This is a genomic window from Undibacterium sp. Di27W, assembly GCF_049340345.1.
Lineage (GTDB): Bacteria > Pseudomonadota > Gammaproteobacteria > Burkholderiales > Burkholderiaceae_D > Undibacterium.
Genome location: NZ_JBMPOS010000003.1, coordinates 288,358 through 346,028, shown reverse-complemented (window position 1 = coordinate 346,028; position 57,671 = coordinate 288,358). Strand labels below are relative to the sequence as shown.

Genomic DNA, 57,671 nt, shown 5'->3' with positions numbered 1-57,671 from the left:
AGTAATGGCAAGACCCTGCATGTCAGCACGGCATCTGCTTTGGTGCAATATGCCTGGCCGGGCAATGTCAGGGAACTCAAGAATATCATGCAGCGAGCCTGCCTGCTGGCGGCCAAGAATGAAATCATGCCTGCCGATCTAGGCTTGCCATTGGCGAATAGCTGGGTCAATGAGCAAGAGCCAGATAAGGATGCGATAGAGCGCGCACTGCAAAAGGCCCATGGTGTGGTAGCGCAAGCCGCCGCCGAACTGGGACTGAGTCGCCAGGCCCTGTATCGCCGCATGGACAGGCTGGGCATCAGCCGCAGCGCATGACAGAGCAAGCGCCAGCAAGCAGCAGGATCAATAAGAAGCCGCTGTTTTCCATACTTAGCCGCCTGAGTTTGTTGATGGTGGCTATCCTCTTGCTGGCCGTCGTCGTCAGCACGTTGATGCTGCATGTATTGCCAGACCAGTTGTGGCTAGCCACGGGCCTGAGTCTGGCCATCATCTTGCCGTTAGGCCTGGGTATTTTGCGCAGCCAGTTGCAAGCCATGATCAGGCTGTTTCATACTCTGGCGGGTACAGTCATCAGTTATCAGGACAATGATTTTTCCATAGGCGTACACTGGCCCTTGCAAGATGAGTTGGGTGAACTGGTGGAGGCCCACAATGCCCTGGGCGATGTCTTGCGCAAGCAAAGGCTGAATCTGGTGCAGCGAGAACTCTTGCTCGATACCATGGTACAAAACACGCCAGTGGCGATGATGCTGGTGGCCGATCATGGGCCTATTGTATTCGCCAATATCGCCGCCAGACAATTGCTGAACCAGGGACGCAAGCTGGAAGGTTTCAGCTTTAATGATATTCTGACCCAGGTCTCCAGCTCATTGCTTGAAGCCATACAACGTGGCGGCGATGGCTTGTTTACCGTTGCCGCCAGAGATGCCGAAGAAGAGGAAGAAGTCTATCATCTGGCCCGCCGCAACTTCAGCCTGAATGGCCGCCATCATGAATTATTCCTGCTGCGTCACCTGACGGTGGAATTGCGTCGCCAGGAAGTGCAGACCTGGAAAAAAGTCATACGCGTCATCAGTCATGAATTGAATAATTCCCTGGCACCGATCGCCTCGCTGGCGAATTCGGCCGCCGTGCTGGTCAGCCGTGGCCAGACGGAACGCCTGCCCAGCATCTTGCACACCATAGAAGAACGTACCCGCCATCTGGAAAGCTTTATCGATGGCTATGCCCGCTTTGCCAAGTTGCCGACACCCAGGCTGGAACACACGCATTGGCATAGCTTTATCGCTGGTTTGAAGTCTCAGGTCATTTTCACCGTCGTCGACAGTTTGCCGGAAGAAGCAGTCAATCTGGACCGCGCGCAGATGGAACACGCCTTGCTGAATTTATTGAAGAATGCCCATGAATCCAGCTCCAGGGCCGATGATGTCAGCCTCAGCATACGGGTATTGCAAGGCATGACACGCATAGAAGTCATGGACAGGGGTAGCGGCATGACAGATACCGTCATGTCAAATGCCCTGATCCCGTTCTATTCCACCAAGCGCAGCGGCACTGGCCTGGGTCTGGCCCTGGTGCGTGAAATCATCGAAGCCCATGGTGGACGGATCAGCTTGCAGAATCGTGAAGGCGGGGGATTAACGGTCAGTCTGTTCTTGCCGCTTATCTAAATTAAACAAAAGCGATTGGCAGCCTCATCTGCATGCACAATCCAGTACCAGGGCGATTGCTGGCCTGTATGCTGCCAGCATGTGCCTGTATCACGCGCTGGGTGATTGCCAGGCCCAGGCCATAGCCTTCGCTGCCATGCTCTGCCAGCGCACTGCGATAAAAAGGCTGGAAGATGCTTTGCAACTCAGCCTCCGGTACACCGTTCCCTTCATCCATTACCGAAATATGCAATTGCCCCTCCTTCACCTCGGCTTGCAAGGTCACGAGGGTATCGGGGCGGGTGTGCCGGATGGCATTGCGTAAGACGTTTTCCAGGGCACGATGGAGCAATTCATAACGCCCCAATACACATACCTTGCGTATCTCATCTTCAGAAAACACCATCTTGAATGCCTTGCCCGCAGTCTTCGCTTCAAAATGGGCATTGTCACTGAGGTCGGCAAATAATTCATCCATGTGTATCAAGTCTTGCCCGGCATGCGCACCGGCTTCAAGCCGCGACAATGTCAGGATTTCACCGACCAGCTTATCCATGCGCACCGCTTCTTTATCCATGCGCAACATGTATTCCTCCGCCTTGTCAGGCTGCTGACGGGCTAGGCCTATGGCAGCTTGCAGGCGCGCCAGAGGTGAACGCAATTCATGCGAGACATCATGTAAAAGACGGCGCTGATTTTGCAAAGAGCCGGACAATTGCTCAGCCATGCGGTCAAAATCACGGCCAAGCTCGGTCAACTCATCCTGGCGCTGCCCCATGCTATCGCCTATGCGCGTCTGTAGCTTGCCATTAGCCATGGCCTGCAGGGCAACACTGAGCTGGCGTATGGGCTTGGACATATACCAGGCCATCAGGGCGGCAAATAAGAGGCTGGCCAGCAAAGCACAGGTCATGGGGATCAGGGCGCGCATGTCGCCGTTATCAGGGGGTGGCTTGCGCTGCCCCATCGCCTGCGGCCCATGATCGCCAGGTGGTTTGCCCGGGCCTGCACCGCCATGAAAGCCTGGCCCCGGTCCTGGGCCCGGTTCTCGCCCATGCCCATCAGGTCCATACCTGTTGTCTTGCCCAGGTTTGTCGACATTCATACTTGCGGTAGCTACTGATCTGGCTAATTCTTCATTGCTATGCTTGATCCAGAAAGTGACACTGATACCTGCTATCGCTGTCAATTGCGCCAGCCAGATAAAGAAAAAGAATTTCCAGAATAAGCGTCCGAGTTTCAGCATGCTTAGTTTAGGCATAATTACTCGCGCGTCAGCATATAGCCCTGGCGGTACACCGTCTGGATGACGGCACGACCATCGGCAAAGGCACTGATTTTCTGGCGTATGCTACTCAGGTGGACATCGATATTCCTGTCGAATCTGGCCAGTGGCCGGCCCAGGCCCTGTTCCGATAAATCATTTTTGCTGACGGTTTGCCCGGCATTTTTTGCCAGTAATTCCAGCAAGCTGAATTCAGTACTGGTCAGGTCCAGTAATTTATTATTCCACTCAGCCCGACGTTGTCCCGGCCATAGCTGCAGGGCACCAACTACCAGGCATAGCCTGTCCTGCTCTATGCTCATGCCCATTTCTGTACGGCGCAAGATAGCCCTGAGCCTGGCCAGCAATTCACGGGGAGTACAGGGTTTGGGCACATAGTCATCCGCGCCCAGTTCCAGTCCTATAATGCGGTCGACATCATCACCACGCGCAGTCAGCATCAGCACTGGCATACGGCTATGCTCACGTATGCGGCGCAGGGCATCTATCCCATTCATGCGCGGCATCATGACATCCAGCACGGCAATCGCATGCTGATCAGACAATGCCTCTTGCACAGCCTGCTCGCCATCGTGCACGGTGGTGATGACAAAATCCTCACGCTCCAGGTATTCCTTGAGCATGCCTACCAGTTCGACGTCATCGTCTGCGAGCAATACCTTGGTCATGTGGGCGAAAAAAGAAAAGTGATTTCAGTTGCCGATGATGATAACAAAGCCTCTCTGGCTCATGGGTAAATTTACCCGCTTTTACAGTTTGTCAGTGTTACCAGGATTTTTTTGGTGATGACACAAAATCCTTACCTAACTTTACCTTGGCTTTACTGCACTTAACAAGTCACCACGACACAATGCAGCAACACCAACAGCAAGGAAAAGACATCATGGACAAGCATACAAACCAACTGGAAACCGACCTTCATACCCTGATGCAAGCAGCCGCCTCACGCAGGCAGATGTTGCGCTGGATGTCAGTGGGTGGCGCTGCGACCTTGCTGGGCTGTGGTGGTGGCAGTGATGCGTCCACCGCGACATCAACCTCATCAAGCACGGGCACAAATACCAACACTGGTACAACGACTGGCACAACAAGCACAAGTCCAGCTTCCTGCAGCATCATCCCGGAAGAAACGGCTGGCCCCTACCCTGGCGATGGTACGAATAGCAATGGCATCAGCATCGCCAACGCGCTGGCCTTGTCGGGCATCGTACGCAGTGATATACGCTCCAGTATTGCTGGTGCCAGCGGTGTTGCCGCTGGCGTGCCTTTGACCATCAAATTGCAACTGGTGAATACCAGGAGCAGTTGTGCCTCGCTGGCTGGCTATGCCATCTATCTCTGGCATTGTGATCGTGATGGTAATTATTCCATGTATTCATCCGGTGTCACCGCAGAGAACTACCTGCGAGGCGTGCAAGAAACCGATAGCAGCGGCAATGTCAGTTTTACCACCATCTTTCCTGGCTGTTATGCCGGGCGTATCCCGCATGTGCATTTTGAGGTCTACCCCAGCAGCAGCAAAATCAGCAGTGCCAATAACAAGCTCAAGACTTCGCAATTCACCTTCCCCATGGCGACCCTGAATGAAGCCTACCAGGCGACTGGTTACTCCAACAGCGTGCGTAATCTCTCGCAAATCACGTATGCAACAGATAATGTCTTCAGCGACGGTACCAGCCTGCAAATGGTCAATGTCACTGGCAATGCGACACTGGGTTATGTGGTGACTTTGACTGTAGGTATATCCGTGTAATTTCTGCAATGCCTGTGGCAGACCAGTCTTGCCTTGCCACAGGTATTTGAATAGAATCGGTTTTTGCTCAAACTCTTTTAAAGAAAGGAGGAAACATGGAAGTAATTAAATACGCAGTATGGCGCGTATCTAACTTTGGTATATTTGCTATCTCTTGTCCTGGTTCCATCGCGCTGCGATAAACAGACGAGAGCATATTTCCCATTCCCACCTTAGGGCCTGTTCTCGGCTCACATCGTTAGCGCTCCTGTTGACGTGGATGCTTGCATCCCAAATCAAAGACAAGAGCATGACTACCTTATTATCTACACAAGCATTACAACTGGAAACCAGCCACGGCGTTTTATTCCAGGATCTGCAATTCACTTTACAAGTTGGCCAGCGCATAGGTTTGATAGGCCACAATGGCAGCGGCAAATCCACCCTGCTCTCCCTGCTGGCCGGGCAACGCAGTGCCACCAGCGGCAGCATACAAATGGCACGTCTGTGTCGCCTGCAATATGTGGAACAACATTTGCCAGTTGCCCTGCATGCACTCAGCCTCTACGATGCCATGCTCGATGCCATAGGTGATATGCCAGAATTACACTGGCGCGTCGACAGCCTCTTGCAAGAGCTGGGCATAGATGCCGCCACCGCTAAAGTCGCGGTGCAATCCCTGTCCGGCGGACAGCATACCCGGCTACTGCTGGGGCGTGCCTTGCTGCGCGAACCCAATCTTTTATTATTGGACGAACCCAGCAATCATCTCGATTTACCATCGTTGCTATGGCTGGAAGAATTTTTGCTGAACTGGAAAGGGGCCTTCGTGCTGGTATCCCATGACCAGCGCCTGCTGAATCGGGTGACGCTGCAAAGCTGGATCTTGCGTGACAGGCAAATCACCTGCTTCGATCAACCCTGCACCGCGGCCCTGCAATCCCTGGCACTGGCGGACGAAGCTGCGCAAGCCAGACGCGACGCAGAACAGTCAGAAATAGACCGCTTGGCAGCCAGCAGCAAACGCCTGGCTATCTGGGGCAGCACTTATGACAATGAAAAACTGGCACGCAAGGCCAAGAGCATGCAAAAGCGGGTAGACCGGCTGAAGGAAGAACAAACCACAGTCACTGAAGGCCAGCCCTGGACTTTGCAATTGCATGGCAAGGCTTCAGCCGCCAATCATTTGCTGCAACTGGAAAACTTGACGGTCAGGGCCACGCCAGACTTGCCTGGCTTATTCACCCTGGAGCAATTCAACATACGGCCAGGCGACAAGATCGCCTTGCTGGGTGCGAATGGTACGGGGAAATCTTCGTTACTCAGGCAATGCTGGCAAGCCATCCTGTCGCAGCAAGAGACTGCACAGATACGCTGGCATGCAGCAGCACAGATAGGTTATTACGACCAGTCTTTGCAGCAATTGCATGATGATGCCAGCCTGCCGGATGCGCTCTATCCTTTTGTCGCAGGGTCGGGCTCGGGCTTGGCCAGGACAGAACTGGTGCGCAAGCAAGCCCTGATTTCTGCAGGATTTCCGTATCACCGTCACCAGCAAAAAGTAGCATCGCTGAGCGGTGGAGAAAGAGCGCGCCTGCTGTTTCTGGCGCTATCACTGGCCAGTTATCATCTGCTGTTTCTGGATGAACCGACCAATCATCTGGACATGCAGGGCAAGCAGGAATTGACTGAAGCACTCGCGAGTTTTGCCGGTGGTTTTTTGCTGGTCTCGCATGACCGGGATCTGATAGAGCAAAGCTGCCAGGAATTCTGGGTAGTGCAAGATGGCCGTCTGGAAAGATGGCTGGATGCAGAAAGTGCTTATCAGTGTTTACGCAACAAGCCTGCGCTCACTTCAGGACAACAAGGTCTATGTGCCGCGCCTGTCAAGACAGTAGGGATTGCTCTCAATGACAGCGAGCAGGCTTTACAAAGATTGTGTGAGCTGGAGGAATTACTGCAAGCCGACCTGGCACGTAAACCCAGGCATCAAAAAGTACAGCAGCAAACCAGCTGGCGTGAAGAAATAGCTGGTTTGTATGATTTACTGGGATTGCATTGATTTAGGCTTTTAAAAACATCGATGCACAAGACCGGCATGCCTGGTCTTGTGTTTCGATTTCTTCAACTCCCGGACAAGCCCTGATCGCACCACATGCATTCATCTCTCTGGCTATCTGTACGCATTTTGCATGCAGGACAGGCGATTAAATTCTCCCTATGGCGTTTGTCTTTGTTCAATACACTGGAAAATATCCAGACTGCCAAGGCCATGAATGCCACGAAGAAAATCAGATAAGCAGCAGTCGAACTGGAAAGCCAGTCCTGCACGGCAGCAAAAACAGCAAGCAAAGACAAGGGCACGATGGCTAGCAAGATCTTTAACGGCAGCTTCATAGTATTGATATCCCTGATATCGGTCACATCTAAGCCCCAGAAATAGGGGCGGATATATTAAGCAAGGGCGGGAAGCTCGTGGTTTTCACAAGACTTCCCACCGCTCTGTTTTTTATGCAAACGCTCTACTGTTCATGACACATACTCAGGCACTTTGTCTGTCAAGTGAAATGCCAAAGTCACCATCTATCCAGGTATCGCGATCACGGATAATGGCTTGTACCGGCAATACCGAAGTCTTGACCGCCATGCCACTGATCTTTTTGACTGCAGTACCTATGGCCATGAATTCCACCAGGCCATTTCCGATCTCGGCGATATAGGTTTTTACACCTATTACTTCGTCTGCACCTATCTCGCTCGCTTCCCGCTTCAATCTATCCACGGCGTTCACCCTGGCATCATGGATGAGTGTCGTCAAATCACTGATTTCGCCTTTCTTGATGGATTTCACCGTGGCCAGAAAACCACCAATCAAACCCAGAGAATAAATCGAGGTTGACATCAGTAATTTGACAGGCGCAAAGCCCAGGCTGGTCATGGACCACAGCTCTTCCCCGGTCATATCACTGGTGACAGGGTTAAGGCTGGCCCATTGTGGCAAATCGCTATTGAATGCTGCTGTTCCTGTCATCAACATTTCATGCACACCCATCCATTTTTCTATGGTGGTGCGTATGCCGACGACCGCATTGGCACCGTCTGCCCTGGCTTGCTTGACCAGTCGCTCCAGCGCCACATGCCGCGTGACATTGAAGATGTCGCTGAATTCCCTGATCTCGCCGCGTACCAGGGTTTTCAATGAGCCCAGGATGTTGCCGCCTATGCCCATGGAATAAGCGACATTGCCAAACACATGCTGCAAGGGCTGGTAACCTGCATCCATATGACAATACAATTCCTGAGCATCGCCAGCACTGGTAAACAATGCCTTGGTATTGCCAGGCACATGAACCGCAGAACCAACAAAAAGGAACTCGGTCTTGCCACTCAAAGAGCGCAATTCACTGGTGACGCCAGCCACCCCATCAGCGCCATGCTGTACCGCTTCCCGCACCATACGGGAAAATGCATTGGCTCGCCCATCATGTATCACCGATGTAATTTGCGCGATCTCGCCGCCCAGCATATTCCCTACGCCAGCACCGATACTGCCAAAAAACCCCATGGAATTGACGCTATTGCCAACCACAATCTCACCGGGTCGTATATTCTTTTTGGCGAGACAAAATATTTCATTTCCTGACAATCCGGTTACTTGTGTCATATGATTTTCCTGGTGGATGAAAACATTGATTACGATACTGACTGTGCTTCACTATTTTAAAACCTGCCTCGATCCACCCTGTCAAAGGTGCTTCATTCAAACCTGGTCTATAGCTACTGTAGCAATAAGAGGAAAACGTATCACGACCTGCGTCCCCTCGGTGGATGAAGAATGCAATTCCATGTCACCATTAAAAGCTGCCACACGCTCACGCATGCCGGTAATACCTATCCCTGCCGAGCTATGGTGAATATCAAAGCCCCTGCCATTGTCGCTGACTTCTATCTGCAAACTTTGCTGCTCTTCCAGCATGGTCAAAGCCACTTCCACCTGGCTGGCCTGGGCATGTTTCATGATGTTGGACAAGGCCTCTTGTATGATGCGATAGACAGAAATCGCCAGTGCACTATCGAGCCGGGAAAAATCACCTTCGCTATCAAAATGAAACTGACAGCCTGGCACATTCGTGTTGTAGTGCCTGAGCATATCTTCTACTGCACCTTGCAAGCCCAGCATGTCCAGCACTTCAGGGCGCAAGCGGCGCACCAAATTGCGGCCATTGGCGTACAAATCCAAAGTCAGTTTGGTGATGGCTTTGGCACGCTCCTGAATTTCCAGGGTTGCATCACCAGCTTCTATCTGCGCTGCCAGAAATTGTATGCGCTGCGCTTCCAGCCTGGCCGCAATCAATGAGGCATTCAATTCATCATGAATTTCTATGGCGATGCTCTTGCGTTCATCTTCGACTATGCTGTGGACTTTTTGTATCAATTTGCGTTTTTCTGCATTGGCTTTCAGAGCTTCATTCCGCGAGGCCATCAAATCTCTGGTTCTATCCTGCACCTTGTTTTCCAGGTCTTGCTTGGCTTGCTGCAAACTGAGCGACATGGCGTTGATGGAAGTCTGCAAATCCCCTATCTCGCCACCTGTCGTTACCTCCAGTTTGCTGGAATAATCGCCTTCACGTATTTCACGTAAAGTTTCTATGGCCGTCTGCAAGGGCCGGGTCAGGCTCATCGATAAATACACTGCCAGCACTGCACTGACAAACAAGGCCAGTGCACTGATGGCCAGCTCAAAAAAGAAACGCTGACTATGCTTGGCCAGCATGCGTGTTGCCGACATGGTGACCCTGACATAACCCAGCACATCGGCTTTCTTGTCTGCATTTTTTGTAGCAGCCTTGCTGGCGTCCACTGGATGCGCAGCGTTGTTACCATTCTGCGCATTTTGTTGATTGAGCAAATTAACCCATACTAATTGTCGTTTGACCGGCACTTCGACATAGCGTTCCGTATTGAGTATTTTTTCAGTAGAAATAATATGCAAGACATCTTTCTTTTCCGCATCCAGCACATCGATCCTATGTATGCTGCGGTCTGACAGCATGACATCCGTCATGGTACTTTTCAGGCCTGGTAAATTCCTGGTCAGCAAATTGTATTCCACACTCTCTGCCAAGGCAGTGGACACGACATAGGCACGTTCTGCCAGCTCGCCCTTGCCTTCTTCCAGCCTGGAATGATAGGTGTACCAGACCATGGAACAAAACATATAGACGACGGGCAGCAAAATGATCAGGAACAGGCGTGAACGCAAGTTCCAGTTGCGCCAGAGCAGCGCAGAAAACTTCATGGCACCAGAGCCAGTGTCAGAGCCAGTACTGCATAGCCCTTGAACTTGCTCATGGCGCGATCAGACCATGCTTGACGGCCAGCTTGGTGATATAGGCGGGTCTGTGTACACCCAGTTTTTCCTTGATGGTCTGGCTGACATTGCTGATGGTCTTCAAGGACAAGTCCAGCCTTTCGGCAATCTCGGCATTGGTCAGGCCTTCGGCCATGAGCTTGAAAATTTCCAGGTCACGTTCATTGAGCAGCGACTGTGGCGACTCATCACCGCGTACTGATAAATTCGCCAGACGCTCGGCTATCTGCGGCAAGAAATACAATTCACCCAGGTGAGCGCGCTGCACGGCAGTCGCCAGGTCAGCCGGATCACAATCCTTGGTGACAAAGGCCTTGGCACCGAGGCGATAGGCTTCCTTGATCAGGGCATCCTGGTCAAATTGACTGAGGAAGATAATTTTAGCCTCGGGATATTGCGCAAGTATATTGCGCGCCGCATCCAGCCCCGTCAGGTCGGCACCAAAACGTATGTCCAGTATCACGACATCTGGCTTGAGTGCCGCATATTGTTCAAACGCCTCTTGCGGCGTCTTGGCCTGCCCCAGCACGGTGATACCCAGATTGCCAAGTGACATGGCAAAACCCGTCATGACGATGGGATGGTCGTCGGCCAGCAATACTCTTATGCCATTTTGCATTATTACAACACCTTATAGATTAGCAAAGCATTTTACTTCTTAGACGCAATCATAATGCTTTTCACTAGCAATTACATCCTTCATAGCTGTGAAATACCTGACTAATCTTTGCGTTAAGCAAAACCAGGTGATTGCCGGGCCGTTAGCTAGACATGCAGCGCTCATTTGAAATGAGATTTATGTAGCTTTTTATCATCGAAAATAAGCGGCGAAGTAAAAAAATCATTTGAAGTGATAAAAAAAATCATTTGAAATTCAAAATAAATACTTTTCAAGTGACATTTTTATTGCTATCTTAAAGCACATGGATTGCGCATAACAATTATCCCGACTTCCAGTTGTTGGTAAAGATAGGGGTAGTGGCCTGCCTGTCCAAGCTTATCCCTGGCATGGCAATCAACATTTGACCATCCCTGGACTGACCACGAACCTGGAGAACAATATGGAATTCACAGAAAACCAGTATCAGCCCTTGAAACGCATGTCACGCTTGAGTGTCGTCGCTGTACTGCATGTAGCCTTGCTGGCGGCCTTGTTGAGTAGTATGAAGATAACGGTTAACCGCCATAAGGATAAAGGCCCTATTGAGGTCAGCCAAATAGAAAAGCCTGTGGAAAGAGAAAAGCTTCCGCCTCCTGAAGTCGAAACCAAGCTGAAAGATCCAATTAGTCCTCCTTTGGAAATCCCGGAGATTGTGACCAACAGGCAGCCCATAATCGATGAAAGTGGGCTTACCACGACCAACACTGGTATTAAAGATACCGGGAAAATTACAACCGGCGGCACCATAGACGGAACAGTAGTGGCGGCTATAGCTACGCCCAAAAACCCCGTCCATGTCGCTGCTGTGATTAACTTCAATGCCTGTGACAAACCGGCTTATCCAGCCAGTTCCATACGCAATGGCGAAACCGGCACCGTCACTTTATCGATGCTGATAGGTACGGATGGCAAAGTCGTCGAGACCAAGACCCTGGAAAGCAGCGGCTACCGTGCACTTGACCGTGCCGCCATGCAAGCCTTGTCACTGTGCCGTTTCACACCGGGGAGCATAGATGGCGTGGCACAACAAAGCTGGACCAAGGTGCAATACGTCTGGAAGATGGATTAAGAACCTGATGAGCCGGGATCATGCAGACGTTTGAGATCGTCAGCAGATTTCAGGCAATGACCGGGGCGGTATCTGACGATACCGCCCTCTCTATGTAATCTCCCCTCCCACTATATCGAAACTTTTTACAATGCCTACAGTAAAGACTTTGAGCCTGAAAGACATCCTGCGTTGCGCCAGACAGGCCTGGCAATTGATTGCAGCCCATCCCTATCGCTGGCTGGGTATCAGTATCTTGTTCTTGCTCTGTGCAGAATCCCTGATGCTGATCCCCTATATAGGCTTTACGCTCAAGCTGCCTGTCGCGGCTATTCTGAGCGCACAATTTTTGCGCCTGCATATGGCCAGCGAACATGGTCAGGCGCCGAAGATATTGGGAATGTTTGGCGGTTTCAAACTTGCATTTCCAAACTTGCTTTTGCTGGTCATGAGTAGCCTGCTGGTATTTGCCTGCGGGATTGCCGTGCTTTACCTCGCAGGTGGCTGGCATGCAGCGCGCTTTTTCTTTGGCAGCTTTCATCAATATGCAGCCCCCAGGGAAATCGAGTTCATGCAATTCAAGCTGGCCATGTACCTGGTGGGTGCTATTTTTACTTTTTTACCCGCCTCTATCATGCTGACGCGCTTGTCAGCCAGAGCAGCCTTGCGCTTGAGTTTAAGAAGTTTCTTGGCCAATCCTGCTGTCATTCTGTTGATGTTATCACTGGGCTTGCTGATTGAAGCCCTCAGTATAGGATTGCCTCAGTTGATGGGCAAATCAGCTTTGTTGGTGGTATTCCCACTGATCCTGCTTCTGACCATGTGGTTGCCTGCATTTCGCTATGCGACAGGTAAACTTGCTTACTCTTGATTGCCTGCCCTTGATCCCTCAATACCATGACTAAGCGAGCACACTTTATGCGCCGAATGCAGGTTTTCCTGTTATGTCTGGGTCTATTGAGTAGCAGCTATGCGCAGGCGCTGGCCTTGACTATGCATGTGACTATCGGCGATGAAAAACCACCTGAAATCAGGAAAGTAGAAACAGCCATCCTGATGGTGAATATCCAGAAATATGACAGCAGTACGGCAAGTACGCCAGCTTTCAAACCTTTCAAACCCTATAGTGGCGTACTTGCGCGCGCTCCCTATCTGGACTGGATAGTCATGCTGTGCGCTTGCCTGCTGCCTTTAGGCATGCTGGTGGTCACTACGGTCACTCTCATCGATTTTCGCAAACGCAGAAACGATGATGATGTACTTTCCTGCACAGAACTGATTTCCTAAATTTGGCTCCCTGGAATTGGCTTCCTGGAATTTGCTCCCTACCTGCCGCTTTCGCATTGACATATCTTGGTCATACTGGCGCTTTAGAATACGACGCTACTCCAGCCCTAGCCAAGGAAAGCCATGTCTAACGATAAGAACCCAAGCAAGAATAATCTGCAGCGCCGCCAGTTCCTCTGCAATGTCACGACTGGCACAGGTGCCCTGATCGCTGGTGCTGCCCTGCCGAGGTTGGTCAAGGCGCAAAATACGGCTCCTGCCTTCATCACGGCAGACAAGTCACGCCCGCAATTGCCCTGCGGCGTCATGAGCGGTGACATCAACCGCGACAAAGCCATTATCTGGAGCCGTACTGACAGGCCAGCGCGCATGTTGATCGAATATGCCAACAATGAATCCTTCAAAAATGCCCGCAGTATCAGCGGCCCGCTGGCACTGCCCAGCAGCGATTACACGGCACGTATAGACCTGAGCGGCTTGCCTGCTGGCCAGCGTACTTTTTATCGCGTGCGTTTCCAGGATTTGCAAAATCCTTCCGCCAGCAGTGAAGCAGCATCAGGCAGCTTGCTCTTACCGGGCGGCACAGAGCGCGACATCACTTTTGCATTCTCGGGTGATGAGGCAGGCCAGGGCTGGGGCATCAATGAGGCTTTTGGCGGTTACCGCATCTATGAAAGCATGCGCCGCTTCCAGCCGGATTTCTTTATCCATTCCGGTGATCAGATTTATGCGGATGGACCCATACCAGCCCAGGTCAAACTCGACGATGGTAGCCTCTGGAATAACATCACTACACCAGCCAAATCCAAAGTGGCAGAAACCCTGGCCGATTATCGTGGCAATTTTGCCTATAACTTCCTGGATGCAAACAAGCGACGCTTTGCTGCCGAAGTACCTTTCCTAGTGCAATGGGATGATCATGAGGTACGCAATAACTGGTATCCCGGCCAACAGATAGGCGAAGCAGAAAAACGTTACCAGCAGCGTGACTTGAATACCCTGGCAGTAAATGCACGCAGGGCCATGTTTGAATACAATCCCTATCGCATAGACCAGCATGATCCAGATCGTATTTACCGCATGTTCAATTATGGTCCCTTGCTGGAAGTCTTCATGCTCGATGAGCGCAGCTATCGCGGCAAGAATTCACCAAATCTGCAAACGACATTGAATGAAGATGCAGCCTTCCTGGGCAAACCGCAATTGCAATGGCTGAAGCAAGCTTTGCTGCGTTCACGCTCAACCTGGAAAATCATTGCGAGCGACATGCCAATTTCCATTGTCGTACCCGACCTCAATCCTGACGTACCCAAGGACACTTACGAAGCCTGGGCCAATGGAGACAATGGCAAACCACTGGGACGGGAACTCGAGATAGCCGAGATACTGAAATTCATCAAGCGGCATGATATCAAGAACGTAGTCTGGGTCACTGCCGATGTCCACTATGCAGCGGCGACTTATTACACCCCAGAGAAAGCTCAGTTCACTGACTTCAAACCCTTCTGGGAATTTGTCGGCGGCCCGCTGAATGCAGGGACCTTCGGGCCGAATGAAGTCGACCAGACTTTTGGTCCAGACGTGAAATATGTGAGCGTGCCACAGGGCATGAAACAAAACCGTTCACCAGCAGAATTGCTGCAATTTTTTGGCATAGCAAAAATTGATGCGAAGACCAGGGCAATGACAGTATCTATCCATGATATCGATGGCAAGAATCTGTATAAGGTCGATATCGCGCCGGAGGCTTGATATCTGCATGCAATAAGCTGACACAAATAAGCTGACAAAATAAGCTGACAAAAATAAAAAAAAGCCTGGTGTTTCCACCAGGCTTTTTAACTGAAATCAATACTGACTAGCTATTACTTATAGACAGTCACTGGTTCAGTATTTTGTACTGGCACTACAGGCTGGCCATTTTGCCCGCGATACTGACCACGGTTGGCACCGCGTGGTGCGCCAAACTGGACCAGGATTTCATCATAGGCGGCATCTGCCAGGCTGCGTGAAGTCTCTTGCATGACCTTGCCGCGATTGAAGACGACGCGATCACCGGCACGGCTGATGATCTTGGTATCAACACCAGAACCGCTAGCGCTGAAAGCCGCCTTGATTTCATAAGTCTTGGTATTGATCAGACTAAAGTCAGCCACCAGGTCCAGCGACAGGCTGGCTGTCATGGAATTACCGTATTGGAGTTGGTTGCTTTCCTGGCGGAACTGGATATTGCTGACAGTGCCAAACAAGACATAGTCAGCACCAGGGTACATACCCTGTTTGATACGACCGATGATGTCGTAAATTTTTTCCATAGGCTTGCCCACATAAGGACGCGCCTGCACCAAGCTAACACCACCACCTTTGATCAGAGCACCCTTGAGGTCAGCAGTATAAGTTTTCAATTCACCACGATCGATATAGGTATAAAAACCCTCGGCTTCGTAGTAATTGCTTTCGCTTTTGGCGTTGATATTGCCACGCTGGGAATAGCTGCGATCAGTTTCGCGCTCGCTATAACTGCCTTTGACACTGCTCTTGCTGGAAGCAGACACCACGTGGAAATATTCGCTGACTTTTTCTTCATAAGTCAGGTCAGTCACGGCAATTCTTGGTTCAGCTGCATAGGCACTGAATGCCGCAGCAGAGCAGAACAAGCCTGCCATCAGTTTTTTGAGATTCAACATCGTATTGCCTCTTTAAAAGATGAGCGGCTGAGATTAGCGTTTGGAAGTTTTACGAATTTCTTTTTCGTCTTGCCATTCGATGGAGCCATCTTCAATGTCATACAATTTCAAGGTCATTTTGTAGAACACGTCCTTGGTATTGGCACTTTGCTTGACGATGGAAACGATCTCGCCTTCCAGGGAATATTTGGCAGCACTCATATTGCCAACCTTGGCCTTGCCCTGCGCCTTGTACAGACCGCTCTGGTTTTGGCGTTGCAATTCATCGACGCCTGTTTGCATTTCATCGGCGCTGCGGGTGAACTTTACCTTGCGGCTCTTCACCAGTGCAGTCTGGATGGTATTCATGATGGATTTGGTATCGATGTATTCACTGGTCTTGTTGCGTACACCAGTCAAAGTCATGGTCGGGCGATTTGCCAATACTGGATCTTCCAGCAGGGAACCGACCATTTTTTCTGCAATCATTTGCAGATCGGTAGAACCAAATTCATTGGTGACTGTTTCAACTGCCTTGGTATCGCCATAGGAAGTCTGGCGTGCCAGGCTGACGGTAGGCTGTGACAGTTTGGTCTGGCAAGCGCTGAGTGAGAGGCCAAGCAATACCACCAGGGCGCAGCTTTTGGACAGTGAGGAAATGCGTTTCATATGTACTCCGTAAAAATAATCTTATTACTGTTGTTAGTGATTAGCGTGGCTCTGCACTCATCTCGATTTTGAAGTCGTTTGCTTGCGGACCATAGGCCGTGCCTTTGATGAACTGGCTTTGCTGGCCCAAAATCTTCAATGGTTTCCAAACTTCGCCATCACCGACTTGCATGCCAGCAGCATCGGTCCAGCGGAAACGATAGTAGACCTGTACATCACGGTTGGTCAGATTGACCATCTCGGCCTGTACTACCAGGACATCGTTTTTACGCTGTGAACGCAGATCCGTCACTTGTACGCCTTCCAGAGTGCCGCGCACAATCAATTTGGCGGCAATACCTGGAGAAGAAGCATTAGGTATAGGATCAGCCATGGCTGGAACTGCAAAACAAGCGGCAACCAGGGCTGCGCATGCGGCAAATTGTTTGGAAATCTGTTTCATATACCCTCTACGTATCAGTTGGATTTAGTGCTGGTAGTGCTGGTGCTGCTGGTAGTACTTGTTGCTGTCGTTTTTGTGACCGTTTTTGCCTTGGCAGCTGGCTTGCCCTTGGTTTTTGGCGCCTCTGCTGCAGGTTCTGGGTCAGCCTGTAATTGTGCCACAGGTGTCACGCTACCGAACTTGGCCATGTCACCCATGTAAGTCTTGTTTTGATAAATGCGTACTGGCACCACCATGTAACGGCCATCTACCGTGACCTTGGTAGTTTCGCCCCCATTGCCAAAATTTACGTTATAGTCACCTGGTGGCAAGAATGCACGGGCAACGAAAACACGGTCTGGCAAACTGCGCCACATACGGTCATCTGCCGGACTTTCTGTCGCTGCCACTGCCACGTTTGCCGCCAGGCCAGCCAGAGCGCCGAATTTTTTGTTGACCTGATCTTGCACCAGCGCTTTGGTCACTGCACGTACTGCTGCACGAGTATAGATACCAGGCAATTCATCTTTGAGTGCCTTACGTGCCATGACGTTGAAGTCTGTCACCAGGGCCGTAGGCAAGACCTGATCACCCACACGTATGCTATTCAGAACAGGCGCATTTGGATCAGGATAAATAACCGGGAAAGCGAAGGAAACCGTTACCAGGCCGCGGCCTGTAGGCACGGGGAAAGCAATTTTCTTGGATTGACGTGCAGGTGAATTACCAGCCTCGACAACGAACAACACGTCAGTCACGCCTTTCTTACGGCGGAAGCTGGTACGTTGATCCAGGCCTTTCAAGCCATCTTCCAGTACTGGCAGATCAGGGCGCAATTCTATCGCCTTGCGATAACCAGGTGCAGCCAGGCCAGGCTCATTCAGGGCTTCATAGACAAAACCTGCCAGATAATGACTGAGGGCATTCTGATAACCGTTTTTGAGTTTCAGTACTTCAGGATCATTCAGGGTTTCTACCGGGTAACCGTTCAATTCCTTGCCTGTGGAAGCCACGCCCTTGTCCTTGGCTTCTTTTTCTGCTTCTGCCGTCTCTTTGGAGCGGAACTCAGCGATCACAGCTTCACGCTCATGGGTACGCTTGATATCAACGCGGGCAGTGTCGAGGTCACCGAGATTGAGACGGTCCATGGCCATGCGTGTAGTCAGCATGACTTTTTCATAGTCCTGTCCTTCATAGTCACGGCTGGCATCACCCATGATGGTGGCGCCGATTTGGCCCATCAGTTTTTGTGGTGAAGTTTTAGCGGTTTCTTCCCAGATCTTGACCTTGGTATCGGCTACATCGAAGGCATCCAGGCTGTCTTTGTAACGCTTGCCTATACGCATCAATTCACCTTTTTCCAGGTTCAGCAACAAATCGGCTTTATTACTGCCCTGAGTTTGTGCTTCTACCTGTTTGATCGCCTCATCTATCTGGCCAGTCTTCGCTACTGAGAGCGACGCAGCTACCTTGCTGTCATGAGTTTGCGTAGTAACACAGCCCGTCAGCAATAATGCAGCAACAAGGGGCGTGTAAGAGAGGGTAGCTAGGCGCATGGGTTTCATTATGGGTAGACTAGGTAAAAGGAAATGCAAAACGCAGGCATGGAATTATCCATACATACACACAGCCAATCAGTATAGTAAGGCTTTGCATTTTTGTCATGGTATTAACTGCTACAAAATCGAAGTTCTTGTAACTAGTTGTAATGGAATTGTGGAAATAAAATACTGATTAGCTATGGTTTGCTTTAAAACAAGAAAACCAGTTCAGGGCCTGCTTTCCAGCAGCCAATTATCGATCTGATGCATGAAATCAGGCAAATAGTTTTTCTCTTCCGCACTGAGACTATGACCGGCACCAGGAAAACGGCGCACATCAATGATTTTTCCGGCGGCCTGGAAATGCTGTCGCAATTGCGCAATGGCTTGATCTGGAATAACAGGGTCTGCATCGCCAAATCCCAGCAATATGGGGATGTCCAGTGCCAGCAAATTGGCGGTTTGCGGGATGCTGGCTATTTCTGACCAATAACGCCAGCTGCGGCCATGCAGCAAGCTGGCATCAGGATCGGCTGGCTGCAGCTGCAAACCAGCCTGCAATTGCTGCCAGGCAGATTTCATCCTGGGATTATTTGCCGCCAGCGCCGCATATACGTCCAGGGCATTCATACCGGCATGGGATAGCAAGACCAGATGGGTGGCGGATAATTGCCTGGCCAGTATGGGTGCCAGCTCTGCCCCTTCAGAAATACCCATCATGATCAGGCGTTGCGGTGTTTGTCCTTGCTTTTGCAGTGCGGCCAGCTGCGCACGCATGAATTCCAGCTGGTCGGTTTGCCAGCGGGATGGATGATCGGCGCGGGTATAGGCATCACCACAGGCTTTGCCATTGGACCCTGGCAAGATGTGACGCTTATGCAGGATGAGGATTTGCGTACGGCCGGATTCCGCTTCCAGTCCAGCAAAATACTGGGGCAAAAACTGTCCCATGCTGATGCAATCAGAACCGGACAGCACAAACACCAGGTTCACCACAGGTTTGCCAACATCCGCTTGCTGCCATGGATATTTTTCCAGCTGGTAATAAATCGCCTTGCCGCCGTCCATAAATTGAAATTCATGCAGATAGACTGGAGGCTGTCGATCCTGGCTGGCGGCCATCACAGGTTCAGGCAGGCAAGTGCCAAACGCCAGGACAAGCAATAGCAGCAAATGTCTGCAGTAGATAAAGAGAGATGCCAAATGAAATATCATGTGGAGCAGGCAAGTACGATACTGCAAGCCAGCAATAGCAAGGCCACCGGCGCCCAGATCCTGCGTTCCCATTTGCTGGGAGTGAGTAGATTCAAGATACTGCTAATCAACATGAAAACCACGACAGCCCAGATCGCCGTACGCGACCATGCCAGATAATCTGGCAAGAACATGCCCGCGCGGACCAGCATGATAGTCCCTGTGCAGGCCAGCAAGCACAACTGCATCAGGGCAGCAATGCGCAGTTGTACAGGCAGCTTGCCGGGATACTTGCCGCCCATGGCCAGATTACCCCAGGGAGCACCGCAGGCCAGGGCGAATTGAAACAGCATCACGAACAGTAACAAGACAGCCGCAAGAATTCCGGCGACATAGGCGCTTACAGGTGGGTCTATCACGATGTTTTCTATCTGCCTTCAGACTGAGTTTGTCTTCATTTTGTATAGGCCTTGCGCGAGCCATCTTCATAAACCAGATCATCCGTCATTGGCTTGCCGCTTTCATCCCAGGTGCGCTCACGCTGTATGCGACCACGTTCATCATAGTGAGATTCACGTAGCAAAGTACCATTGGCGGCAAAACCCTGATGTATACCAACTGGGCGTTCACGGTAACGGCCTTCATAAACATAACGCTCCAGGCTGGACATCTTGCCGTTATCAAAATAATTGCGTACTTCCTTGATCTCTTCCTTGCCTTCGATAGTGAATTTCTCACTGCGCCTGGGCTGACCATTCAGGAAAAAACTGGCGTCCGACACCAGCCGGTTTTGCCTGCGCCCTTCGTTGTCTGTCAGGGCAAAAATTTGCTCGCGTACTTTTGAGCCACTCTCGTGATAGTCAACTTCGCGCTCAAGTGCGATCGGTTTTTCTGTGGTGTTCCAGACGACTTCTTTACGCAAGACACCTTTATCAGAATATTGCTTGCGCGTTTTTTGTCTGGCACTGATTTCTTCTACTGTGTCTGGCTTGCCATTGTCATGGAAGTAGGTAGCTTGCTGCGTGACGCCCGCCAGTATAGTGAACTGGCTGCGTAAACGGCCACTGTCGGAATACAGTTGCACCTGTGATGGCTTGCCGTTGAAACCGCATAAAACCGCATCATTCGCATGCGGTGCCAACATGGGCTTGTCGCCGCATTCAAGTTCACTCAATTGTTTGTCTGGCGTATACCTGACGGCAGCTTTTTCTTTTGGGCTCTCGCCGATAAAGGCAATCCGTTTGGCTAGCCCATTTGCATACCATTCACGCACCTGGCCACGGGTGTTGCCATTCACATTGCTCTCTTCCCTTAGCACTTGCCCATTGGGTGCAAATTCACGCGAGCGTCCATGGCTATTACCTTGTTCATTGACATGATACTCCTTGCTCAATACCCCGTCTTTGAAATAACGCACTACGCCCACATAGACACCAGCCCGCAATTCCTGCTCACGCACCAGCTTGCCGGTATCTCTTTCCACGCACTTCATGATACCGGTCTTGCCCGCCGTCGTACTGCCATTGGCCGGATTGACTGACTCTTTGTTGAGCTCACAATCTTCCACCGCCCAGACAGGCGACATACTCAGGGCAGACATCAGGAGGACAGAGGCAAAAGGGATAAAGGATCCAAGCCGCGTCCTTGTCCGCAAAACAAATTTGGTGGGCATAGTCATCTGGAGGTAAAAAAATAATGTTGAAAAAATATGAACAAATTAATGATAATATTATCAAAGTCATCAGTTATTTAAGGATTGGACTCATTATCCTCTCACCTGACTGCTTAGCAATAAAGTTTAATCGAACTGGCCTTTAGTTTTGCCAGCTGGATTGGGAAGTTTCTTCAAGCATCGTTGATAAAAAAATTCATATTGATCAAATTAACACTTTGGAGTCTGTAACATGCCGTCAAACGTAGTCAGTTTTCAAAATCCTTCCTTTACCTCTGTAGATCTTGGTACTTTCGGTGGCCACTATAGTTTTGCCTTTGCCATCAATAACAATGGCCAGATGGTAGGTCAGGACACAAAAAATGAAACCAGCAACAAATCCCTTTTCGCGCCTACCTATGCGACCGTTTGGGATAATTCTTTTTGGGTAGCCAAAACCACGCTGCTCTCAGATCAGGAGAGCCATGCTTATGGGATAAATAATTTGTCCACTGTTGTTGGCTATTCACAGGAAGACATCAATGGCCACCAGCAAATACTAGCCACTGCCTGGCAGGATGGCAAGACACGCTATCTGCCATCTGTCAGCAATGCACAGGACGAGAGCATTGCCAGGGCGGTTAACGATCATGGTGTGATTGTAGGTGAAAGTTTTTCCAGTACCTCATTTGACGGCGCGCATGCCACCCTCTGGAATGATACGGGTGTGATTGACCTGGGCACTTTGGGCGGCAAGTTCAGCGAAGCATTTGCCATCAATAATGCAGGCCTGGTAGCAGGCTGCTCTTCCACCGATAAACCGGATAACAATGTACACCCGGTTATCTGGAAAGAAGGCAAGATCATCGACTTGTCACCTGACCATTTCGGTATCGCCAACACTGTGAATGACAATGGCCTGGTAGCCGGGTTCATCGACGATGACCAGCATATTTCTCATGCCACGCTATGGATCAATCAAAAGGAAATCACGCTGCAAGCTAGTGCAGGATCTTCTTCTTATGCAAGCGCCATTAATAACCAGAACCAGATCGTCGGTACAGAAACAAGCAATGACGGTCACCAGCACGCCCTGCTCTGGAATACGGCCAATAGCGCACCGGTAGATTTAAATCAGTATCTTGACCAGTCTCAGCTTGATGCAGGCTGGCAGCTTATCAGTGCCTCAGGCATTAATGATCAGGGATGGATAATCGGTAGTGCATCCAATAGCAAAACTTACGAAACCCATGCCTTTGTACTGAGCGCTGATGGTGTTACAGAATTGCCAGGGGCCGCGCCAGTACAGGCAGCGCATGTGCTGGCCGCTACCGCTCCTGCTGCGCATGCAGCAAGTGCAGACATCTGGTCGGGCATTTACTAAGTCAGCAATTTCCATACGCAAAACAAGAGAACTGCTCACTATTCATGGGCAGTTCTCTTTTTATCCCAGTGCCCCTCACCTTCGGTTTTCCAATCTGAAACAAACTCTCCCAGTCCTGTCTTTACTGTCCGGTTAATCGCACTATCCGATGTAAACGGAAAAAATAATGTTGCATAAATAAAAACAAATTTAATGCTAACATTGGCGAAGTCATTCGCTATTTGAGTATCGGACTGCATCCTGCCTCTTAAGCGGTGAAGCTTAACAACAATTGTCTATCAGGCTGTGCCGGACAGGCCAGGCATCTGCACATCATTGATAGGAAATTTTTATTTTCAAAAATAATATTTTGGAGTCGGTTGTATGTCCTCGAATGAATTCAGTTTTCGAAATTCTTCCTTTATCTTTGCAGATATGGGCACTTTCGGTGGTCACACCAGTCATGCCTATGCCATCAATGATGCTGGCCTGATGGTGGGCAGCGATACCAGGAATGAACCAGGCAACAAATTCGGTTTTACACCTGGCTACGCGGCCATTTGGGACAACTCTTACTATGTGCCTAAAACCACTCTGCTGGCAGATCATGATAGCAATGCTTATGGAATAAATAATTTCTCCAGCATCGTTGGCTCTTCACTCAAGGACATTGGTGGCAATAGCCAAATCACAGCAACTGTCTGGCGAGATGGAGAAGCCAGTTATCTGGCATCTTTAAGTAACGGTCAATACAAGAGCATTGCCAAGGCCATCAATGATCAAGGCCTGATTGTTGGCGACAGCTTTACCAGCGATACATGGGAAGGCCAACATGCCTCGCTTTGGACTGATACTGGCGTCATTGACCTGGGTACTTTGGGTGGCAGGTGTAGTAGTGCATCCGCCATCAATAATAAGGGCGTGGTGGCCGGTTGTGCTTCAAGCACAAAATGGGATGATGTTTTCGGGATAGAAGCCATCCACCCTGTCATATGGAAAGAAGGCAAAATCATCAATTTGTCACCCGAGCATTATGGTGCAGCGAGCAGCATCAACGACAATGACCTGGTGGTTGGCTCGGTACTTGATGATGAGATGCATAGTCACGCTACGCTATGGATGAATCAAAAAGAAATCACTCTGCAAAGCAGCGTAGATTCCTCTTCCTACGCCAGCGCCATCAATAACAAGAATCAGGTAGTCGGTTCAGAAATGCGGGGCTTTAGCCAGCAACATGCCTTGCTCTGGAATACGCCTGATAGCGCACCCATCGATTTAAATCAGTATCTGGACCAGTCCCAGCTTGAAGCTGGGTGGCTGCTCGTTGATGCCTCGGACATTAATGATCAGGGCTGGATCATCGGTACCGCATGGAATCCTAAAACTTACGAATCCCATGCCTTTCTATTAACTGTTCAAGGTGTCACGGGATTGACAGATGCTGCGCCCGCACAGCCAGCACAAGTAGTTGCTGCCACTGCCACTGTTACTGTTGCTACTACTGCCGCTGCCGCGCATGTGGCAAGCGCTGACATCTGGTCAGGTATGTATTAACTTAGCAATTATCATGCAATTAAAGCAAAAAACTGCTCTCAATCCTGGAGCAGTTTTTTTTAAGCTGAGATTCCCGGGTTCAGCACGGCACAAATCAGAATGCCCCCAAGCTGACCTTGCACGCCATGGTCAGCAAGTCTGCCTCTTTGTTTAATTCACTATCTTCGACTTCCTTGGCTGAAACAGCTTGAGAACAATCACAAGGATGATGGAAGCTTGCTTGCAAATTTTGGGAAAGCCGGTTTGCCCACCCATGAACATCTTCAGGCAAAAAATAATGTTGAAAAAGTGAGAACAAAATTAGTGATAACATTGTCAAAGTCATCAGTTATTTGAGAATTGAACTACCTATTCTCTCAACTGACCATGGAAGCAATGAAGCTGAATCAAACTCGGCTGTCGGGCTAGTTCCGGTGGCACGCGAGTTTTTTCATACATCGTTAATAAAAATTTCACATTAATCAAATTAACATTTTGGAGTCTGTTGCATGGCCTTAAACACAGTTGGTTTTTACAATCCTTCGTATGTCTTTGCAGATCTGAGCACTTTCGGCGGCGACTATAGCTATGTCAGTGCCATCAATAACTCAGGCCAGATGATAGGCAGCGATACAAAAAATGAAGGGGCTGGCGCTCGCCATTCAATCACGCAAACTACCTATGCCGTGATTTGGGATAATTCCTATTACGTCCCAAAAACCACGCTGCTCTCAGATGTCAACAGCCATGCCTACGGCATTAACGACCAGGCTATTGTCGTTGGCTCCTCAGTAATGGACGTCGATGGCCATTCCCAGATCATAGCTACTACCTGGAAAAATGGTGAGGCGCATTATCTGGCATCTCTCAGCAATGGTCAGTACAAGAGCATTGCCAAGGCGATTAATGAACAGGGCGTCATTGTGGGTGAAAGTTTTACCGGCGATACGTGGCAAGATCACCATGCTTCCATGTGGACTGACACAGGTGTCATCGATCTGGGCACGCTGGGTGGCAAGGACAGTGAGGCACTTGCCATCAATAATAGTGGTGTGGTGGTAGGCCGTGCTTCAGGCGCAGCAGCGGAAGACTACATACATCCAGTCATGTGGAAAGATGGTAAAATTATCAACTTATCTCCTGCACATCACGGCACAGCTAGCAGTATCAATGATAATGGCGTGATTGCAGGGAGTATATTTGACGATGAAATGGATGCTCACCCTACCTTGTGGATCAATCAAAAAGAAATAGCAATGCAAAGTTCTGCTGGATCTTATTGCTATGCCAGCGCCATCAATAACAAGAATCAGGTAGTCGGTTCAGAAATTGCCGCCAATGGCCAATTCAATGCCTTGCTGTGGAATACGCTGGATAGCGCCCCTATAGACTTGAATCAATACCTTGACCAGTCCCAGCGCGATGCTGGCTGGAGGCTGACGAATGCCACCGATATCAATGAGCAGGGCTGGATAGTGGGTATGGCCAGGAATATCAACACTTATGACTCTCATGCCTTTTTACTGACTGCGCAAGGTATTACAGGATTGCAAGGCGCTGCACCAGTACAGGCAACAGTAGTTGCCGCTGCAACTGAGGTCCAGCATGAGGCAAGTGCAGATATATGGTCTGGCATGTATTAAATTAGCGACTTCAATAATATATTGACAAGAAAACCGCCTTCGATTCATGGAGGTGGTTTTCTTTTTTTTACTCTGAGCCTCTCATTTGAGCAGGGTACAAATCAAAATTCCCCTCCACTAAGCCTAGTCTGCCTTCGCTGTCAAGACTGGCGCAAAGCCGCAAATTGCGTATCATCTGCGCCTTGATTGCTTTTTTTATTGTCTGGATTCTGGATTTATGTTGCCTTCGATTGAACAAAGACTCGCCGTAGAGCTGGCTGCCAAGCCGGTTCAGGTTGCCGCTGCTGTTGCCTTGCTGGACGAAGGTGCAACCGTCCCGTTTATCGCCCGTTACCGTAAAGAAGTCACTGGTGGCCTGGATGATATACAGTTGCGCCTACTGGAAGAGCGCCTGCGCTACCTGCGCGAACTGGAAGACCGCCGCGCCGCCATCATCGCCTCGATAGATGAACAGGGCAAGATGACCCCAGTACTGCTGGACGCCATCACCCATGCCGAAGACAAGACCCGTCTGGAAGATTTGTACCTGCCGTACAAACCCAAGCGCCGTACCAAGGCCCAGATCGCCGTTGAAGCAGGTTTGCTGCCGCTGGCCGATGCCTTGCTGGCCGACCCCATGCTGAACCCGGATACCGAAGCTGCGAATTACCTGAAACCAGCCTTCACCACTGACAATGGCGACAACCCAGGTGTGGCAGATGCGAAAGCCGCCCTCGATGGTGCGCGCCAGATCCTGATGGAACGCTTTGCCGAAGATGCGACCCTGTTGCAAGCCCTGCGTGAATACCTGAATGACCACGGCATCGTAGAATCCAAGGTCGTTGCTGGCAAAGAAGAAGCCGGTGAAAAATTTGCCGATTATTTCGACTATTCAGAAACCCTGGGCACTATCCCTTCCCACCGCGCCCTGGCCCTGTTCCGTGGCCGCCGTGAAGAAATGCTGACCGTGACCCTGCGTCTCGACAGTGAAGAAGAAAAACCAAAATGGGATGCGCCGCTGAACCCCTGCGAAAGCCGCATCGCTGCCCGCTTTGGCGTCAGCCAGAAAGACCGCCCTGCCGACAAATGGCTGGTGGATACTGTGCGCTGGGCCTGGCGCGTCAAAGTTTTCATGCATCTCGATACTGAGTTGATGGGCAAGCTGCGCGAAACCGCAGAAGTCGAAGCCATCAATGTTTTTGCCCGTAACCTGAAAGCCCTGCTGCTGGCCGCCCCCGCTGGTCCACGCGCCACCATGGGTCTTGATCCTGGTCTGCGTACCGGCGTCAAGGTAGCGATCGTGGATGCAACTGGCAAGGTGGTTGAATATGCGACCATTTACCCGCATCAGCCCCGCAATGACTGGGATGGTTCCCTGCATGTATTGGCCCAACTGGCGGCCAAGCATAATGTCTCGCTGATCTCTATCGGCAACGGCACGGCTTCGCGCGAAACCGACAAGCTGGCAGGCGATTTGATCAAGCTCAAGCCTGAACTCAAGCTGACCAAGATCGTCGTTTCTGAAGCTGGCGCATCGGTGTATTCTGCTTCTGAATTTGCTTCCAAAGAATTGCCTGACCTGGATGTCTCCATCCGCGGTGCGGTATCGATCGCACGCCGCCTGCAAGACCCGCTGGCTGAGCTGGTGAAGATTGATCCTAAATCCATAGGCGTAGGTCAGTACCAGCATGATGTCAGCCAGTCACAACTGGCGCGCTCACTCGATGCCGTGGTTGAAGATTGCGTGAATGCTGTTGGTGTCGATGTGAATACCGCTTCTGCACCTTTGCTGGCACGTGTATCTGGCCTGTCGTCCAGTGTAGCGCAAAGCATCGTTAATTTCCGCGATGCCAAGGGCATGTTTAATTCGCGTTCAGACCTGCGTGCAGTACCGCGTCTGGGCGACAAGACTTTCGAGCAGGCAGCTGGTTTCCTGCGCATCATGAATGGCACAAACCCGCTCGATGCATCCGCAGTCCACCCTGAATCTTATCCGCTGGTAGAAAAAATCCTGGCTGATATCAAGAAGGATGTGAAGGGCGTCATCGGTGATTCTGGTTTGTTGAAATCCCTGAACCCAGCCAAATACGCCGATGAAAAATTTGGTGTGCCGACCATTACCGACATCATCGGTGAACTGGAAAAACCAGGCCGTGACCCCCGTCCAGAATTCACTACAGCGACCTTCAAGGATGGTGTAGAAGAAATCAAGGACTTGCGCCCTGACATGATTTTGGAAGGCGTAGTCACCAACGTTGCCGCCTTTGGCGCTTTCGTTGATATAGGTGTGCATCAGGATGGGCTGGTACATATCTCTGCCTTGTCCAACACCTTCGTCAAGGACCCACATACCGTCGTCAAGGCTGGCCAGGTCGTCAAGGTGAAAGTGCTGGAAGTTGATGTCAAACGCCAGCGTATCGCCCTGACCATGCGCCTGACGGACGCTGCGCCGGTAGCTGGCAGCAAGCCAGAACAGCGTGGCGACCGCAATGATGCCAAACGCCTCAATCAACACCGCTCACAAGCCCAGGCGCCGGCACCTGCTGGTAATGCCATGGCAGCAGCGTTTGCGAAATTGCGTGGATAAGTAAGAAATAAGCAATAAGTAAGTAATAACTAAGCAATAAGCAAGTAATAAAGTTGCTGATCAGACTGTCCCAAATTGTGACAGTCTGATCAGTGTTGCGAAATAATGTGACACCTGAATTTTTTATTTTTCTCGCTTTTCAGCAAATCCATCACCAGCGTCAGCAGTACCACCGCTTCTGTATCTTCCCCATCTCTCATCTGCATCCCTTATATTTCCCTTCAGGAAAATATTTCAAACATGGCACGCCGTTTGCCTTATTAGCTCCGTGTCGCATCCCATGCGCACCAACTAATAAATAACGGAGACCATCATCATGAACCTGGCCGACATCAGCAAACTGGGCATCAGCAATCCTTACGCCAAACGTTATAACAACTATATAGGCGGAAAATTTGTAGAACCTGTCAAAGGCGAATATTTCGAGAACATCAGTCCCGTGATTGGCCAGGCCTTCTGCGAAATCGCACGTTCAACGGCGGAAGATGTGGAACTGGCACTGGATGCTGCCCATGCCGCAAAAGTAGCCTGGGGCAAGACCTCGCCAGCAGAACGCGCCAACATACTCAACAAGATCGCTGACCGCATGGAAGCCAACCTGAGCCTGCTGGCGACAGCAGAGACCCTGGACAATGGCAAACCCATACGCGAAACCATGGCCGCAGATATTCCGCTGGCTATCGATCACTTCCGTTATTTTGCTGGCTGCATACGTGCGCAGGAAGGTTCAGTTTCCCAGATCGATGACCAGACCTATGCCTATCACTTCCATGAGCCACTGGGCGTGGTCGGCCAGATCATCCCCTGGAATTTCCCTATCCTGATGGCGGTCTGGAAAATGGCTCCCGCCCTGGCCGCAGGTAATTGCATCGTCATGAAACCGGCAGAACAGACACCCGCCTCCATCATGGTACTGGTTGATTTGATCAAGGACCTGTTACCGCCTGGTGTCTTCAATGTCGTCAATGGTTTTGGCCTGGAGGCGGGCAAACCACTGGCATCGAGCAAGCGCATCGCCAAAATAGCCTTTACCGGTGAAACCGGCACTGGCCGTCTGATCATGCAATATGCTTCGCAAAACCTGATCCCTGTGACTCTGGAACTGGGTGGCAAATCACCGAATATCTTCTTTGCCGATGTCATGGAAAAAGATGATGCCTTCTTCGATAAATGCCTGGAAGGCTTTGCCATGTTCGCGCTGAACCAGGGTGAAGTCTGCACCTGCCCTTCACGCGTGCTGATACAGGAATCCATCTACGACCAGTTCATGGCCAGGGCTATCAAGCGTGTTGCCGCCATCAAACAGGGCAATCCTTTTGACAGCGCCACCATGATAGGTGCGCAGGCTTCGCAGGAACAACTGGAAAAAATCCTGTCTTATCTGGACATAGGCAAACAGGAGGGTGCGCAACTTTTGATAGGCGGCGAAAGGAATGTATTGGAAGGTGAGCTGGCCCAGGGCTATTACATCAAGCCTACCATCTTCCAGGGGCACAACAAGATGCGTATCTTCCAGGAAGAAATTTTTGGCCCTGTAGTATCGGTCACGACCTTCAAGGATGAAGAAGAAGCGATAGCGATCGCCAACGATACCCTGTATGGCTTGGGCGCTGGCTTGTGGACACGCGACGGCTCCCGCGCCTTCCGCATTGGTCGTGCCATAGAAGCGGGCCGTGTCTGGACCAATTGCTACCACCTCTACCCTGCCCATGCGGCATTTGGGGGCTACAAGCAATCCGGCATAGGCCGTGAAAACCACAAGATGATGCTGGATCACTATCAGCAAACCAAGAACTTGCTGGTCAGCTATAACCCGAATGCCATGGGTTTCTTTTAATCTCGATCAGATGCTCAGTCAGATGTCCAGTCAGATGTGAAGAAGGCGGCCCGCGAGCCGCCTTTCTTTTTTATGCCGACACCAGCCTCAGGATTTCTGTTGGTACTGTGCAAAAAAACATGCAGAAATCTTTTTATACCCTTGCTCATTCGGGTGACCATCTATCCTCATGAAATCAGATATCGCCAGCGGGCAAGTCGTATAATTGACTTGCTGGCGTTTCAGCCTGTCTTCGACATAAATGCTATCGGCATTCTTGCGGCCAAACAAACCCGTTTCATCGCGCTGGGTCAGCAGTATGAGTTTTAATTGGGGATATTTCTGTTTCAAGGCCCCCAGGGCCTTGAAATTAAGATCAAAAAGTTCCTGTTCATCAACAAGTGCTGCATTCGGTTTTTTTAAGAAGCCTGCATACTTCGAGATGACATTATAGGAAAATGAAAAGTACCTGAGGCTCTCGGATATATCCTGTCTGGTCAACCTGTCGTTGACATTGAATCTGTCAGCACCCAGCTTTACGATGTCAGCATCAGTGCTCGTCTCATCTACCGGCCACCAATAGTCTGTACGCAAATTGCAATTGCCATGATCCATGCATGGCTCGGATGCTTTCCAGAATGTGGGGATGGGACGACGCTTGAAGTCATTGCTGATGGCGATCACCATGACATTCTTGATCTCGGTCTGGGTTTCCAGCCAGTCAGACAAGTACTTGAAGCTTTGTATGCCCATGCCTTGCAAGCCGCCATTGACGATCTTGGTCGTGACATTTGCCTGCTGTAATTTATCCTTGCTGAGCCAGGGGCAGCCGCCTTGGCCTTCAGTGAAGGAATCACCCAGCACCAGCAAATCTATTTTGTCACCTGCCTTGACATTGGTATCGACCAGGCCAAAGTGATTGGTTTCAAAAGTGCATTTGTATTCCAGCCAGTTGATGCCCGGGGAAAAGTGGTAGGTGGCCGCACTGATGACTTTGGAGTTGGGCTGATAAGTCCACAGACCTTCATCACCTATGGTGCGGGTAGAGTTTTTACTCAGGAATAACTGGCGGTTATTCCAGAAATACTCACTGGGTTTGATAAAAATACCCAGCACTTCAAACAGGGAAACAGTCAGCAGCAATGTAAGAAAAATTGACTTAATCCAGCTCATACTTACCTTTATAGTCTAGCAATAAGGCTGGATTTTGCAGCTCTTTCTTCAGTACGCAGTTACCCACGACCAGTACCTCTATCTCTGTCCCCATGAAACAATGGAAGGCATCTTCTGGCGTGCAGACTATCGGTTCTCCACGCACATTGAATGACGTATTCACCAGTACCGGGCAGCCAGTTTTTGCCTTGAATGCCGAAATCAGTCTATGGTAACGCGGGTTGGTTTCCTGGTGCACGGTTTGTATGCGCGCAGAATAATCGACGTGGGTCACCGCCGGGATTTCTGATCTGGGCACATTCAGCTTATCTATGCCGAACAGTGATTTTGCACTTTCAGGCATGACGAGCTGCTTGTCCTTGGCGACTTCTGCCACCATCAGCATATACGGGCTGTCGGCGTCTATCTGGAACCAATCACTCACATCTTCACTCAGGACACTGGGCGCAAACGGGCGGAATGATTCGCGGTATTTGACTTTCAGGTTGAGTTGCTTTTGTACGGTCGGTGAGCGTGGGTCAGCAATGATGGAACGGCCACCCAAGGCCCTGGGGCCAAATTCCATGCGCCCCTGGTGCCAGCCCACGGCCTTGCCATCCGCCAGCGCTTGCGCCGTGACTTCAAATAATTCATCGTCGCTTAACAAATCAAACACGGCACCTGCCTTGCTGAGGCGATTGACCGTATCTTCGCTGGTATATTCAGGACCGAGATAAGCGCCCTTCATGCCATCCGTAGCGGCGACTTTTCTCTCTTGCTGCAACATCATATGCGAGACTGCCAGGGCCGCACCGATGGCGCCACCAGAGTCGCCAGAAGCAGGCTGCACCCAGATATGATCAAATACCTTCAAACCCAGCAACTTGCCATTGGCGACGCAATTCAGGGCAACGCCGCCAGCCAGACATAAGTTTTTCAAACCGGTTTCTTTGCGTATGCCTTGCGCGAGCTTGATGACGACTTCTTCGGTAATGGCCTGGACTGAGGCCGCCAGGTCCATCTCTCTTTGCGTCAGTGCATCGCCTTCTTTTCTGGGTGGGCCACCAAAAAGCTGGTCGAACTTTTTGTTAGTCATGCGCAAGTCTGTGCAATAACTAAAGTAATCCATATTGAGATGGAAGGAGCCGTCGTCCCTGATCTCTATCAAATGTTCTTTAATTAAATCTACATATTTGGGTTCGCCATAAGGTGCCAGGCCCATGACCTTGTATTCACCCGAGTTGACTTTAAAACCTGTGTAGTAAGTGAAGGCTGAATACAATAAACCCAGGGAATGCGGGAATTTGATTTCTTTATGGACTTGCAACTGATTGCCCTTGCCTATGGCCAGGGAGGTGGTCGTCCATTCACCCACACCATCCATGGTCAGTACCGCTGCTTCTTCAAACGGCGAAGGAAAAAAAGCCGACGCAGCATGGCTGAGATGGTGCTCGGAAAACAAGAGCTTGGCCGCCCAGTCGACCTCCTTGCCCAGATGTTCAGAGAGTTCATCTATGATCATCTTCTTCTGGAAAAGCTTGTCCTTCAACCAGACTGGCAGCGAGGTCAAAAAGCTTTGGAAGCCGCGCGGTGCGAACGCCAGATAGGTTTCAAACAAGCGTTCAAATTTAAGAAAAGGCTTGTCATAGAAGACCACATAATCGATATCGCTGATCTGTAGATTTGCCTGACTCAAACAATACTTGATCGCCTGCACCGGAAAACTTGCGCAATGCTTTTTGCGGTTAAAACGCTCTTCCTGGCCTGCGGCAACGATCTCGCCAGACATAACCAGACAGGCAGCAGCATCATGGTAATACGCAGATATGCCAAGGATATTCATTAATTAAAACAGTGTATAGATGAATGGAGCGATGACAGATCCCTGAGCAAAAATCAGCAGAACCCCTATCAACACGCAAACGATAATAATGGGGGCCAGCCATAGTTTTTTGCGCATGCGCAAGAAAGCCAGCATTTCTTTAAGAAAGGAAATCACGCAAACCTCAAAATTGATTTTTAAATGAGTCAGATGCCGGACCAGACGGGTCACGCACTATCCAGTAGCTGCTACGTTTGTCTGACCGCATGCGCAACTCATCGCGCTTGAACAGGCGCATGACGATAGCGATGGGAGTCAGCAAGACAAAGAAGATCAGGCCCAGGAATAGCGGGTTGATGATGCGTCCCATGGTTTGCCCCAGCCAATACCAGGCCTTGTTCAAAGGAGCCAGCTTGCCAGGTGCGACCAGGGTAAACATCGCAAACAAGGCACTACCCGCTACGCAAGAGATCAGGGCTGCCTGCTTCCATGCATGGAAATAGCCATAGATAGCCAGCGCCAGCAAGACAGCCGTAAACAGCATCCCGAAACTTCGCTCTGATGGCAAGCTGCCAGGTTGATTATTGTCCATTTTCTCTTTCACTGAGATTCAAGTCTTGGCCAGGGATGCCGCATTGTTCCTGGGGCTCCAGCCAGGTGGCATGAAGGGATACAGGATACGATCCTGCCAATTGTCGGCCTGCCACATATCCCTGGCCAGTAAATACAGGTCACCAAAATGCGCATCAAGGAAACTGGTGGAATTGACGGGCCTGACCAGACCGTAGTTTATCTTGGTTCCGTCCGGCACGTCTCTATAGGTGCCAAACACACGATCCCAGACAGGCAGGGTATTGCAATAATTGGTATCGATAAATTCTGCATCACTGGAATGATGTATGCGGTGATGCACAGGCATCAGGAACAGGGTGTCGAGAAGACGCCAGCCTGTCTTGCCGGATTTCCACAAACGTTCTTCCACATGGATCAGGCCACCCCAGGAAAAATCGATCGCCATGCAAAACAGCAGCAAATGGATGTCCAGGCCCAGCAGTGTACCTATGGATACCCTGACCAGCTGTGCATACATGCCCTGCACCAGGGTATTGGAGTAAATCAGTATCAGGCTCATATGCTCAGGGGCATGATGAGGGGCGTGAAAACACCACAGGAACCTGACTTTATGACTGGTGTAGTGGAAGATGAAATGACTGAATTCCCACACCAACAAGGCAAGGGCAAAGGCCCACCAGGTATGCGGGAGCTGGAAAAAAGCATAGGGACTTAATAGCTTGATACACCAGCTGCCTATGTCCAGGCTGATGACGAGCCCCAGCAGGCGATTGAAGATATGTATCATCGCTGGTACCTTGACGATACCAAACACTTGTTTTTTGCTCTGGAGTAAAACCAGCAAGACGACTTCTATCACCAAAAAGATGGGGAGCAGCGGGGGGAGCAGCAAATTAAGCTGTGCGACGATGTCCAGCCAGCCAAATGCTTCATACCAAGGCGTATGCGCCTGCTGACTTTGTTGCAAAAAGTCTAAAATTGCTTTCAGATGCAAGAAGTCAAGGAATGAGTCAAAAAGGAACATAAACCAGCCGAAATTGGGCATTTTGCCATAAACCAATGAATCATCAAAGCAGCAATTCCGGATAGCAGCGGGCCGTCTGGAACTTCTGTAGAGTCTGACTGGAAATAATGCCTGCTCACAAAAGCCCGGCATGCAAAAAAGGCATAGACTTCAGATAAGTAGACCTCCGGCTATATTCAGGCCATGGCATGACTTGTGCATGGCAGATCATGCGCAAGTCTTTTGTTATTCCCTACTTCTTTATTCCCTGCGTCTTTATTCCCTACTTATTGCATGAGGAATGTAAAATGAGCAATACACCTGCCCGTGTCACAGCCACCCCTGCAGCGCTGGAATTCATCAGTACGCTACAGGCCAAATACGGCCCCTTATTGTTTTTCCAGTCTGGCGGTTGCTGTGATGGCAGCTCACCTCTGTGTTATGCCAGGGATGAATATGGCATAGGCGATGCCGACGTCTATCTCGGTGATCTGGCTGGTACACCTTTTTACATGGGTAGCGAGCAGTTTGAATACTGGCGACACACGCAGTTGATCATCGATGTCGTGAATGGCATGGGTGGTATGTTTTCGCTGGACAATGGCACAGGCCGGCGCTTTTTGACACGCTCACGCCTGTTCACGGATGAAGAAAATGACTTGCTGGGCAGTGCCGTATTGCACGGCCCGCAATACCCACAATAGTTTCAGCCGTTTTTCCAGCTGGCCTGCTTGCGGTAAATTGTATTACGCGATACTCCCAGTGCCCTGGCAGCAGCCGTGACATTACCCCCATGCTGCTGCAAGGCCAGTTGTATGGCATCCATTTCCAGCGCATCCAGGCTGGCTGCTTTTGTCGATTTGGGCAAGACCAGCGGTGTTACTGGTAAATCCAGGTCCTCCAGAAAATCCTCTGCCAGATGCTCAAGACGGATTTCCATATCGGCATCCGTCATGACGATGGCGGTGCGCAGCAAATTGGTCAGTTGCCGGAAATTGCCAGGCCAGCCATGCGTATGGAAGACTTGCACGACTTCTGGCGCAAGCCGGTATTGCCTGCCTTCGCTTTCTGTTGCCAGTACCTTGCTGATGACGATATCCAGGTCCGAGCGTTCACGTAGCGGCGGCAAACGCACCACCAGGCCATTCAAACGATAATACAGGTCATCCCGGAATTCGCCTTTGGCAATCATCTCGCGCAAATTGCGATTGGTGGCGCAGATCAGTGCCAGGTTGACGGGTATGGATTTATTGCTGCCCAGCGGTGTCACCATGCGTTCTTGCAAGACCCGCAGCAAACGCGCCTGCATGTTCAGCGGCATGTCGCCAATTTCATCGAGGAATAGCGTGCCGCCATTGGCTTGCAGTATCTTGCCTATATTACCCTTCTTGCGCGCCCCGGTGAAGGCACCATCCTCATAGCCAAATAACTCGGATTCAATCAGGGTCTCGGGTATGGAAGCACAATTGACTGCGACAAAGGGGCTGGATTTGCGTGGCGAATCATTGTGCACGGCCTGGGCCAGCAATTCCTTGCCGGTGCCGGTTTCGCCTGTCACCAGGATGGAAATATCACGCCCCAGGACACGCTGGAGTTTATCGATGGCACGGGCAACTTGCTCATCGCCAGTGTCGAGATAATGCAGACTGGACAGCTTGCTCCTGGCCTCCACCACCTTGGGTTGGCGGGCATTATCCAGCACATGCCTGGCCGCAGTTGAGGGCGGCTTGAGGTTCTGGCTTTTGGCATATACCCGCACACCATTATGCAGGCATAGCGTTAGCAAACCCGGAGTAGCCGTGCGGTAATGCGCATGCAGGGCTGATACCGGCAAGCCAAACAGGGATGAAAAAGTGTGCGCCTGCAAGGCAGACATGGATAAGCCCAGCTGGAACAGGCCACTACGGCTGGCCGACAAAAAGCGGCCCTCGCTGTCAAAGCAGGCGATGCCTTCCATCAGCGTACCCAGGAACTCGGGGCGGCTATGGAAACTGAGCTTGATTGCATCCTGGAAAGAAGAGGCAAATAATTGATTCTCTATCATTTGCGCCGACATGCGCACCAGGGCCATGGTGTGCTTGTGGAAGTTGTGCTGGTCGCCAGTGACATCCAGCACACCGATGACATTACCCATGACATCAAAGATAGGGGCGGCAGAGCAAGTCAAAAAGCTATTGGCCTCCAGGTAATGCTGGTCTGCATGGACAATGGTCGGTGATTTTTCGGCTATCGCCGTGCCTATGGCATTGGTCCCCTTGCTGCTTTCTGACCAGGCTACGCCAGGGCTAAGTGCCACCCTGTCGGCTTTTTCGAGAAAGTCTGCATCCCCCAGGGTGTGGATGATGAGCCCATGCACATCGGTCAGGATGACCATGTTATGGGTATTGACTATCTGCTCATACAGGTTTTCCATGACCGGCAGGGCATGCTGATGCAAGACGCGGTTTTGCGCGAGTAAATCGGCCAGGTCGCTTTTACCCAGTGGGCCATAATCAGGCATGGCAGTACGCGGGATGCCGTAAGCGGCTGAGCGTTCATGAGCTTGTTCTATCTTCATGCGGGCCGATGACACAGTACTTATGCCAGGACCTGGCTTTACTTGCTCTGCAAAAATTCCAGTGTCACTCATGTGCATACGGGTCTCCAGCAAGATGGCATTTGTCTGCTCCAGGCTGTTAATGTAGCACTAATGAAAACTAAAATCGCAGAAGCTTATTACTCAATTTAATAAATTTCCAGGCTTGTCTATTTCCCCTTAGCAATAGACAACCCCGACAACCCAGACAACCCAGGCAACTGCTTCAAATAGCAATTCTTCAAACCCGCATAATCATAATAAAAGCTGCCTGGTGAGATTTGTGCCGCATCGCAGGCTGGCTTGAAATGGCTTTCTTTCTCGTTATAGTACATTTTCACCAACATATGTCCCTGGGCATTACGGTAGGCATCCCACTGTATATTGGCTGCCATGGGTGCCACCAGCTCACCACGCCAGGGATTATTGGCATAGTCATACAGGGTATTGCCTGGCAATTGGCTGGCCATGCCCTTTAGGCCGAGGAGGGATGCCATGGGGATGACGGTTTCTGCATGGGCGAAGCGCAACTTGGCCACATGCGACCGATCCGATTTGGCGACTGCATCAAGTTCATCAAAGAAATCCTTGAGCAAGCTGCCCGCCATGCGATAAGTGACATCGGCATGCTCAGTCATGCCCGGCCCTTTGCCATAAAAGCTTAAACCATCATGGGCAGTGGCAAAAACCCTGGCCTGCCCGGGCATGATGTAGGCCTTGAAGTCAGACTTCAGCTCGGCTTGCATGTCGGCGGCAGCGCTGTATAAATCATATACGGCCAGTGCTGCATCGACTGCGGAATTGATTTCAGTATCGCCATCTCCGCGCAGAGTAGCAGTGAACTTACCATCGCTGCTGGTAAAACTGTAGCTGCCTGTATTGCTGACACGGTATTTGCCCTGCTCGAGTGCCGCGATAAAATCTGGCTTGAACAAGGCTTGCAAGACGACCTGGGCGGCCACGGCCAATTGCGGCTGGCTGAGCACGGCTTCTTCCTTGCTGCGCAGTTCGCTACTCTTGTTATAGCGCTGGTAAGCCTGGCTGGCTTCATAGGTGGCGAACAGGGGGTCACCTGGGTCGCTGACTTTGTCTTGAGTAGCACTGAGTTTGTGGAAATACAGTAAAAAACGATCTGTACCCAGCGGACGTGATTGATGGTCCTGTTCCGCCGCCGGTGCCAGCGAGGGCGGGTAAACGATGAGCTTTTGCAGGCTGGCCTGTTGCCGTATGAGTGACTGCACAAAGAAATAGCCACTGTCCACGGCCCTGTCCTTGCCTGAAGTCAGGACCATGATTTTCCTGGCTAGTGTCGTATCGGCCGTATCTGCCAAACCTGTCGTATCTGCAGCGGCATGGAACAAGGCTGGCAAACGCTGGTACATACGCTCGGCCAGTTGCAAATGCTCATCTATGCCTTGCTGGCTTTCATTGCCATAACCTGGTTTGCTGATACCCTTGATGCCATAGCCCAGCAAGGCATGGGTTTGCATGAGCTGAAAAATATCGGGGCCGAGCTTGCTACCCAGCGCTGTCAGCGCGCCCTCTTTTTGCGCCAATAACCACAGACTATAAAGTGCCAGGTCAGACTTGGGGCCGGTCAAACCACGTGAGCCATGCCTTGCCAGCATTTGCGTGTGTACTGCGCGATAACCAGCCGGCACTGCCTGGTAAGTCGCCAGGCTTTGCTGAGGCAGATAGGGAGTCTTGGTTTGGTAGTAAAGCCCAGCCGCAGTCGCCGTCTCAGTTGCCGCCGCATGATGACTCACACTCAAAATCAGGCCAGCTAGCAGCGTACAGACCGGGATAAAATTAGCTCTCATAGTGCGGGTATTTAGAAATCCATCCTGACATTCACACTGGCCGTGCGCGGCGAACCTACGTTCAAATAATTTTCCTGATAATAAGTCCAATATTTACGGTTGGCGATATTGGAAATATTCGCACGTATGCTGAGCATTTTCCCACCTACCCTGGCACGATAATTCAAACCTGCATCAAACAAACCATAAGAGGACAGGCTGTGGACATTGGCCGCATCCATGGGCAATTCACCCAGGTATTGCGTGCCTGCGTGCAAAGCCAGACCAGGCAATGCTTCTGGACGCCAGGTCAATTGTACCGAGACTTGTTTTCTTGGTGCGCCTACCGCACGTTTGCCAGTGACGGCAGCGGCTGCATCTTTCAAAGTAGCATCCAGCAACATGATACCGCCTTCCAGCGACAGGTTTTTCGCTGCCTGCACTACGCTATTGATTTCCAGTCCCTGGTACAGGGTGCGGCCATCAAGTACAAAATAATTCGCACTATTCGTGTATTGTGCCCCACATTCTATGCGGAACAATGAGGCACTGCCATTCCAGCCGCTTTGTTCAGTCTTCACCCCAAATTCCAGCTGCTTACTTTTCAGCGGCGCAAAAGTCTGGTTGGCATTCGCTGTGGATGCCGGTGCGCTGGCACTTTGTTCCAGTGCTTCTACGTAGCTGCCATAGACCGTGGTATCAGTTGCGGGTTTGTACATCAGCGCCACGGTAGGCGTGGTTTTGTTGACCGGGTAATTCGCCGCTTCAGTATTTTTAACTGTGTAAGCAGTATCCTTGAATTTGGTATAGCGCAAGCCAGCCAGTACTGACCACTCAGCGCTGAGCTTGATGGTATCGCTGGCGAATACGGCATCCTGCCTGGTTTTTTCATCCTGATAAATCCCGCCGCTATAGTTGATGGAGGCGACCGAGATGATGGTAGGTGAATAAAGATTACCCGTGCCCAGATAAGTCTTGGGTGTGACCACGGAGGAAGTCGAAGTCAGCTCCTGTGTCATTGCACCGGCAACCAATTGATGCTGCAAAGAGCCGGTAGCGAACTTCCCTTCCAGTCCCACTTGTACCTGAGAGAATTGATAGGCATGGTATTCCGACGTGACCCTGTCACGGTAATTGCCATTGTCTGCCGTGATGTAATACTGGTCTTTTTTGTAGATGCGGGTGGAATCTGAACCGCGGTAAGACAGATTGGCTGTCCAGCCTGGCGCAAACTGAGAATCCAGGCCCAGAGTCGTCAATTTGTATTCAACATCGCTGCCAGCACCATCGCTATTGAGCCGGGTTGTGCCATCAATAGGCTGCGGCAAGGCGAAAGAAGGGCTGATGACAACATCCGTACCGCCTACGGTTTTACGTTTTTGGTAGATCGCATTCAGGCTCAGCACCAGCTTGTCGTTCAAACGCCAGTCCAGGTTCACGCCAGCAGCATTGCGATTGACTGAACCACTTTCTTCAGCCACACCACCGTCTTCATGCAGTACGTTCAGGCGATAACCAAAGCGCTCATCTTCTCCAAGGCGACCACCAGCATCAATATGCTGTTTGATGGCACCACCTTGCTGGTAACCCAGCGCGGCACTAAAGCTTTTTTCCGTGGTTGGGCGCTTGCTGACATAGTTGATGATGCCACCAGGTGAGCCAAAACCATACATGAAGCCAGATAAACCTTTTAACGCCTCTATGCTTTCAAACATTTCCAGCGGCATTTCTGTACCACGATTGATATTGGCCAGGCCATCGATCTTGTAGCCATTCAAATCATCCAGGCGCAAACCGCGCATTTGTATGGTGGCCGGATGGGTACTGATAGGTGGGCTGATGGCAGTCACTGAGGCATCATATTTCATGACTTCAGAAATACTGGTCGCCAGCCTGTCTTCGATTTCATCGCTGCTGACGGCCTTGGTCGAAAATGGTGTATCCAGTTCCGAGCGGCGACCGAGCACACCAGTGCTGACCCTGTCACTCAATTTTTTCTTTTCTACCGTCGCCTTGATGATCACTTGCGACAAAGGAGCTGCCTCTCCAGCTGACGATTCATTCACAGCTTCGTTTGCAGCAAATACAGCAGGACTGTGAAGAGCAGCGGTACACAGGCCAGCAGCAAGAAGTGCCTGCTGCAATTTACTCATACGCCAGGTGCCAGTAGAAAAATTCGATTGCATAGAAATCTCAAAGAAATAATGAAAAAACAAAACTCAAGCCTGAAAGCAAGATTTTTTGCTTTCACCTGGCAGATGTCTGATTGGAAACTTGTGCTAAAAGTGCTTTTGCAATTAACAAAATCACATGAATTCAGCCCTCAATTGCCATCCTGAAAATCAGGCAATTTGTGCATGCCCCCGAGGAAGCGCAATCATAGGGATGGAATATGACGAGGCAATGACCCTGGGCAAGCGGGAAATGCATGGGAAGCAGGCATTGGCTGCATGGCAAAATCTTGCCTGATTGAACACATTTCTATACTGATGCAGTTAAGCTGGCAGGCACATCAGCAACAATGGCTAGTGCTTTCCTCTATAATGTGAGTATTCGTAATAATTATTGAATTGAGGAAGATAGCCATGAGCGACGTACAAAGCTGGATCAAAGAAACTGTCACTGCAAACCCTGTGGTTTTATTCATGAAGGGTACTGCCCAATTTCCGCAATGTGGCTTTTCTGGCCGTGCGATTCAATTGCTGAAAGCCTGTGGCGTGCAAAACATGGTCACCGTGAATGTGCTGGAAGACCCGGAAGTGCGCCAGGGCGTCAAGGATTTTTCCAACTGGCCTACCGTACCGCAGTTGTATGTCAAAGGTGAATTCATCGGTGGCTCTGACATCATGAATGAAATGTTTGACAACGGTGAATTGCAGACTTTGCTGAAAGGCTAAGCAAGGCATGACTGAAGTCGCTGCCACTAAGCGCCTGATTGTTGCCATCACTGGTGCAACAGGTGCCATCTATGGTGTGCGGCTATTGCAAGTCTTGCGTAATATTTCTGGAGTGGAAAGTCATTTGCTGATTTCTGAAGCAGGGGTACTGAACCTGCACCAGGAAATGGACTTGAAGCGCAAGGATGTAGAAGCCCTGGCCGATGTGGTCCATCATGTGCGTGATGTCGGCGCCAGCATTGCCAGCGGTTCATTTTTGTCAGACGGCATGATCATCGCGCCCTGCTCAATGAAGACCCTGGCCGCAGTCGCACATGGACTATCCGACAATCTCATCACCCGCGCTGCCGATGTGGTCTTGAAGGAGCGCCGCCGCCTGGTTTTGATGGTGCGCGAAACTCCGTTCAACCTGGCGCACTTGCGCAATATGACCGCCGTCACGGAAATGGGCGGCATCATCTTCCCGCCCCTGCCCGGTTTTTACCACCGCCCGCAAAGCATAGAAGAAATGGTCGACCATACGATAGGTCGGGTACTCGATATGTTTGCCTTGCCGCATGAACTGACTCCACGCTGGCAAGGCCTTAAAGACTCTTAATACCTATCCATGATGAGCTGGGTCTTCAGCGAATCTTCTGCCACAAACCATCCACGCGAAATCAGATAAGCCTGCAATTCATCATGCTTGGCAGAAGCTGTTGCTTCACTCGTAGTCTTGAATGAGGCTTCCACGATGTAGTCAATGCCTGTACCCGCCTGGTTCAGGATGGGCCAGACTTCTATGTAGAGCTTCAAGCCACTCCAGGTACCGACTGAGCGCTTGGCCAGGATGGGACCATACTTGCGCGAGCTATCGAGCATGGCGCTGCCCCAGCCGCTATACAGCCAGTTATTCAGCTTGCCAGGGATATTCTTTTTGAGCAGACTGCGGGAGTCACTGCTGGATGGCAAATCCATGCCGCTATAACCGGATTTGCTATCTGTCTTGCTATTCGAAATACTCAGGGTTTTCTTTTGATATCCCCATTCCACCTGGGCTTCATAGTTCTTTTCTGTAGAGTCAAAACCTTCGGCATTGGCTTTGTACAGGGCTTCGCTGATATTGCCATTGTCTATGGCATAGCGCTTCTTATAGGTCAGCTCAAAATCACTTTCACCTTCGGTTTTGCGTATCCGTGCTATCCAGGTATTGTTGTAAATATCCTTGGCATTGGTATCCATGAACAAGACATTCATCTTGGTCACAGATGCAGGCATATTGAAGGTATTAAGAACCGTGCTTTTGAGTTTGTGATCGCTGTCCAGGACTACATTCGGGTTCATTAGCAGCTTCACTTCATAGTCAGGCACCATATTGCTGGCAGCTACCGAATTACCCAAAGGCAGCAGCAAGCTTAGAGCCAGGCTAAAGATTGTGCTACGTACGGCAGATTTCATCATGACAGGCACTCCATGGAAAAGGTGCGCACACTATAGTTGTCATTTATGACCTTAACATTACGACAGCAAGTCCACTAGCTATGCTGTCATTGCTGCGTCACATGCAGCTAGTACATTCGCGGGCAAGAATTTTCACGCAAATTTACGTACTCAAGAGGTCATATCAAATGAAGCAAAGTAGCAAAAACCTGATGCTGAGCAGCATGGCTGCAGCCATGCTGCTGACTGCCTGCGGTGGCAGCGACAATAATACGGCTGTCGTCCCAGTCACACCTACGCCAGTCAATGGGATATTCCTGGATGCGGCAGTGGAAGGGCTGGATTATTCCATCGCTGGCGGCAGCAAACTCAGCACATCTGCTACTGGCGGCTTTAATTGCAATGCTGGTGACACCGTCGCCTTCTCAGTCGGTGGCATCGCCCTGGGTAATGCGCCTTGCGCGGCAACTGCAACGCCCTTGACGCTGGCTGGCTCCAGCAATGTCAAGGATGACAGCGTGGTCAATCGCCTGCTATTGCTGCAATTGCTGGATGAAGACAATGATGTTGCTACAGGTATCAAAATACCTGCTACAGTGAAGACTGCACTCGCTGGCCAGACGCTGGATTTCAATGCCACTGCTGCCAACTTCAATACGGCACTGACTGCAGTATTAAGCAAACTGCCAGCGAATTACCAAAAACTCAGCGTGGATGCAGATCGCCGCACCCTCGTACGCGAACATTTTGAAGACACCATGGCATCCAGGCTGGGCACACCTGTTGTTGATACTGTCACACAAACCAATACCCTGGGCACGGTCAGCGCCAGCGTCACGCGTTATCAGATACAGGCGGCAGATAAATTCTTCGTGCCGTATGAAGGTAGCAATGCTGCAGTCAAGGCAGAATTCCCAAAAGGCTTCTTGCCCTCCTATGGTTCTGGCCTGACCTTCAAGGGCAAGGCTGCTGATGGTTCGTTGGAATTCTATGGCATCACTGACCGCGGCCCTAATGGCGATGGCCCCAAGGTGCCTAACTCGGTAGTGACACCTGGCGCTACTGGTACGAGTGACGCCAAATTCTTCCCCTCTCCCAGCTTCACGCCTTCCTTTGGCCTGATCAGCATAGGCAAGGATGGCGCTGTCCTGAAATCCAGCACACCCATCAAGTTCAGCCCTACCATCAATGCATCCGGCCTGTCTATCGCAGCGGGTAAGCTTGGCTCTTCTGCTGAAGTGCCTTTGAATGACTCAGCAAAATACGACGCCACCAGCAAAACCACCTTCAGCGACTATGGTCTCGATACCGAATCCATCGTCTATGATGCGGCACGTGGGGTAGTCTGGGTGTCGGATGAATACGGTCCTTTCATTTTGAAGATAGATATAGCCACTGGCATCATTCAGAAAAAATACCAGCCAGGCACAGGCGCTGGTGACTTGCCTGCGGTCTTGTTGAAGCGCCGGGCCAACCGTGGCATGGAGGGTCTGTCACTGGAAGTTGCCACTGGCAAGCTGAATGGCTTTATCCAAAGCCCACTCGATGATGGCAAGGCCAATTACATCGTACCAGGTGCAACGGCAGCGACCAGTGAAAGCATCAAGGATTATGCCAGGTTCAACCGCTGGGTAGAATTTGACCCGACGACAGAAAAAACCAGGCTGTATGCCTACCCCATAGACAGCACCCAATACACCGCAGGCAAGACTGGCAATGCAAAACTGGGGGATATGGTATCGCTGGGCAATGGCAAATTCATCGTCATAGAACAGGGTACAGACCCGAATGGCAAGGCCTTTAACAAGCTCATGCTGGTACAGGTACCGAGCAATGCAACTGATATCGCCAACATGAGCACAGACCTGGAAAAAAGCAGCATGACAGGTGCAGCAGTGAATGGCGTTAACTATGCGGACATCGTCCTGCTCAAGAAGACTCCGTTGTTTGACCTGAACAATGCAGGCTGGCTGGCAGAAAAAGCCGAAGGCCTGGCCCTGGTCGATGAAAACACCCTGGCGTTGACGAATGATGATGACTTTGGCATGAAGACCGTGATTGTTGATCCTGCGGGAGCCATCGTGGTGGGTGCGGATGTCACCAAGTGTACGGTCGATGCCAATGGCGCATTGACGACAACCGCAGGTGCCCTGGGCTGTACCGCCGGCAACACCATGCGCGTTGGTCGTGGTGCGGATACTGAGCGCCCTAATCGTATCTGGCTGTTCAAGTTCAGCAAAAAACTGGCTGACTTCAATATCCCGTCCTGATATTGTCTTGCCGATAAAAAGCCGCTGTGAGTTTAAAAGCTCACAGCGGCTTTTTTTCAATTCAATACCATCTCTTGCGATAGATAGGAATACACCGCCGACACCCGGCGCAAATGCCTGGCCTCGGTATGCGTCAGCAGCCATAACTCAGTCTGGCATTCATCCAGCACATCTGTCAGTTGCACCACGTCTTTGCGCCCCTGCGCCAGGAACAGCGGCAAGATACCCAGGCCCAGGCCCTGCCCCACCAGCTCTGCCACGGTGAGTATGCTATTCACCTTGTAAGTCGCCTGCAACCTGGGGAAATGCTTCTTGCGCCACACGACAGACGGATGTTCGGGCAAGGCATCGTCAGGTGCTATCCAGTGATGACGCTGTGCGATGTCGGCGTCAAAGTGTTTGATCTTGCTGGTCTTGCCTGCATACAAGGCCACCCGTATCGGCCCCAGATGCTTGCCTATCAAATGCTGGGGTGGCCGTTTGCTGGCGCGTATGGCAATGTCAGCATCACGCCTGGTCAGGCTGGCCAGTTCATTGCCTGCATACAAATCCAGGCTCAGTAAGGGATGCAGTAATTGCAGGGGCTTCAAAACCGGTGCCAGCAGGCCATGCAAGATAGTGTCTGTGGTGGTAATGCGTACCACACCTGCCACCTGATCTGGCTGCATTTGCATGGCTGAGCGGGCAGCTTCGAGTTGCGCTTCCATTTGCTCGGCATGCACGGCTAGTTCCTGTGCCAGTTCATTGGCTTGATAGCCGGTGCGCGAGCGTTCAAACAAGCGCTGGCCCAGACCTTTTTCCAGTTTTTGTATGCTGCGAAATACGGTGGAAGCATCCAGTGACAGACGTTCACCCGCCTCGGCCAGTTTGCCGGTACGCACCAGCGCCAGCACTACTTCCAGGTCGGCTGCATTTAATCTGTATTGCGTTTTTGCATTCATGCTTTGCTTCCATGCCTATTTTCATTGCAATGATGAAATTCTATATTAGCGCCATTCATCACTTTTTGGAGAATAAAATGACTCAATCAAATATATCCAGCAGCAATGCTTACGGCATCAGCTTGTTGCGCATCAGTCTGGGCATCATGTGGATAGCCCATGCCATGTTAAAACTATTTGTATTCACCCTGCCAGGCACGGCGCAATTTTTCACCAGCATAGGTTATCCAGGTTTTTTGGCCTACCCCGTGTTTGCGCTGGAATTACTGGGTGGCATAGCGCTGGTGCTGGGTATTTACAGCCGCCAGGTGGCGCTGGCCCTGGTGCCTATCATGGCTGTTGCCGCGACTGTGCATTTTGGTAATGGCTGGGTACACACCAGCCCTAACGGTGGCTGGGAATATCCCGTGTTTCTCATCGTGACATCAATCGCCGTCTGGCTCCTGGGTGATGGTGCTTTTGCCTTGCGCAGCAGCCGCCGTTTTTCACCAGCCTGAGTGCAGGAGTAGCAAACATGAGCAAATATATATTGATCAGCCACGCCCTTTGCCCCTATGTGCAAAGGGCAGCGATCAGTCTGATAGAAAAAGGTCTGGCTTTTGAACGTGTGGATATAGACCTGGCGAACAAGCCAGACTGGTTTTTGCAGATATCCCCACTGGGCAAAACACCCGTCCTGGTCGTCAATGGGAAAGCAGTTTTTGAATCTGCCGTGATTTGTGAATACCTGGATGAAACCACGCTATCCAAAATGCACCCCGAGAAAGCATTGGAAAGAGCAATGCATCGCAGCTGGATAGAATTTGCTTCTGCCACCTTGAATAGCATAGCAGGTTTCTACAATGCCACTGACGAGCGTACACTCGCCATCAAGATCGCTGAATTACAGGGAAGACTCTCTATCCTGGAAAACCATCTAGGTGCAGGCCCGTATTTCGCGGGTGAAAATTTCAGCCTGGTGGACGCCGCCTTCGCACCTGTATTTCGCTACTTCGAAGTGTTTGAGCAGATCGCTGATTTTGCTTTCTTTGCCTATCTGCCCAAACTGACAGCCTGGCGCAGCGCATTACAGAAACGTGCGTCGGTGCGCAGTGCAGCCCATGAAAATTATGTGGCTTTATTACTGGAGTTTCTACGTGCGCGCGGTTCTGCTTTATCACGTCGCATGCAATAAAAAAACGGTGCAGGTAAATCTGCACCGTTTTTATTTTCCGGGATGAAAGAATCAAAGATTGTTTTTCAAGAATTCCCATTTGGCTTTTTGCAGCGACCACATGGTCCAGTCACCACGCGGGCCATGGCCTGCGCCTGGGTACAATTGCAGGCTATAGTCCTTGCCATTCTTGATGAGTTCATCAATGAACATGATAGTATTTTGCGGATGCACATTGTCATCCATGGTGCCATGCATGATCATGATCTTGCCACTCAAATCCTTGGTGGCTTTCAACACGCTGCCCTTGTCATAGCCTTCTGCATTATCTTGCGGCAGGCCCATATAACGCTCGGTATAAACGCTGTCATACAAGCGGTAATCCGTCACGGGTGCACCGACAAAACCTATTTTCCAGGCCTTGCTATGTGTCATCGCATACGAAGTCATGTAGCCGCCATAACTCCAGCCATTCAGGGCTATCCTGTCCATGTCGGCCCAGCCCTGTTTGCGTAACCATTCCAGGCCATCAAGCTGGTCCTGCAATTCCAGTTGACCCAGTTTTTTGTGTATTGGCCAGGCGCTGACGATACCCTTGTTGCTGGCACTGCGGTTATCCAATACCCATACCACGTAGCCTTGCTGCGCCAGGAAGTGGTGCCAGAGATTGCTATTCCAGCGGTCCACTACTTGCGGTGCCATGGGGCCAGAATACAGATGCTGGTAAACCGGATATTTCTTTTTAGGATCAAAATCCGGTGGCAGGAACAACTGGCTTTCCATCAGGAAGCCATCGCGGGATTTGATTTGTTGCTGCGTGACTTTGGCAAGCTTCAAACCCTGCATTTTCTCAGGCATACCAACATCATCGACCAGCTTCAGCGATACACCTTCGGCATTGAATACTGCCTGCCTGGGCGGCTGTTTGATGCTGCTCCAGCTATCGATGAAATGGGTATAAGCGCTATTCCAGCGCGCGTTGTGGCTGCCAGACTCAGTCGTCAATCTTTGCAGCTTGCTGCCATCCAGATTGATGGCATACACATCATTGCCTATAGGGTTGCGCTCGTTCGCTGAGAACAAGACTTTGCTGCGCGCCTCATCAACACCATAGACCATACGTATGTCCCAGTCACCCTGGGTGATCGCACCCTTGAATTGATATTGCTGGTCATAGCGATACAGATGATGATGGCCAGTGCGATCAGATTCCCAGACGAAGCTGCCATCTTTCAAGAATTGCGGCAAAGGCAGACGCTCAGTCCAGGCCGGGCTGCTTTCGCGCAACAAGGGCTTGCTACGGTACTGGCCATCATACAGGCGCAAATCCAGCCAGGTTTGCACACGATCTTGCCAGGATGCCAGCAACTTGCCATCGGGTGTCCAGCCGACTTGTACGATCAGGGTTTCCTTGCCTGCATAAGGGTTTTCTGTCCAGCTGGTTTTGCCCGCCATATCGACGACACCCAGCTTGACTTCAGGATTGGGATCACCAGCCTTGGGATAACGCGTGCGCTCAGTCTTGACAGGTTGTACATGGTCACCGCTGAGGGTATAGACCGGTACTTTGCTTTCATCAAAACTCAGGTAAGCGATTTTTTTTGAATCCGGTGCCCACCAGAATGCGCGCAGGCGGCCACGACCATAAATCTCTTCCATATAGACCCAGTCCAGACGGCCATTGAAGGTGGTTTCATTGCCACCTGTAGTCAGGCGTTTTTCTGTACCAGTGGCGACATCGGTCAGGTAGATATCATTGCCTTTGAGGTAGGCAACGGACTTCAGGTCAGGTGAGAGTATCGCTTCATCTTCCGCCTGCTCAGGTGTATGTGTCAGTTCTTTGACTTTACCCTGCTGCAAATCCAGCAACCACAAATCATTTTTATAAGTGAACAGATAAGATTTCAAGTCTGGCTTGAATTGTGGTGTCAGCTTGTCGACCTGGGCCCTGGCTTCTTTTTCGGGTATGCCTGCTGCTGTCATCAGGGCCAGGATATTGCCATCGGCGGCCAGGGCCTGTTTTTCCCAGCTAGCTGGATTGACAACAAATTGCTGGACTATGCCATCCTTGCTTTGTGTTTCTATCAAACGGTTTTGCGCATCCCAGGCCAGGCGTGTCAGCGGCCTGGTATCAAATTTTTCTTTTTTTGTCGGGTGATACAGCATTTCCAGGCTGAGCATGCCATCTTGTGCCTGTGCGGCGATGGCCACCAGCAAGAGCGGCAATACCCCGTATGCCAAGCGATTTTTCATATTTTCCCTCATATATTTTTATTGTGAATATGGCATAAAGCGATGAACTTCTTGCCTATTTTGATTAAGACTACTTATCTGCCACACAGTTCACAGCAGTGAATTGAACAAGATAATGCTCAGAAAAATGTGCGCCTGCATTAAAAATCTCAAGGCAAGCCTGCATTATGGTGACTTTTATTTGCCAGCCAGATAGCCCATGACCTGGGACAGCCGCTCTTCCACATTGCCGCGAACGAGCAAGTAAGGCAAGGCCCGCTGCCTCAGTTGCTGCACATACCATGCTTGCTGATGCAGGCGGAAAGCATGGTCCTGGCGCGTGCCATCCTGTATCAGGGGAATATCGATATCACAAAGGATGATGCAATCGTATTGCGTATTTGCCATCTGCTGCAAGGCATCAGCAGCTCGCTGAAACATCGCCAGGCTATACAGCAAGGTCGTCAGCGGTGAGGTATCGCAAACCAGCCACTGGTCCGCTTGCGGACCTAAGTGATCTTCGCTTGCCAATTGCCTTACTGCGATAGCCTCCATATCTTCAAACTGCAGTTTCCCCTCTTTTGCTACCCACAGTTCACGCCCATATTCGGGTACCCATAGGGTTTGCAAGTGCTGGGCCAGTGCCGCAGCCAGGGTGGTTTTACCACTGGATTCGGCACCGAGCAGGCAAATCTTTTTGACGAAGCTGGCATACACATGAGCAGACAGAAAAGCTCTATTTGCATGCGGATCAAGTCTCACTCTGGTGCCGGAAACTGGTACCGTAATACGCTGTTGATCGAGCTTGATATGCGTCACTACAGGCAGTCCAGGATCATGTTGCTGAAAACATTGCGTCAACACTGCAGCAAAACCATCTCCATAGTCTTCGCTGGTGAAGACAGCATCGACTGTGGTTTCCAGCAGGACCAGGCATAACCAGCCAACGAATTGCCTGTGCATTTCTTCTGCTGCATCATTGTGCGGGATTTCTGGTATGTCAGCTATGCCGCGTTCTATACATAAACGCTGCAAGATCGCATCATCAATAACCAATCGCTGGATATGCGGGAATGATAATGCCAGCCAGCGTTCACGCTCCAGCGGGCCACACAAAGGAAACTCTGGCTTGGTATAACTGATGAGCAGCAAGTCTGCACATGCCTCGCTGGCCTGTGCTATCAGGTATTCATGCCCTTTGTGCAAAGGGCAAAATTTACCGACGATCAAACCACGCTGAAATGACTTGCTCATTTTGTCGCAGTAACAAATGCAATGGTCTGCTCACTGTTGATATTTTTCCGCCAGGCCAGCCAGGACACAATGGCATTGATCCAGTAAACCGCATACAGGAAGGCAGTTAAATACAATTCACGGCTGGCATACAGGGGCACGGCGATGGTATTCACCAGGAGCCAGAACATCCAGTTTTCCAGCCGCCTTTGCATCAATAATATTTGCGCGATGACGCTAAACACCAGTACCGCAGAATCAACAAAAGGGGCATAGGCCCTGGTCCAGTAATGCAGCAGTGCACCATAAGCCAGTGTCGCCAGCAAACCCACAGGCAGGGACCAGAGATAGCTGGACTTACCTGCTCTGGAGATTGGTAAAGCAGTACCATTACGCCCCTTCAGCCATTGCCACCAGCCTATGATACTGGTGAGGATAAAAAATAATTGCAGCAATACATCGGCATACAGCAGGGCCTGGCCAAATACCAGACTAAACAAGATGCTGCCCAGGATGCCTGTCCACCAGGTATGTACGCTATTGCGACCCGCCAGGAGTATGGAAATGGTCGTGACTGCATTGGCAGATAATTCTAATGCTGAGATCAAGGGTAAGCGCCTTCGAGGTCGGAAGTGTATTGCAATATTTTATCCTCAGTAGTAATCATTTCTACTGATAGCTGTTGAATATCAAATAAGGCTGCTAAAGCCTGCTTTGCCTGATCCGCCAGGTACATGACAGACGGGGCCAGGCGGATGATACTGCGGCCATCTGCCTTTTGATGAAAACCATATTGTGGCAAGGGCAAAGCCTGTAATGCATGCGTGATATCGATATTATTCACCCAGTCACCCGTCCTGGTCTGGAACCGGACTGGCGAGCGGCCAGCCAGGCCCAGCAGCATGGGGCCTTTGATGCTGTTCGCCATCGCAGCAAAATCACCGGTGCGATAACGCAGCAGGGGCATGCAAAAATTGAAGCCGCCTGACAGGCAGATTTCACCGCGCTGGCCTGCTGCTACTGGCTGGCCGTTTTTGTCGAGTATCTCTACATATAATTCAGGCTGCAATAATAGATGACCGCCAACAGCAGCATCATAGACTGCCACTGGCCCAACTTCATTGAGGGAATAAATATCCAGCACAGGGCAGCGAAAGCGCGCCTCCAGCATGTGCCGCATACCGGGTGACATGGCCATGGACACCGAGATCAGGGCGCGCGGTAATTTTGTCAGCTCCAGTTTTGCCAGTTCGGCAAATGACAGCGGGTCACCAGTCATGACCTCTGGTGCCAGGGCATCCAGATAGCATGCCCGGTCTGCCGGATCGCGCCAGTCATCGACATGCAAATTGATCTTGGCCAGGCCAGAATCATCCATGGTCGGTGTGACTGAAGTATAGGTAAAACAGCGTTGCTGAAAACCCACCAGGACGACACCGACTTGCCCACGTCCATGCCGCAAAGTGATGCCGTTCAAGAGCAAGGCGCGCTTATGGAAAGTCAGGTAGCGTGCCGCCACCACGGGGTGGGAAGCAATGAGCATGGGGTGACCCGTCGTGCCGGTGGTGCGGAAATTGATGAGTCTTGCCAGCTCCACCGTATCCGGTACAAAAGCCGCGATATCTGCTGCCAGGTCTGCACGACTGATAGCAGGGACATCTACCAATTTTTTGGGGACAGAACCAAGGCTGCGGTAATGTGGTACATGGGCAAAAACATGCGTTATAAATTGATCGAGCCAGTCAGGCAGGATGCCAGGTGCCCAGGCAACGGGCGCAGCTAGGTGTGCATTTTCAAATTCACGTAATTCTTCCACTTCTTGGGCAAGCAGGCGATTACCACTATGATTGCGAAAAGCCGGCGCTGATGGATGCTCGACCATGAAATCCAGCATAGCCTTGCCGTGCTCAGACAAAGTCGGAAAATTGCTGATCTCTTGTGATGTGGCCAGACTCATTCACGTGTCCATTTGTCCGCAGACTCTTCTGCTGCTTTTTTCGCCAAAGCTTCACGTATGGCGCGGGCGCGTTCTTCTGCTGCGCGGCTGGCTTCGACCAGGCGGCGACGCTCTATGCCGCTGATGCTGGATAATCTGTCCGTCGCTTGCGCCAGGCTTTCACCATAAGGCCGGAAATTCAAACGTGCCAGCACCACCCTCGCCAATTCTTCGCGCCTGTCAGGGTCATTGCTGAATTTGTGGGCCGCAGTAGTAGCAGCCAGCTCGGCCACGGCCTGCTCCAGTATGCTCATGAACTGAGCTGCTGGCAGGGCTGCCTTGATAAACCATTCATCCGCCAGCAACCAGGTGGTAATCATGGTCAGGGCCAGACGATTCCTGTCTTTGCTGGCATTGCTGCCATCAAACTGTTCCAGATGATTGAGTGTTGAAGTATTTCCCAGCATGCTCAGCACATCATTGACCAGGGCTGCCACGGCCACGCCTTTTGCACTCCTGGCTATACGCGGTTCATCCATGAAATCTGGCGGTGTATTTGCCAGCCTGTGCGTCAGGGTTTCCAGTATGGGGCCTATGTTATCCATGATTTTCTACTTATCTCAGATAATGTTGTTGACTGAATATGCGGGCAAATTCCATCAGATGCTCAAACTGGGTGATAGCATGGATATGCCAGCCTTGCTCATCACGGGCACGCTTCAGGTCACGTGGTACTTGTGCATAGTATTTGGATTCCTGCTCCCAGTTCGATGGCAAATTCAAGGCCATGCTGCCACCAGCACGCGCTACCTCCATGGCCCTGGCTGAGACATCCCAGCCGCTATTACCCAATTCATCTTTATCAAACATGGTGGTAATGCCATCGTCAGAAATCATCAATATATGCACTGCCCTGTCTGCTGGTTTTCTGTTCATGTAAGTCTCGCGCATGCGAGGTATGGGGAAGCAGGTGCCACCACCAAAAAATCCTGTCAATACACTGAGGATTTCTGCATCATCCCGCACGAAGCCCCTGGTTTGCAAAGTTTCGTTTTTACCGCTCCACAAAGTCACCTGTACACGCGAACCCGCGCGCAAGGCTGACATGGCAATGATGGCACCAGCCAGTGTCAGGTAAGAGGTATGTGTTTGCGGATTGGGCATGGAGCCGGAACTGTCTACATACATGTCCAGGTCTACCGGTATATGTCCGGGGTCTTTACCCTGTTCGTTACCGTAAGCGCGCTTCACTGTGGTCAGGCCTGGTATGGGGCGTGGCGATTGCAGCAAGGTTTGCAGCCAGTCTATCTCATCAAAAGGCTCGCCTATATCCCATTGCTCCAGGCCTTCTAGTTGCGGCTCTGGCGATTGTGGTTTGGGTCGTTTTGGAAAGGGCACAATATGCGGCAAGGCGCGTTCACGGTAATAGCGTATGGCAATCTCATGGTCAGTCATCCTGATGCCTGCTGCCCTGAGGATTTCGCCATACTCGTATGGCTCGCGGGTTTGCCCTGATGAGGAGGATGCCGTCGTTTCAGTCGGCTCTGTCTGTATATCATCAACACCTGATACCAAAGGATCACTGGCCGGGTGGATAGCACCGTCAATCTCGTCCGCTTCTATGTCTTGCGCACCTATGGGTTCGCAACCGGCTGCGGCATCCCTGGTGTCATGCAAGTGGGCCAGCGCTTGCTGGCTGGCGCTGGCTTCGTTATCAGCAATCAGATAGGGCAACAAGAGCGTGGCGAACTTGCCGGCCGCACGCATCCAGTCACCTGCATACACACGTATCAGGCGAGCACCCAGCCAGGCATCGGTATCCATTTCTGTGCTGACGGCCTGGCTGGCGATCAGGCTGCCTTTTTCCAGTTTCCATAGGTGTTCATAGATGCGCATATACATGGCCCAAATCTGGCTGCTGGCAGCCGCAGCGCTTTCACTCTGGTCTTTGCCATGTTGTGCCAGACGCAGGTAAATATCTGCCATACGCAAACTGGCTTGCCTGTGCAACCTGTCATTGATATACAGGTCGGTATACAAATTAGCGACCATGGGGGCAAATTTTTCCAGCGTGGGCAAGGCACGGCGTATCCTCGCCAACAAGCGAAATTGCTCAGTCACGCTGCCGGGTGCAAAGACATGGTGGCCGACTTCATGGGCCAGAATTTCTACCGCATAATCTTGCAAGCCCAGTTGCTGTATACCTTCCAGATCCACCACGACGCTTTGATCGACCAGACGTATCATGGCAAAGCTGCCGCTCAAACCTTCTTGTGCGGCTTCTACCCGGCTTTCACATAAGAGGGGATGATGCAGACGGGTAAACCTGCTCCATGCTGCCAGCGCTTGCGGCCAGGCGGCTTGCCATGTGGCCAGCAGAGTTTGCTGATCTGTGGATGGCGTGTTCATGACAGCGGGTACAGGCTGATGCCATAGGTAAAGGGAGAGCTGACGGCGGCCGTATGCAGATTGCAGGTCAGCAGTAATTCCTTGGCAGGCAAATTCAGCACATGCCTGGCACCTCTGGTTTGCAGAGTGCTGTCTTGCAAGCTGGCGGCAACGATATCCGTTAGCACAGCACCATGCTCAAATTCATCCTTGCTGGATGTATGCAAGACTGCACCGTAGACATCGGCCATCAGCAAGAAGTAACGATCGGCACTTTTCACCCAAAATCCATATTCGCAGGCACGCAACTCAGGCGGCGCAGGAAAAGCTCCACCAAAGCCAGTGAACTGACCGACAGTGCGGCCTTGACTCAGCGCACTCCTGCGCGCCACATCCGGGCACCACCAGGGGTCTTGCTGCATTTGCGTTTTGATTTTTAGCCAGTCACTGCCTGGTTCTGCCTCCAGCAATTGTAATAGCAATGCTGATGGCAGAGTATCCGCTACTGCCAGCGCGCCCTCCCTGAAATGTGTCATGCCAGCACGCCATGCCAAAACCTGCCCGGTAGCCTGCAAAGCAGGCAGGCTGGTGATTTGGGGGGCAATTTTTTTCATTTCACCCAGCCACTGATCTGGCCTGGCACCTGGAGTTTTTTCTATATTCAGGGCGGCATTCGTCAGCAAGGCAAACACTTCGGCTGGGGCGTTAACCAGGATGTGGGTATAGGCAGGCAACAAATCCTGCCACACCCGGTCAACAATTTTGCTGCGTGCACCGGCACCCGTCAAAGCCTGGCCAACCAGCTCAAGTGCAATATCATAGGCTGTCAGGGCAATGATGGCGACTCTGTCTGGCATGTGCACAGCGACGGCTTGCATGACAGGAGCGACGCTGTTTTGCAAAAAATCAGCAAAAGCCTGCACATCAAAAGCGGGATATCGCCGCCGGGCTTCAACTACCCTAGCATTGAACTGGCTACGGCCCGCAGCCAGTACCTGAGCAAATGGACCAGATATCATTGCGAGCGCAACCACTTCAGGTAATTGGTATAGCGCTGATGCAGGTATTTCAGTTTGAGCAAATCATCGTATAAATGCCCATATAATTTACGGCCTTTGACGCGCTCGCCTATCAGCCTTTCTATCCTGGTCAATCTGGACCTGGTATCGCGCTCACTGACATCATTCAAGCCCTGGGCAAATTCAGCTGCCAGCTCCCCTACCGGATCATCCCTGTCCAGATCCAGGCGGTTGAATTCATCATTCGAGAGATCAAACAAGCGGCGTAACCAGCCCAGACGATCAGTCTTATAAGCAGCATTTTCGGGACGGGAGAAAAAGGGCGCGTCTATGTCTGGATGCAATTTATCGAGCAAGACAAAGGGCAGTATCTGGCGCAAGTCATCCAGCTCCACACTCTTATTGCCACGGAAATAAGCCAATGATTTGGCGTAGATCAGCAAGGTCATGAGGTTACGTACCGATACTCCGTTCATGGTCTGGCAACCTAGATCCTTGAGGCGGTCGCGGCCATTGTCTGCTGCCACGATTTGCCCCCAGTCCATGCCTGACAGGCGCGCCGTGTCCTTGGTCATATATTCAAACTGGGCACCGGCTGTTTCAAACAATTCAAACTGGCTGCAAAAAAATTCCAGCCTGTGTCTTACTTCTGGTGGTACTTCTATCTGGCGTATTTCTTCGCCTGCGCGGTCTACCTCTTTTTCCGTAAAAATCAACTCACGCGGCATAAGTTCTTCTGGCCGTATGTTTTCTTCTATGCGTACCAGCAAGTCATTCAAAAAGCGCGGATTGAAAGCCAGTGCCTGCACAGTGACATCAATGCGGTCACGCAAGGCATCAATGACCTGATAAGTACCGCCGCCCTGGTCATCATTCGCGGTCAGATACCAGGCTGACTCCGGGCATTCATAAATCTGCCCCAATACCTCGGCATAATTGTCGCCCATCACAGTCAGCAAGGCACTTTGGGTGCGGGTAGGAATGCGGTTATATTCGTCGATGATCTTGACCCGCATGCCCAGCCATTTACGCCAGGCGATGCGGATATCATCCATATTCTGTGCCGCCATCAAGTCCGCGGGCAAGGGATTGCCAAGCAAGTCAGCAATGGTCATCTGTGGGTGACCATGCTGCATGGCGCGACGCACATCACGTACCGGTGC

Annotated in this window: 52 protein-coding genes (2 of these 52 only partly in view); 19 read left to right on the top strand and 33 right to left on the bottom strand. The window is 51.0% G+C overall.

Going from position 1 to position 57,671, the window contains the following annotated elements; all coding sequences use genetic code 11:
* Positions 1-315, top strand: partial view of a sigma-54-dependent transcriptional regulator gene (locus tag ACO0LF_RS09310; RefSeq protein WP_423013825.1) — the 3' end only. 1,020 nt of this gene lie to the left of the window's left edge; the window shows 315 of its 1,335 coding nt (coding positions 1,021-1,335); its start codon lies beyond the left edge, outside the window; its stop codon occupies positions 313-315.
* Positions 312-1,670, top strand: a complete 1,359-nt coding sequence (locus tag ACO0LF_RS09305; RefSeq protein ID WP_423013824.1) for a sensor histidine kinase — start codon at positions 312-314, stop codon at positions 1,668-1,670. Before ACO0LF_RS09310 ends, ACO0LF_RS09305 begins: the two co-directional genes overlap by 4 nt.
* Before the next feature lies 1 nt (position 1,671).
* On the opposite strand, the gene ACO0LF_RS09300 is transcribed toward ACO0LF_RS09305, so the two are convergent.
* Together ACO0LF_RS09300 and ACO0LF_RS09295 are read right to left on the bottom strand one after the other, a co-directional pair.
* Complete coding sequence (locus ACO0LF_RS09300) at positions 1,672-2,910, bottom strand: ATP-binding protein (protein WP_423013823.1); 1,239 nt, start codon at positions 2,908-2,910, stop codon at positions 1,672-1,674.
* Positions 2,911-2,912: 2 nt separating this feature from the next.
* The gene (locus ACO0LF_RS09295; protein ID WP_423013822.1) at positions 2,913-3,602 is read right to left on the bottom strand and encodes a response regulator; all 690 of its coding nucleotides are present in this window, start codon (positions 3,600-3,602) and stop codon (positions 2,913-2,915) included.
* A gap of 215 nt (positions 3,603-3,817) precedes the next feature.
* Here ACO0LF_RS09295 and ACO0LF_RS09290 point away from each other — a divergent pair, with 215 nt between their 5' ends.
* Both ACO0LF_RS09290 and ACO0LF_RS09285 read left to right on the top strand, forming a co-directional pair.
* Complete coding sequence (locus ACO0LF_RS09290) at positions 3,818-4,687, top strand: intradiol ring-cleavage dioxygenase (protein WP_423013821.1); 870 nt, start codon at positions 3,818-3,820, stop codon at positions 4,685-4,687.
* Positions 4,688-4,976: 289 nt separating this feature from the next.
* Entirely contained in the window at positions 4,977-6,728 is a 1,752-nt protein-coding gene (locus ACO0LF_RS09285) for an ABC-F family ATP-binding cassette domain-containing protein (RefSeq protein ID WP_423013820.1), read from the top strand.
* A gap of 62 nt (positions 6,729-6,790) precedes the next feature.
* On the opposite strand, the gene ACO0LF_RS09280 is transcribed toward ACO0LF_RS09285, so the two are convergent.
* The 4 genes from ACO0LF_RS09280 to ACO0LF_RS09265 form a co-directional block, all read right to left on the bottom strand.
* Entirely contained in the window at positions 6,791-7,063 is a 273-nt protein-coding gene (locus tag ACO0LF_RS09280; protein WP_423013819.1) for a hypothetical protein, read from the bottom strand.
* A 145-nt stretch (positions 7,064-7,208) separates the two neighbouring features.
* Positions 7,209-8,330, bottom strand: a complete 1,122-nt coding sequence (locus ACO0LF_RS09275; RefSeq protein WP_423013818.1) for a heavy metal-binding domain-containing protein — start codon at positions 8,328-8,330, stop codon at positions 7,209-7,211.
* A 96-nt stretch (positions 8,331-8,426) separates the two neighbouring features.
* Positions 8,427-9,965, bottom strand: coding sequence for an ATP-binding protein (locus ACO0LF_RS09270; protein WP_423013817.1), 1,539 nt, complete (start codon positions 9,963-9,965; stop codon positions 8,427-8,429).
* 49 nt (positions 9,966-10,014) lie between these two features.
* Positions 10,015-10,656, bottom strand: coding sequence for a response regulator (locus ACO0LF_RS09265; protein WP_423013816.1), 642 nt, complete (start codon positions 10,654-10,656; stop codon positions 10,015-10,017).
* 442 nt (positions 10,657-11,098) lie between these two features.
* Here ACO0LF_RS09265 and ACO0LF_RS09260 point away from each other — a divergent pair, with 442 nt between their 5' ends.
* The 4 genes from ACO0LF_RS09260 (at position 11,099) to ACO0LF_RS09245 (ending at position 14,785) form a co-directional block, all read left to right on the top strand.
* Positions 11,099-11,767: an energy transducer TonB gene (locus ACO0LF_RS09260; RefSeq protein WP_423013815.1), complete on the top strand. Its 669-nt coding sequence runs from the start codon at positions 11,099-11,101 to the stop codon at positions 11,765-11,767.
* Positions 11,768-11,897: 130 nt separating this feature from the next.
* Positions 11,898-12,617 carry a hypothetical protein gene (locus ACO0LF_RS09255; protein ID WP_423013814.1) on the top strand — a complete coding sequence of 240 codons (720 nt, stop codon included), beginning with the start codon at positions 11,898-11,900 and terminating at the stop codon, positions 12,615-12,617.
* Between the two features lie 47 nt (positions 12,618-12,664).
* The gene (locus ACO0LF_RS09250) at positions 12,665-13,033 is read left to right on the top strand and encodes a hypothetical protein (RefSeq protein WP_423013813.1); all 369 of its coding nucleotides are present in this window, start codon (positions 12,665-12,667) and stop codon (positions 13,031-13,033) included.
* Between the two features lie 123 nt (positions 13,034-13,156).
* Positions 13,157-14,785: an alkaline phosphatase D family protein gene (locus ACO0LF_RS09245; RefSeq protein WP_423013812.1), complete on the top strand. Its 1,629-nt coding sequence runs from the start codon at positions 13,157-13,159 to the stop codon at positions 14,783-14,785.
* A gap of 113 nt (positions 14,786-14,898) precedes the next feature.
* Here ACO0LF_RS09245 and ACO0LF_RS09240 read toward each other — a convergent pair whose 3' ends face one another.
* The 7 genes from ACO0LF_RS09240 to ACO0LF_RS09210 all read right to left on the bottom strand — a co-directional run bounded on the left by ACO0LF_RS09240 (position 14,899) and on the right by ACO0LF_RS09210 (position 21,124).
* Positions 14,899-15,720, bottom strand: a complete 822-nt coding sequence (locus ACO0LF_RS09240; RefSeq protein ID WP_423013811.1) for a hypothetical protein — start codon at positions 15,718-15,720, stop codon at positions 14,899-14,901.
* Between the two features lie 33 nt (positions 15,721-15,753).
* Positions 15,754-16,368, bottom strand: coding sequence for a penicillin-binding protein activator LpoB (lpoB, locus tag ACO0LF_RS09235; protein WP_423013810.1), 615 nt, complete (start codon positions 16,366-16,368; stop codon positions 15,754-15,756).
* Positions 16,369-16,408: 40 nt separating this feature from the next.
* A complete protein-coding gene (locus tag ACO0LF_RS09230; protein ID WP_423013809.1) occupies positions 16,409-16,810 on the bottom strand; it encodes a YcfL family protein in 402 nt (133 codons plus the stop codon).
* Positions 16,811-16,824: 14 nt separating this feature from the next.
* Positions 16,825-18,345 carry a COG3014 family protein gene (locus ACO0LF_RS09225; RefSeq protein ID WP_423013808.1) on the bottom strand — a complete coding sequence of 507 codons (1,521 nt, stop codon included), beginning with the start codon at positions 18,343-18,345 and terminating at the stop codon, positions 16,825-16,827.
* Positions 18,346-18,558: 213 nt separating this feature from the next.
* Positions 18,559-19,503, bottom strand: a complete 945-nt coding sequence (locus tag ACO0LF_RS09220; RefSeq protein ID WP_423013807.1) for an alpha/beta hydrolase — start codon at positions 19,501-19,503, stop codon at positions 18,559-18,561.
* A gap of 38 nt (positions 19,504-19,541) precedes the next feature.
* Complete coding sequence (locus ACO0LF_RS09215; RefSeq protein WP_423013806.1) at positions 19,542-19,943, bottom strand: hypothetical protein; 402 nt, start codon at positions 19,941-19,943, stop codon at positions 19,542-19,544.
* Between the two features lie 35 nt (positions 19,944-19,978).
* Positions 19,979-21,124, bottom strand: coding sequence for a hypothetical protein (locus ACO0LF_RS09210; RefSeq protein WP_423013805.1), 1,146 nt, complete (start codon positions 21,122-21,124; stop codon positions 19,979-19,981).
* Positions 21,125-21,428: 304 nt separating this feature from the next.
* Here ACO0LF_RS09210 and ACO0LF_RS09205 point away from each other — a divergent pair, with 304 nt between their 5' ends.
* A complete protein-coding gene (locus tag ACO0LF_RS09205) occupies positions 21,429-22,559 on the top strand; it encodes a DUF3466 family protein (RefSeq protein WP_423013804.1) in 1,131 nt (376 codons plus the stop codon).
* Between the two features lie 38 nt (positions 22,560-22,597).
* Here ACO0LF_RS09205 and ACO0LF_RS09200 read toward each other — a convergent pair whose 3' ends face one another.
* Positions 22,598-22,798, bottom strand: coding sequence for a hypothetical protein (locus ACO0LF_RS09200; protein WP_423013803.1), 201 nt, complete (start codon positions 22,796-22,798; stop codon positions 22,598-22,600).
* Between the two features lie 124 nt (positions 22,799-22,922).
* Here ACO0LF_RS09200 and ACO0LF_RS09195 point away from each other — a divergent pair, with 124 nt between their 5' ends.
* Positions 22,923-24,092, top strand: a complete 1,170-nt coding sequence (locus ACO0LF_RS09195) for a DUF3466 family protein (RefSeq protein WP_423013802.1) — start codon at positions 22,923-22,925, stop codon at positions 24,090-24,092.
* Positions 24,093-24,186: 94 nt separating this feature from the next.
* Here ACO0LF_RS09195 and ACO0LF_RS09190 read toward each other — a convergent pair whose 3' ends face one another.
* On the bottom strand, positions 24,187-24,405 hold the full coding sequence (locus ACO0LF_RS09190; RefSeq protein WP_423013801.1) for a hypothetical protein: 219 nt from the start codon (positions 24,403-24,405) through the stop codon (positions 24,187-24,189).
* 175 nt (positions 24,406-24,580) lie between these two features.
* Here ACO0LF_RS09190 and ACO0LF_RS09185 point away from each other — a divergent pair, with 175 nt between their 5' ends.
* The 3 genes from ACO0LF_RS09185 (at position 24,581) to adh (ending at position 30,117) form a co-directional block, all read left to right on the top strand.
* Entirely contained in the window at positions 24,581-25,714 is a 1,134-nt protein-coding gene (locus ACO0LF_RS09185) for a hypothetical protein (RefSeq protein WP_423013800.1), read from the top strand.
* 217 nt (positions 25,715-25,931) lie between these two features.
* On the top strand, positions 25,932-28,280 hold the full coding sequence (locus ACO0LF_RS09180) for a Tex family protein (protein WP_423013799.1): 2,349 nt from the start codon (positions 25,932-25,934) through the stop codon (positions 28,278-28,280).
* A gap of 316 nt (positions 28,281-28,596) precedes the next feature.
* Positions 28,597-30,117, top strand: a complete 1,521-nt coding sequence (adh, locus tag ACO0LF_RS09175) for an aldehyde dehydrogenase (protein ID WP_423013798.1) — start codon at positions 28,597-28,599, stop codon at positions 30,115-30,117.
* An 87-nt stretch (positions 30,118-30,204) separates the two neighbouring features.
* Here adh and ACO0LF_RS09170 read toward each other — a convergent pair whose 3' ends face one another.
* From ACO0LF_RS09170 to ACO0LF_RS09150, 5 genes are read right to left on the bottom strand one after another with little or no spacing between them, the layout of a single operon-like run.
* The gene (locus tag ACO0LF_RS09170) at positions 30,205-31,269 is read right to left on the bottom strand and encodes a hypothetical protein (protein ID WP_423013797.1); all 1,065 of its coding nucleotides are present in this window, start codon (positions 31,267-31,269) and stop codon (positions 30,205-30,207) included.
* Positions 31,256-33,091 (bottom strand): carbamoyltransferase, encoded by a 1,836-nt coding sequence (locus ACO0LF_RS09165; RefSeq protein WP_423013796.1) that lies wholly within the window; start codon positions 33,089-33,091, stop codon positions 31,256-31,258. Before ACO0LF_RS09165 ends, ACO0LF_RS09170 begins: the two co-directional genes overlap by 14 nt.
* A gap of 3 nt (positions 33,092-33,094) precedes the next feature.
* Positions 33,095-33,247 carry a DUF5989 family protein gene (locus tag ACO0LF_RS09160; protein ID WP_423007515.1) on the bottom strand — a complete coding sequence of 51 codons (153 nt, stop codon included), beginning with the start codon at positions 33,245-33,247 and terminating at the stop codon, positions 33,095-33,097.
* 7 nt (positions 33,248-33,254) lie between these two features.
* Positions 33,255-33,662: an SxtJ family membrane protein gene (locus tag ACO0LF_RS09155; protein ID WP_423013795.1), complete on the bottom strand. Its 408-nt coding sequence runs from the start codon at positions 33,660-33,662 to the stop codon at positions 33,255-33,257.
* Positions 33,663-33,680: 18 nt separating this feature from the next.
* Entirely contained in the window at positions 33,681-34,610 is a 930-nt protein-coding gene (locus tag ACO0LF_RS09150; RefSeq protein WP_423013794.1) for a sterol desaturase family protein, read from the bottom strand.
* Between the two features lie 344 nt (positions 34,611-34,954).
* Between ACO0LF_RS09150 and ACO0LF_RS09145 the strand changes: the two genes are divergently transcribed.
* Positions 34,955-35,350 (top strand): DUF779 domain-containing protein, encoded by a 396-nt coding sequence (locus ACO0LF_RS09145; RefSeq protein WP_423013793.1) that lies wholly within the window; start codon positions 34,955-34,957, stop codon positions 35,348-35,350.
* 2 nt (positions 35,351-35,352) lie between these two features.
* Here the strand turns inward: ACO0LF_RS09145 and ACO0LF_RS09140 are convergent, their stop codons facing one another.
* The 3 genes from ACO0LF_RS09140 to ACO0LF_RS09130 all read right to left on the bottom strand — a co-directional run bounded on the left by ACO0LF_RS09140 (position 35,353) and on the right by ACO0LF_RS09130 (position 41,206).
* A complete protein-coding gene (locus ACO0LF_RS09140; protein WP_423013897.1) occupies positions 35,353-37,203 on the bottom strand; it encodes a sigma-54-dependent Fis family transcriptional regulator in 1,851 nt (616 codons plus the stop codon).
* Positions 37,204-37,391: 188 nt separating this feature from the next.
* A complete protein-coding gene (locus tag ACO0LF_RS09135; protein ID WP_423013792.1) occupies positions 37,392-39,041 on the bottom strand; it encodes a histidine-type phosphatase in 1,650 nt (549 codons plus the stop codon).
* 11 nt (positions 39,042-39,052) lie between these two features.
* Positions 39,053-41,206: a TonB-dependent siderophore receptor gene (locus ACO0LF_RS09130; RefSeq protein WP_423013791.1), complete on the bottom strand. Its 2,154-nt coding sequence runs from the start codon at positions 41,204-41,206 to the stop codon at positions 39,053-39,055.
* A gap of 399 nt (positions 41,207-41,605) precedes the next feature.
* On the opposite strand from ACO0LF_RS09130, the gene grxD reads away from it, so the two are divergent.
* A complete protein-coding gene (gene grxD, locus ACO0LF_RS09125; RefSeq protein WP_423013790.1) occupies positions 41,606-41,917 on the top strand; it encodes a Grx4 family monothiol glutaredoxin in 312 nt (103 codons plus the stop codon).
* A 7-nt stretch (positions 41,918-41,924) separates the two neighbouring features.
* Positions 41,925-42,515 (top strand): UbiX family flavin prenyltransferase, encoded by a 591-nt coding sequence (locus ACO0LF_RS09120; RefSeq protein ID WP_423013789.1) that lies wholly within the window; start codon positions 41,925-41,927, stop codon positions 42,513-42,515.
* On the opposite strand, the gene ACO0LF_RS09115 is transcribed toward ACO0LF_RS09120, so the two are convergent.
* Positions 42,512-43,357, bottom strand: coding sequence for a hypothetical protein (locus ACO0LF_RS09115; RefSeq protein ID WP_423013788.1), 846 nt, complete (start codon positions 43,355-43,357; stop codon positions 42,512-42,514). The genes ACO0LF_RS09120 and ACO0LF_RS09115 overlap by 4 nt on opposite strands.
* A gap of 167 nt (positions 43,358-43,524) precedes the next feature.
* On the opposite strand from ACO0LF_RS09115, the gene ACO0LF_RS09110 reads away from it, so the two are divergent.
* Complete coding sequence (locus tag ACO0LF_RS09110; protein ID WP_423013787.1) at positions 43,525-45,606, top strand: esterase-like activity of phytase family protein; 2,082 nt, start codon at positions 43,525-43,527, stop codon at positions 45,604-45,606.
* A gap of 56 nt (positions 45,607-45,662) precedes the next feature.
* Here the strand turns inward: ACO0LF_RS09110 and ACO0LF_RS09105 are convergent, their stop codons facing one another.
* Positions 45,663-46,547 carry a LysR family transcriptional regulator gene (locus ACO0LF_RS09105; protein ID WP_423013786.1) on the bottom strand — a complete coding sequence of 295 codons (885 nt, stop codon included), beginning with the start codon at positions 46,545-46,547 and terminating at the stop codon, positions 45,663-45,665.
* 77 nt (positions 46,548-46,624) lie between these two features.
* Between ACO0LF_RS09105 and ACO0LF_RS09100 the strand changes: the two genes are divergently transcribed.
* On the top strand, positions 46,625-47,044 hold the full coding sequence (locus tag ACO0LF_RS09100; protein WP_423013785.1) for a DoxX family protein: 420 nt from the start codon (positions 46,625-46,627) through the stop codon (positions 47,042-47,044).
* 17 nt (positions 47,045-47,061) lie between these two features.
* Positions 47,062-47,721 carry a glutathione S-transferase family protein gene (locus ACO0LF_RS09095; RefSeq protein WP_423013784.1) on the top strand — a complete coding sequence of 220 codons (660 nt, stop codon included), beginning with the start codon at positions 47,062-47,064 and terminating at the stop codon, positions 47,719-47,721.
* Between the two features lie 51 nt (positions 47,722-47,772).
* On the opposite strand, the gene ACO0LF_RS09090 is transcribed toward ACO0LF_RS09095, so the two are convergent.
* The 8 genes from ACO0LF_RS09090 to ACO0LF_RS09055 form a co-directional block, all read right to left on the bottom strand.
* On the bottom strand, positions 47,773-49,953 hold the full coding sequence (locus ACO0LF_RS09090) for a S9 family peptidase (RefSeq protein ID WP_423013783.1): 2,181 nt from the start codon (positions 49,951-49,953) through the stop codon (positions 47,773-47,775).
* A 177-nt stretch (positions 49,954-50,130) separates the two neighbouring features.
* On the bottom strand, positions 50,131-51,186 hold the full coding sequence (locus ACO0LF_RS09085) for an AAA family ATPase (protein ID WP_423013782.1): 1,056 nt from the start codon (positions 51,184-51,186) through the stop codon (positions 50,131-50,133).
* Positions 51,183-51,773, bottom strand: a complete 591-nt coding sequence (gene pnuC / locus ACO0LF_RS09080) for a nicotinamide riboside transporter PnuC (protein ID WP_423013781.1) — start codon at positions 51,771-51,773, stop codon at positions 51,183-51,185. Before pnuC ends, ACO0LF_RS09085 begins: the two co-directional genes overlap by 4 nt.
* The gene (locus ACO0LF_RS09075; RefSeq protein ID WP_423013780.1) at positions 51,770-53,122 is read right to left on the bottom strand and encodes an AMP-binding protein; all 1,353 of its coding nucleotides are present in this window, start codon (positions 53,120-53,122) and stop codon (positions 51,770-51,772) included. Before ACO0LF_RS09075 ends, pnuC begins: the two co-directional genes overlap by 4 nt.
* Positions 53,119-53,706, bottom strand: a complete 588-nt coding sequence (locus ACO0LF_RS09070; RefSeq protein WP_423013779.1) for a hypothetical protein — start codon at positions 53,704-53,706, stop codon at positions 53,119-53,121. Before ACO0LF_RS09070 ends, ACO0LF_RS09075 begins: the two co-directional genes overlap by 4 nt.
* 10 nt (positions 53,707-53,716) lie before the next feature.
* Positions 53,717-55,510, bottom strand: coding sequence for a VWA domain-containing protein (locus tag ACO0LF_RS09065; protein ID WP_423013778.1), 1,794 nt, complete (start codon positions 55,508-55,510; stop codon positions 53,717-53,719).
* The gene (locus ACO0LF_RS09060; RefSeq protein WP_423013777.1) at positions 55,507-56,508 is read right to left on the bottom strand and encodes a hypothetical protein; all 1,002 of its coding nucleotides are present in this window, start codon (positions 56,506-56,508) and stop codon (positions 55,507-55,509) included. Before ACO0LF_RS09060 ends, ACO0LF_RS09065 begins: the two co-directional genes overlap by 4 nt.
* Positions 56,505-57,671 carry the 3' portion of an AAA family ATPase gene (locus ACO0LF_RS09055; RefSeq protein ID WP_423013776.1) on the bottom strand. It continues 414 nt past the right edge of the window, so only the last 1,167 of its 1,581 coding nucleotides appear in the window; its start codon lies off the right edge, out of view; its stop codon occupies positions 56,505-56,507. Before ACO0LF_RS09055 ends, ACO0LF_RS09060 begins: the two co-directional genes overlap by 4 nt.

Excerpts from the sequence above, each read along its gene's own strand:
- ACO0LF_RS09305 (WP_423013824.1), top strand. The coding sequence starts at position 312 with ATGACAGAGCAAGCGCCAGCAAGCAGCAGGATCAATAAGAAGCCGCTG.
- ACO0LF_RS09300 (WP_423013823.1), bottom strand. The coding sequence starts at position 2,910 with ATGCCTAAACTAAGCATGCTGAAACTCGGACGCTTATTCTGGAAATTC.
- ACO0LF_RS09295 (WP_423013822.1), bottom strand. The coding sequence starts at position 3,602 with ATGACCAAGGTATTGCTCGCAGACGATGACGTCGAACTGGTAGGCATG.
- ACO0LF_RS09290 (WP_423013821.1), top strand. The coding sequence starts at position 3,818 with ATGGACAAGCATACAAACCAACTGGAAACCGACCTTCATACCCTGATG.
- ACO0LF_RS09285 (WP_423013820.1), top strand. The coding sequence starts at position 4,977 with ATGACTACCTTATTATCTACACAAGCATTACAACTGGAAACCAGCCAC.
- ACO0LF_RS09280 (WP_423013819.1), bottom strand. The coding sequence starts at position 7,063 with ATGAAGCTGCCGTTAAAGATCTTGCTAGCCATCGTGCCCTTGTCTTTG.
- ACO0LF_RS09275 (WP_423013818.1), bottom strand. The coding sequence starts at position 8,330 with ATGACACAAGTAACCGGATTGTCAGGAAATGAAATATTTTGTCTCGCC.
- ACO0LF_RS09270 (WP_423013817.1), bottom strand. The coding sequence starts at position 9,965 with ATGAAGTTTTCTGCGCTGCTCTGGCGCAACTGGAACTTGCGTTCACGC.
- ACO0LF_RS09265 (WP_423013816.1), bottom strand. The coding sequence starts at position 10,656 with ATGCAAAATGGCATAAGAGTATTGCTGGCCGACGACCATCCCATCGTC.
- ACO0LF_RS09260 (WP_423013815.1), top strand. The coding sequence starts at position 11,099 with ATGGAATTCACAGAAAACCAGTATCAGCCCTTGAAACGCATGTCACGC.
- ACO0LF_RS09255 (WP_423013814.1), top strand. The coding sequence starts at position 11,898 with ATGCCTACAGTAAAGACTTTGAGCCTGAAAGACATCCTGCGTTGCGCC.
- ACO0LF_RS09250 (WP_423013813.1), top strand. The coding sequence starts at position 12,665 with ATGCGCCGAATGCAGGTTTTCCTGTTATGTCTGGGTCTATTGAGTAGC.
- ACO0LF_RS09245 (WP_423013812.1), top strand. The coding sequence starts at position 13,157 with ATGTCTAACGATAAGAACCCAAGCAAGAATAATCTGCAGCGCCGCCAG.
- ACO0LF_RS09240 (WP_423013811.1), bottom strand. The coding sequence starts at position 15,720 with ATGTTGAATCTCAAAAAACTGATGGCAGGCTTGTTCTGCTCTGCTGCG.
- lpoB (WP_423013810.1), bottom strand. The coding sequence starts at position 16,368 with ATGAAACGCATTTCCTCACTGTCCAAAAGCTGCGCCCTGGTGGTATTG.
- ACO0LF_RS09230 (WP_423013809.1), bottom strand. The coding sequence starts at position 16,810 with ATGAAACAGATTTCCAAACAATTTGCCGCATGCGCAGCCCTGGTTGCC.
- ACO0LF_RS09225 (WP_423013808.1), bottom strand. The coding sequence starts at position 18,345 with ATGCGCCTAGCTACCCTCTCTTACACGCCCCTTGTTGCTGCATTATTG.
- ACO0LF_RS09210 (WP_423013805.1), bottom strand. The coding sequence starts at position 21,124 with ATGTCTGCCCTGAGTATGTCGCCTGTCTGGGCGGTGGAAGATTGTGAG.
- ACO0LF_RS09205 (WP_423013804.1), top strand. The coding sequence starts at position 21,429 with ATGCCGTCAAACGTAGTCAGTTTTCAAAATCCTTCCTTTACCTCTGTA.
- ACO0LF_RS09200 (WP_423013803.1), bottom strand. The coding sequence starts at position 22,798 with ATGCAGTCCGATACTCAAATAGCGAATGACTTCGCCAATGTTAGCATT.
- ACO0LF_RS09195 (WP_423013802.1), top strand. The coding sequence starts at position 22,923 with ATGTCCTCGAATGAATTCAGTTTTCGAAATTCTTCCTTTATCTTTGCA.
- ACO0LF_RS09190 (WP_423013801.1), bottom strand. The coding sequence starts at position 24,405 with ATGTTATCACTAATTTTGTTCTCACTTTTTCAACATTATTTTTTGCCT.
- ACO0LF_RS09185 (WP_423013800.1), top strand. The coding sequence starts at position 24,581 with ATGGCCTTAAACACAGTTGGTTTTTACAATCCTTCGTATGTCTTTGCA.
- ACO0LF_RS09180 (WP_423013799.1), top strand. The coding sequence starts at position 25,932 with ATGTTGCCTTCGATTGAACAAAGACTCGCCGTAGAGCTGGCTGCCAAG.
- adh (WP_423013798.1), top strand. The coding sequence starts at position 28,597 with ATGAACCTGGCCGACATCAGCAAACTGGGCATCAGCAATCCTTACGCC.
- ACO0LF_RS09170 (WP_423013797.1), bottom strand. The coding sequence starts at position 31,269 with ATGAGCTGGATTAAGTCAATTTTTCTTACATTGCTGCTGACTGTTTCC.
- ACO0LF_RS09165 (WP_423013796.1), bottom strand. The coding sequence starts at position 33,091 with ATGAATATCCTTGGCATATCTGCGTATTACCATGATGCTGCTGCCTGT.
- ACO0LF_RS09155 (WP_423013795.1), bottom strand. The coding sequence starts at position 33,662 with ATGGACAATAATCAACCTGGCAGCTTGCCATCAGAGCGAAGTTTCGGG.
- ACO0LF_RS09145 (WP_423013793.1), top strand. The coding sequence starts at position 34,955 with ATGAGCAATACACCTGCCCGTGTCACAGCCACCCCTGCAGCGCTGGAA.
- ACO0LF_RS09140 (WP_423013897.1), bottom strand. The coding sequence starts at position 37,203 with ATGAAGATAGAACAAGCTCATGAACGCTCAGCCGCTTACGGCATCCCG.
- ACO0LF_RS09135 (WP_423013792.1), bottom strand. The coding sequence starts at position 39,041 with ATGAGAGCTAATTTTATCCCGGTCTGTACGCTGCTAGCTGGCCTGATT.
- ACO0LF_RS09130 (WP_423013791.1), bottom strand. The coding sequence starts at position 41,206 with ATGCAATCGAATTTTTCTACTGGCACCTGGCGTATGAGTAAATTGCAG.
- grxD (WP_423013790.1), top strand. The coding sequence starts at position 41,606 with ATGAGCGACGTACAAAGCTGGATCAAAGAAACTGTCACTGCAAACCCT.
- ACO0LF_RS09120 (WP_423013789.1), top strand. The coding sequence starts at position 41,925 with ATGACTGAAGTCGCTGCCACTAAGCGCCTGATTGTTGCCATCACTGGT.
- ACO0LF_RS09115 (WP_423013788.1), bottom strand. The coding sequence starts at position 43,357 with ATGATGAAATCTGCCGTACGTAGCACAATCTTTAGCCTGGCTCTAAGC.
- ACO0LF_RS09110 (WP_423013787.1), top strand. The coding sequence starts at position 43,525 with ATGAAGCAAAGTAGCAAAAACCTGATGCTGAGCAGCATGGCTGCAGCC.
- ACO0LF_RS09105 (WP_423013786.1), bottom strand. The coding sequence starts at position 46,547 with ATGAATGCAAAAACGCAATACAGATTAAATGCAGCCGACCTGGAAGTA.
- ACO0LF_RS09100 (WP_423013785.1), top strand. The coding sequence starts at position 46,625 with ATGACTCAATCAAATATATCCAGCAGCAATGCTTACGGCATCAGCTTG.
- ACO0LF_RS09095 (WP_423013784.1), top strand. The coding sequence starts at position 47,062 with ATGAGCAAATATATATTGATCAGCCACGCCCTTTGCCCCTATGTGCAA.
- ACO0LF_RS09090 (WP_423013783.1), bottom strand. The coding sequence starts at position 49,953 with ATGAAAAATCGCTTGGCATACGGGGTATTGCCGCTCTTGCTGGTGGCC.
- ACO0LF_RS09085 (WP_423013782.1), bottom strand. The coding sequence starts at position 51,186 with ATGAGCAAGTCATTTCAGCGTGGTTTGATCGTCGGTAAATTTTGCCCT.
- ACO0LF_RS09075 (WP_423013780.1), bottom strand. The coding sequence starts at position 53,122 with ATGAGTCTGGCCACATCACAAGAGATCAGCAATTTTCCGACTTTGTCT.
- ACO0LF_RS09070 (WP_423013779.1), bottom strand. The coding sequence starts at position 53,706 with ATGGATAACATAGGCCCCATACTGGAAACCCTGACGCACAGGCTGGCA.
- ACO0LF_RS09065 (WP_423013778.1), bottom strand. The coding sequence starts at position 55,510 with ATGAACACGCCATCCACAGATCAGCAAACTCTGCTGGCCACATGGCAA.
- ACO0LF_RS09060 (WP_423013777.1), bottom strand. The coding sequence starts at position 56,508 with ATGATATCTGGTCCATTTGCTCAGGTACTGGCTGCGGGCCGTAGCCAG.